This is a genomic window from Nonomuraea sp. NPDC049607 (genome assembly GCF_040675375.1).
Classification (GTDB): Bacteria; Actinomycetota; Actinomycetes; order Streptosporangiales; family Streptosporangiaceae; genus Nonomuraea.
Genome location: NZ_JBFAOV010000029.1, coordinates 57,499 through 114,203 on the forward strand (window position 1 = coordinate 57,499; position 56,705 = coordinate 114,203).

Here is a 56,705-nt window from a genome sequence, read left to right on the forward strand (position 1 = left end):
CGACCTCGACGCCGATGACGCCGCCGTCGGGGATGTCGGCGATCTGGCAGACCTTCTCGAAACTCATCGCGCGAGCTCCGCCTCCACCGCGGCCAGCACCCGGTCGCGGATCTCCTCGATCTGGATCTTCTCGATGAGCTGGCCGAGGAAGCCCCTGATGACCAGGCGGCGGGCCTCGTCGTAGGGGATGCCGCGGGCCTGGAGGTAGAAGATGTGCTCGTCGTCGAGGCGGCCCGAGGCCGAGGCGTGCCCGGCTCCGGCGACCTCGCCGGTGAGGATCTCCAGGTTGGGGACCGAGTCGGCGCGGGCGCCGTCGGTGAGGATGAGGTTGCGGTTGAGCTCGTAGGTGTCGGTGCCCTCGGCCTCGACCCTGATGATCACGTCGCCGATCCAGACGGCGTGCGCGTCCTGCCCCTGCAGCGCGCCGCGGTAGTCGACGTTGCTCTTGCAGTTGGGCTGGGAGTGGTCGACCAGGAGGCGGTGCTCCAGGTGCTGGCCGGCGTCGACGAAGTAGACGCCCGACATGTCGGCATCGCCGCCCGGCGCGGTGTAGGCCACGCTGGGCGAGAGCCGGACCAGGTCGCCGCCGAGGGTCACCACGAAGCTGCGGAAGGTGGCGTCCTTGGCGAGCTGGGCGTGGTGGTGGGAGACGTGGACGGCGTCGTCGTCCCAGTCCTGGAGGCTGACGACCTTGAGGTCGGCGCCGTCGCCGACGACGAACTCGATGTTGTCGGCGTAGACGGCGCTGCCCTTGTGGTCGAGCACGACCACGGCCTCGGCCATCGGCTCCACCTTGACCACGATGTGGCCGTAGGCGGCGCCGTCGCCCTCACCGGTCAGGGTGAGCACGGTCGGCCGCGACGTGACGGCCTCGCGCGGCACCGTGATCACGGTCGCCTTCTCGAAGCTGTTCCACGCCTGCGCGCTGACCCGGTCGGTGGGCGTGAACGCCTTGCCGACGCGGGCGTCGTCGCGCCCGACCGTCTCCACGACGACCTCGGGCGCGGCCTCGACGTCGAGGCGCACGTGGCCCACGGGGTCGGCCTTGCCGTTGTGCAGGCCCTTCAGGCGGGAGAGCGGCGTGAAGCGCCACGACTCCTCGCGCCCGTTCGGGACCTCGAAGTCGCCCAGGTCGAAGGACGCCTTCTCGTGCAGGGTCGACAGGGGCTTCTCGTTCAGGCCCATCAGCCGACGGCTCCTTCCATCTGCAGCTCGATCAGCCGGTTGAGCTCGAGCGCGTATTCCATGGGCAGCTCACGGGCGATCGGCTCGACGAAGCCGCGCACGATCATCGCCATCGCCTCGTCCTCGCCGAGCCCGCGGCTCATGAGGTAGAAGAGCTGGTCCTCGCTGACCTTGGAGACCGTGGCCTCGTGGCCCATCGAGACGTCGTCCTCGCGCACGTCGACGTACGGGTAGGTGTCGGAGCGGCTGATCTGGTCGACCAGGAGCGCGTCGCACTTGACGGTGCTGGCGCTGCCGTGGGCGCCCTCCTCGATCTGCACGAGACCGCGGTAGGAGGTGCGGCCGCCGCCGCGCGCCACCGACTTGGAGATGACGCTGGAGCTGGTGTTGGGCGCCAGGTGCACCATCTTGGAGCCGGCGTCCTGGTGCTGGCCCTCGCCGGCGAAGGCGACGCTCAGCGTCTCGCCCTTGGCGTGCTCGCCCATCAGGTAGACGGCCGGGTACTTCATCGTGACCTTGGAGCCGATGTTGCCGTCGATCCACTCCATGGTCGCGCCCTCGTAGGCGACGGCGCGCTTGGTGACCAGGTTGTAGACGTTGTTCGACCAGTTCTGGATGGTCGTGTAACGGCAGCGGGCGTTCTTCTTCACGATGATCTCGACGACCGCGCTGTGCAGCGAGTCGGAGGAGTAGATCGGCGCGGTGCAGCCCTCGACGTAGTGGACGTAGGAGTTCTCGTCCACGACGATCAGGGTCCGCTCGAACTGGCCCATGTTCTCGGTGTTGATCCGGAAGTAGGCCTGCAGCGGGATCTCGACCTCGACGTTCGGCGGCACGTAGATGAACGAGCCACCGGACCACACGGAGGTGTTGAGCGCGGCGAACTTGTTGTCGCCGACCGGGATCACCGAGCCGAAGTACTCCTTGAAGAGCTCCTCGTGCTCCTTCAGGCCCGTGTCGGTGTCGACGAAGATGACGCCCTTCTCCTCAAGGTCCTCACGGATCTTGTGGTAGACGACCTCCGACTCGTACTGGGCCGCGACGCCGGCGATGAGGCGCTGCTTCTCCGCCTCGGGGATGCCGAGCTTGTCGTAGGTGTTCTTGATGTCGGCGGGCAGCTCGTCCCAGGAAGCGGCCTGCTTCTCGGTCGAGCGCACGAAGTACTTGATGTTGTCGAAGTCGATGCCGGTGAGGTCGGAGCCCCAGGTGGGCAGCGGCTTCTTGTCGAACAGGCGGAGGCCCTTCAGGCGAAGGTCGAGCATCCACTCCGGCTCGTTCTTGAGCGCGGAGATGTTGCGGACGACCTCCTCGGACAGGCCACGCTTGGCCGCCGCGCCCGCGGCATCCGGGTCGGCCCAGCCGAACTTGTAATTCCCGAGGCCTTCCAGCTCCGGGCGGTCGGTGACAGTCACCTTCCGGTCTCCTTGCTCTTGTCTCTGTGTGCGGATTCAGCCAGCGACTTCGGGCTCACGTGGGTCGTGCAGACCCCGTCGCCGTGCGCGATCGTGGCCAGGCGCTGCACCGGGGTGCCGAGCAGTTGCGCGAACGCCTCCGTCTCGGCCTCGCAGAGCTGCGGGAACTCCGCGGCCGCGTGAGCCACCGGGCAGTGGTGCTGGCAGAGCTGGTCGCCGCCCGACTTGGCCTTGCTGGCCGAGGCGGCGTACCCCTCTGCCGACAGCGCCTGCGCCAGCACCTGTACGCGCTGGTCCGCCGGCACCGTCCGCATGACCGGCTCCAGCCGCGTCAGCAGGCTCGACACCTGCGAGCGGGCGAAGTCGGTCACGGCTTCTCGCCCCATGCGCTCGGCCAGGAAGCGGAGTGCGCTCCCGGCGAGGTCGTCATAGGCGTGCTCGAAAGCACTGCGCCCCGCGTCGGTGATGGCGAACAGCTTGGCGGGCCGTCCGCGCCCGCGCTGACCGCGCGGCCTGACCGTGCGAGGCTCTATCATTCCCTCGGCCAGCAACGCGTCGAGGTGCCTACGCACCGCGGCGGGCGTCAGCCCCAGCCGCTCGCCGAGCGAGGCGGCCGTCACGGGACCATGCTCGAGGATCAGCCTGGCGACACGCGCGCGTGTGCTGCGCTCGCTACCGGGCTCGATCGTGGGCATGTTTTTCACAACATCAGTGTGCCGTAATTCCTTCCCGGTTCACAAACGAATCGGAGCAGGCCACCAATGGAATTCCTCACGCAGGTTAGGCTTACCTAACCTTTCGGCGTCCCAGAAGGGCGAACGCGAGCGCCGAGCACGTGATCAGCCCGAGCATCACGCAGGCCATCGGCAGGGCCGTGCCCTCGCCCGCCAGGCCGACCAGCGGGGCCGCCACGGCGCCCAGCGCGAACTGCATCACGCCGAGCAGCGCCGAGGCGCTGCCCGCGATCTGGGCGGGCTGCCCGGCCAGGGCCAGCGCGCCGGTGCCGGGCAGGACGAGCCCCTGGCCCAGCATGATCACGAACAGGCCCGCCACAATGCCGGCCAGGCCGAGCCCGCTGAGCGCGGCGGTCAGCAGCAGCCCCGCGCCCACCAGGGCGGTGACCAGCCCGGCGACGACCAGGCGGGCGGGCTCCACGCGGCCCGACAGGCGGCCGCCGACCTGGGCCATCACGGTCAGGCCGAGCGCGTTGAGGCCGAAGATGAGCGAGTACTGCTGCGGGGTGGCGCCGTACACCTGCTGGAGCACGAACGGCGAGCCGGAGATGTAGCCGAACATCGCCGCGAAGGCCAGCCCGGCGGTGAGCGCGCAGCCCATGAACGAGCGGTCGCGCAGAAGCTGCCAGAAGGTGCGCACGGTGTGCGCGAGCCCGCCGCTCTCGCGCTGACCTGCGGGCAGCGTCTCGCGCACGCCCGGCAGCACGGCCAGCAGCAGCACGAGCCCGGCGAGGCTGAGCGCCACGAACACGCCGCGCCAGGAGGTGAAGGCGAGCAGCTGGGCCCCCGCGATGGGGGCCAGGATCGGGGCCAGGCCGCTGACCAGCATGAGCGTGGCGAAGATGCGGGCGATGGCGGCGCCGTCGTACAGGTCGCGGACGACCGCGCGCACGATGACCAGCGCGGCACCGCCCAGGACGCCCTGGAGCAGCCGCAGCACGATCAGCACGGGCACCGAGGGCGCGAACGCGCACAGCAGCGAGGCCACCATGAACCCGGCCACGCCCACGATCAGCGGGACGCGGCGCCCGCGCACGTCGCTGACCGGCCCGGCGACGACCTGGCCGACGGAGACGCCGATGAGGCACGCGGTGAGGGTGAGCTGGACCTGCGCCGGAGCGCTGAGCATCTCCTCGGTGATGGCGGGCAGGGCGGGCAGGTACATGTCGATGGACAGCGGGCCGATCGCCGACAGCGCGCCCAGGATGACCAGCAGCAGCCCCCGCCTCCCGCCCTTGGCCTCGCCCTTGCTTCCCATGGCGGCGGACGCGGCTTCTGCCACGGACATGCCCGAACCCCTCTCCCTCGCAGGCCGATGACCCACGAGGGCCGAGGGATCAAACCGGGATTCGGTCCTCCTAATTCCCGGTTATCAGATATTTCATGCTGTTTCGTTCAGTTGGATGACCCCGAAGGCCGCGCCCTGCGGGTCGATCAGCTGCGCGAACCGGCCGGGCGGCGCCTCGGTCACGCAGGTGAGCACGTCCGCGCCCGCGCCGGCGGCGGTGTGCAGGGCCACGTCGAGGTCGGCGACCGCGAAGTAGGTCAGCCAGAAGGACGGCAGGTCCGCCGGGGCCTCCTCGGGCATCGGCATCATGCCCGCCACGCCCGTCTCCCCCGCCGTCCATTCGGTGTAGGCCATGCCGCCCAGGTCCGACGTGCGCGACGTCCAGCCGAAGACCGCCGCGTAGAAGCGCTCGGCGGCCGGCACGTCGCGCGTGTACAGCTCGTTCCAGCAGAACGCGCCGGGCTCGTTGACCAGCTCGGCCCCCGCATGGGCGGCCGCCTGCCAGGCTCCGGCGTAGGAGCCGTCCGGGGCCAGCAGGACGGTCATGGTGCCCTCGTCGAAGATCGCCATGGGCTCGGCCACGACGGTCCCGCCGGCGTCCCTGACCCGGCCGGCCAGGGCGGCGGCGTCGTCGGTGGCGACGTAGGTGTTCCACATCGAGGCGGGGCCGCCGTCGCGGGCGGGGCCGATCCCGGCGACCTTGCTGCCCTCGTGGACGAACATCCCGTAGCCGCCGGCCGCCGGGTCGTCCACCATGTCGGCCCGCCAGCCGAACAGGTCCCCGTAGAACCGGACCGAGCCGGGGACGTCGGTGCTGGCCAGGTCCACCCAGCACGGGACTCCTGGGTCGTACTCACTGCGTCGCGACATGCAACCTCCTCAGACGTGGAGCTCATCGCCGCGCTTCCCCCCGTTCTCACGCCTTCGCGGGGAACGGTCCGGTCAAGAGCCGTCCATTTCCGGGCAGGGGGCCCGCCGCCCGTTCGCCGGGCGCGTACCTGGGGGCCGGACCGCCCGGCGCAGTCCCTAAACTCGTGCCATGGATTCCCCAGCCGTCGAGATCGTCGACCTGGTCAAACGCTACGGCGGCAGGACCGCCCTCGACGGCCTCACCCTGCGGGCCGGCCGCGGCGCGGTCACCGCCGTCCTCGGGCCCAACGGCGCGGGCAAGACGTCCACGGTCGAGATCTGCGAGGGGTTCCGCAAGGCCGACTCCGGCACGGTGCGGGTGCTCGGCCTGTCGCCCACGCTGCCCGAGCTGCGCCCGCGCGTCGGGGTGATGCTCCAGGCCGGCGGGGTGCCGCCGGCGATGCGCTGCGCCGAGTGGCTGCACCTGGTCTCGCGCTTCTACGCCCGTCCCCACGACCCCGGCGCGCTGCTGACCCGGCTCGGGCTGGCCGAGCACGCGCGCACCGCCTACCGGCGGCTTTCGGGCGGGCAGCAGCAGCGGCTCTCACTGGCCGCGGCCGTGATCGGCAGGCCGGAGCTGGTCTTCCTCGACGAGCCGACCGCCGGTCTCGACCCGCAGGCCCGGCACGCCTGCTGGGAGCTGGTCGGCGAGCTGCGCACCGCCGGGGTGTCGGTGGTGCTGACCACCCACCACATGGAGGAGGCCGAGCGGCTGGCCGACCACGTCGTGATCATCGACAGGGGGCGGGTGGTGGCCGAGGGCAGCCCGGCCTCGCTGACCGGGGCCGAGCGGCAGCTCAGGTTCAGGGCCAGGCCGGGGCTCACGCTGGAGGAGCTGCTCAACGCGCTCCCGGCGGGCAGCGCGGCCAAGGAGTCGCCCGCCGGCCACTACATCATCGAGGGCCAGGTCGGGCCCGAGCTGCTGGCCACGGTCACGGCCTGGTGCGCGGCCGAGGGCGTCACGGCCGACGACCTGCGCATCGAGCGCCGCACCCTCGAAGACGTCTTCCTCGAACTGACCGGCAGGGAGCTGCGATGACGCCCGCGCTCGACCTCTCGCCCGCTCCGGGCGCCGCGCCCTTCCCGCGCATGGTGCTCGCGCAGGCCGGCTCCGAGGTCCGCACGATGCTCCGCAACGGCGAGCAGCTCCTGCTCACGCTGATCATCCCGGTGCTGCTGCTGGTCGGTTTCTCGCTGGCGCCGCTGGTCGACGTCGGCGGCGGCCGGCGGGTCGACTTCCTGGTCCCCGGCGTGCTGGCGCTGGCCGTCATGTCCACCGCCTTCACCGGGCAGGCCATCGGCACCGGCTTCGAGCGCCGCTACGGCGTGCTGAAGCGGCTGGGCGCGACCCCGCTGTCCAGGGCCGGCCTCATGCTCGCCAAGACGGGCGCGGTGGTGGCCGTGGAGGTCATCCAGGCCGCGGTGATCGTGGCCGTCGGGCTGGCGCTGGGCTGGCGGCCCCACGGGTCTTTCCTGGCCGCCGCGGTGCTGGTCGTGCTGGGCACGGCGGCCTTCAGCGGCCTCGGGCTGCTCATGGCGGGCACGCTGCGGGCCGAGGCGACGCTGGCCGCGGCCAACCTGGTCTACCTGGTGCTGCTGGGGGCGGGCGGGGTGGTGTTCCCGCTGTCTAAGTTCCCCGAGGGCGCGCGGCCGGTCCTGGAGCTGCTGCCGATCTCGGCGCTGACCGGCGGCCTGCGCGCGGTGCTCGCCCAGGGGGCGGCGCTGCCGCTGGGGCCCGTGCTCGTCCTGGCCGGCTGGGCCGTGCTGACCCTGGCCCTGGTCTCGCGCCTGTTCCGCTGGGAGTGAGGGGCGCGCCACCCCCCTGTGCGGGGATGTCGTACGAGGTCAGTACTCTCTGACGACTGTCCCAGCTTCCTCCGAGGTGTTCCGTGACCGACTTCGCCCTCGACGATCCCTTCGATCGCCGGCAGGCGCTGCCCCGGCCCGGGCGCCTGCTGCGCCAGGCCGCGGACTCGATCCCGCCCTCGTCGCTCGTCCTGCTGTCCATCGTCTCGGTGCAGCTCGGCGCCGCGTTCGCCAAGGAGCTGTTCTCCGTCCTGCCGCCGAGCGCCGTGGTGTTCCTGCGCATCGCCGCCGGCGGTCTGATCATGGCGGCGGTGGCCAGGCCGAAGCTCAAGGGGCTGGGGTGGCGCGACTGGGCGGTCGGGGTCGGCTTCGGCCTGACGCTCGCCCTGATGAACCTGTCCTACTACGAGGCCCTGTCGCGGCTGCCGATGGGCGTCGCGGTGGCGATCGAGTTCCTCGGCCCGCTGGGCGTGGCCGTGGCCGCCTCCCGGCGCAGGCTCGACCTGGCCTGGATCGGCCTGGCGGGCCTCGGCGTGGCACTGCTGGCGCCCTGGGGGCAGCAGGCGTCGGCGAGCTGGTGGATCGGCATCGGGTTCGCCCTGGTGGCGGGCGCGTGCTGGGCGGGCTACATCCTGCTGTCGGCCGCGGCCGGAGGGCGGTTCCCCGGCACCACCGGGCTGTCGTTCGCGATGATCGTCTCTGCGCTGGTGATCGCGCCGGTGGGCGTCACGACCGGCGGCGCCGACCTGTTGCAGCCGTCCCTGCTGCTGATCGGGCTGGGCGTGGGGCTGCTGTCGTCGGTGATCCCGTACTCGCTGGAGCTCCACGCGCTGCGGCGCATGCCCAAGCACGTGTTCGGCATTCTCATGAGCCTCGAACCGGCGGTGGCGGCGATGGCGGGTGTGCTGGTGCTGGGCGAGGTCCTGCACGTGCAGCAGTGGGCGGCGATCGTGTGCGTCGTGGCCGCGAGCCTGGGCTCCACCCGGATGAACGGGCGATAGGGTGCCGCCGCGCGCCCGCGGGGATGGGGTTCTCTCGGGCGCGCGGCGGAGGGCTCGGCTTCAGGTGGGCGGGTCGCCGAGCCCGGGGAAGGCCAGCGGAGCGGGCTTCCGCGTGACCGGGCTTGTGCAGCTTCACGTAGATCAGTTCGTGAAAGCTTTCACAAACACATTACCCCAAAACGGACAAACCTTCTAAATTCGGACGGCAAAGAATCGCGGCCGGGTCAGTGCTCGGCCCAGATGCCCCGGACGTGGCCGATGTGCTCGCCCATGAGGTGGCCGACCGCCGCGCCGTCGCCGCTCTTGAGCGCGTCGAGCAGGGCCAGGTGCTCCCGGGCGGAGTCGGTCAGCGAGCCGCGCTCGGCGAGCTGGGACAGGCCGTAGAGCCGGGCCCGGTTGCGCAGGTCGCGCACCACGCCCACCAGGTGGACGTTGCCGGACAGGGCCAGCAGCTCCAGGTGGAAGCGCAGGTCGGCGTCGATGTAGGCGAGCAGGTCGCCCCGGTCGGCGGCCGAGACGATCTCCTGGGCGACCGGGCGCAGCCGTTCGAACTCCTCGGCACGGGCGCTGTCGGCCAGCCGCGAGACGGTGGGCACCTCGATCAGCTCGCGGATCTGGGTCAGCTCGTCGAGGTCGCGGTCGGACAGCTCGGTCACCCGGAAGCCCTTGTTGCGCACGGCCTCGACCAGGCCCTCCTTCGCCAGGTCGAGCATCGCCTCGCGGACCGGCGTGGCCGAGACGCCGAACTGCGCGGCGAGCACGGGCGCGGAGTAGACCACCCCTGGCCGCATCTCACCGGTGATCAGCGCGGCCCGCAGCGCGTGCGCGACCTGCTCGCGCAGGCTCTGCCGCTCCCCCACCATGGGCAGGTCGAGCCGGTCCTCGGCAGTCATCCGCCTTCCCTCCTACTTCCACGCCTCGTACGCGGCCGCGGCCACCACCAGGTCCTCCCACGCCATGCCGGTGCTCTTGAACACCCGCGGGCCGGGACCGGCCACCACCCTTCCGGCGATCAGCTCGGCGAGGTTTCCGGCGAGATGACCAGAGGTGATCGTACCGTGGCGGATCGGGATGATCACGTCGCCGGCCTCCTCCAGGGCGGCCGACCTGGCCTCGACGACCACGGTGGCGCGGGCGACGAGGTCGCCGTCGAGCTCCCGGACGCCGGGCTCGTGCGACCCGACCGCGACCACGGTGACGCCGTCGCGGGCGAGCTTACCGGGGAACAGCGGCTCGGCGGCGGTGGTGCAGCAGGCGACGAGGTCGGCGGCCCGGACCGCGTCCGCCGCCGCCGGGGCGTCCGCGCCATGGGCCTGCGCGGCCAGGCCCAGGTCGCGGCAGCGGCCGGCCAGGGCGGCGGCGCGGACGGGGTCGCGGCCGACGACCGTGACGTGCTCGACGGGACGTACCTCGCGCAGGGCCAGGACGTGGCCGTACGCCTGCGGCCCGCTGCCGAACACCACCAGGCGGCGGGCGTCCGGCTCGGCCAGGTGCGCGACGGCCAGCGCGGAGACGGCGGGCGTGCGCAGGGACGTGAGCGCGATGCCGTCCAGGGCGGCCAGCGGGGCCAGGGTGTCGCCGTCCAGCAGCAGGTACGTGCCCTGGACGCGGGGCAGCCCGCGTCCGGGGTTGGCGGGCGTGACGGTGACGGCCTTGACCCCGGCGTAGCGCCCGGCGGCCGCGGGCATGAGCAGGAGCTGCCCGGCCGGCAGGTCCACGACGGGCCGCCGGGGCGTCAGCTCGGGGTCGAGCCCGGCGCGCAGGGCCTGTTCGAGCACGGCCACCGCGCGCCCGACCGGCACCAGCCGCTCCAGGGTCTCCCCGTCGATGTAGGGCAGGTCGCTCATCGCAGCGTGAACCCCGTTCCGATCGGGTCGGCGGGATCGAGCTCGAAGACGTGCCTGCCGGTGCGGTAGGCCATGCCCTCGATCTCCGGCACGATGCCCTCGGGCGTCACCCCGGCCACGCGCGCCCGGAAGACGGACCCGACGATGCTCTCGTGGACCAGCGTGCCGCGCAGGCCCTCCTCGTGCAGCAGCGCCATCCTGGCGGCGGTGCCCGAGCCGCACGGCGACCGGTCCACCTCGCCGTCGGCGAAGACGGTGACGTTGCGCTGGCGGACGCTCCCGGCGGCGTCCGGCGGCTCGTCGCCCGGCAGGTCCTCGTGGAAGATCACGCCGTAGACGCCGGAGAGCCGGTCGTCGCGCGGGTGGCGGGTGGCGGGGTGGCCGGCCAGGGCGGTCTTGAGGCGGCGGGCGTGCTCGACGAGGGCGGTCAGATGGCGCGGCTCGACGGACAACCCGAGCGACCCTGCTGAAACAGACGCATAAATCGCCCCACCGTATGAAATGTCAACCTTGCTCCCGGCGGCCTCCACGTCCCGCGCGATCACGTACGACGGGACGCTCACGAACGTCACCCCCTCCACCCGTCCGCCCGAGCACCGCACCCGGGCCCTGACCCGCCCCGACGGCACGTCCACCACCACGTCGGTCTCCCCGTCGGCATCGGCCTCGACCAGCCCCTCGTGCACCGCGTACGCCCCGAGCGCGATCGTGCCGTGCCCGCAGGCGGTGGAGAAGCCGTCCTTGTGCCAGAACAGCACGCCCAGATGCGCCCCGGCGTCGTCGGGCGGGACCAGGAAGCAGCCGTACATGTCGGCGTGCCCGCGCGGCTCGTGGCACAGCAGCCGCCGGACGTGGTCGGCGTGGCCGGGGGCGTTCTCCCGCCGGGTGAGCACGTCCGCGCCGGGGATCTCGGGCACGCCCGCGGTGACGATCCGGAACGGCTCGCCGCCCGTGTGGTAGTCGACAGTAGTGATCACCTTGTGAACCCCTCCGGGCCGGGTCGAGGAAGCCGCCAGGAGTAACATGTCACATTGTCAGGCTGTGGAGAAGCCCCTGACGGGACCGTCCCACCTGGCCCGTACCATCGTTGACGTGAAGGAATCCACCGGCCGCCCCAACGTCCTCGTCCGCGCCCTGCGCTCGTTCTGGGCGCCGACCACGCGCTCGATGCGCGGCTGGGCGCTGGCCTCCGTGGTGGCCAACGCGGGCATCGCGGTGACCGGCGCGGGGGTGCGGGTGACCGGTTCCGGGCTCGGCTGCCCGACCTGGCCGAGGTGCACTCCCGACAGCTTCGTGCCGATCGCCCATCCCGAGATGTCGATGCTCACGATGCTCATCGAGTTCGGCAACCGGCTGCTGACGTTCCTGGTGCTCGCGGTGGGCGCGGCGTGCGTGCTCGCGGCGCTGCGCCTGGCCTCCCGCCGGCGGGCGCTGGTGCGCCTGGCGCTGCTGCAACCGGCGGGCGTGCTGGCCCAGGCCCTGTGGGGCGGGCTGGTGGTCAGGAGCGCGCTCAGCCCGTTCACGGTCGGCATGCACTTCCTGATCTCCATGGCCCTGATCGCCGCCTGCTGGATGCTCTACGCCCGCGCCGGCGAGGGCGACGGCCCGGCCGCCGGGGTCGCCCACCGCGACATCCGGCTGCTCGGCTACGCGCTGCTCGCGGCCACGGCCGTGCTGCTGGTGGCGGGCGTGGTGGTCAGCGGCACGGGCCCGCACTCGGGCGACGTCATCGCCTCCCGGTTCGGCTTCGACATCGAGACCGTGGCCCGGCTGCACGCCGACATCGTCTACGTCGTCGTCGGCCTGACCTTCGCGCTGCTGTTCGCGCTGCGCGTGACCGGCGCGCCGCGACCGGCCAGGCGGGCCGCGCTCGGGCTGTTCGCGGTCGAGCTGGCCCAGGGCGTGATCGGCTACACCCAGTACTTCCTGGCCGTGCCGGCCGCGCTGGTGCTGCTGCACGTGCTCGGCGCCTCGCTGGTGTGGATCGCCGCGCTGCGGGTGGTCACCGCGCTGCGCACCCGAGGCCCGCTGGAGGCCCCGGCCGCCGCCGCTCCTGCGGAAGCGCCCGCCACGGTCTGACCCCTTGTGCGAGGGTATGGGGTGTGCTGCGACTTCCTAGGCTCTCGCGCAGGCTGCTGCGCCGCGCGTACCAGGGGCTGGTGCTGGTCAGCGTGCTCGCCCTGGCGCCCATGACGTGGGCCTGGCTCGACAGCTCGCCCCACCGCGTGGTGGCCGACACGGGCGGCTGGCTGGGCCGGGTGCCGTCCACGCAGGCCGCGCTGGTGCTCGGCGCGGGCCTGTGGGGCGCGCAGCCCACGCCCATGCTGGCCCGGCGGCTCGACGTCGCCGCCGAGCTCTACCGGGCGGGCAAGGTGCGCGCGCTGCTGCTGTCGGGCGACAACAGCCGCAAGGACTACGACGAGCCCACCGCCATGCGCGACTACCTGGTACGCAGGGGCGTGCCGGCGGGCGTGATCGTGCTCGACTACGCCGGATTCGACACCTGGGACTCCTGCGTACGGGCCCGCCGGGTGTTCGGCGCCGAACGCGTCACCGTCGTCACCCAGGTCTTCCACCTGCCGAGGGCCGTGGCGCTGTGCCGGACGGCCGGGCTGGAGACGTTCGGCGTGGGCGACGACTCCACCCGCCAGTGGGCGGCCACCACGTACGTCTACGCCACCCGCGAGCTGCTGGCCACCGGCAAGGCCGTCGTCGACGCGCTGCTGCTGCACTCCGACCCGGTCTACCCCGGGCCGCGCGAGGTCTCGCTGACCGAGATCCTGGCTCAGCGCGGCGGCGGCGCGCCGGGCGCGTAGCCGGGCGGCGGGGTGCCCCTGGACATGCGGCGGGCGTGCACGGGCGGCACCGGGAAGTCGGCGCGGGCGGTGCTCATGCACTCCAGCAGGGCGCGCTGCTCCTCGTGGAAGGCCTGCTCGTCGACCATGTGGCGGGCCGCCCGCTCGTGCAGCAGGCCCAGCTCGGTGGCGGCGAGCTGGTAGTCGCGCATCGCGCGCACGCCCTTCTTGCCGCCGTAGGCCCTGGCCCACTGCCTGGCCTGGCGGCGCCTGGCGAACGTGGACAACATGTAGATGTCGGCCGCCCCGACCAGCTTGGTCGGCTCGTACGGCGGCAGGTAGGTCTGGATGAGCGCGACGATGCGCCGCCGGTCCCTGAACACCACGCCGATCAGCACGACGAGCACCACCAGCAGCGCCAGGTAGGCCACCACGAGCCCGGGGAAGCCGCCGTAGGAGGCCAGGCCGTTCCACAGGCCGTGCAGGATCATCGCCCCCGACCAGCCGGCCAGCACCAGGAAGACCCGCTCGGGCCCTTCGCGCTGGGCCGCGTACGCGACGGCCACCCCGATCATCGAGCTGAACAGCGGATGGGCGAACGGCGACAGGACGCCGCGCAGCACCACGGTGACGGCCAGGCTGCTGACGCCGTTGCCGTTGAGCGCCGACAGGTAGTAGCTGACGTTCTCGCTCATGGCGAAGCCGAGGCCGACCATGCTGGCGTAGATGATGCCGTCGGTGGGGCCGTCGAGCTCGGCCCTGCGGAACTTGAGCAGGCCGAGCAGTACCAGGCCCTTCATCGTCTCCTCGACCACCGGCGCGCCGAAGGTGGCGGCCAGGTTGCGGGCGCTGGTCGGCGAGAGCTTGGCGGTGTCGATGAAGTAGTGGAGGTTGAGCGAGTTGATCGCGCCGGCGACCAGCACGGCGATGCCCGCGCCCCAGGCGAAGGCGAAGATCAGGTTGCTGCGCGGCTCGGGCTCCATGCGGTCGAGCGCCAGCACGGCGGCCAGCAGCAGCGGCACCGGCGCCAGGGCGAGCACGAGCGCGATGAAGAACTGCACCGGCTCGCCGTTGATCACGTCGAAGGAGAACGAGACCAGGGCGCAGATGCCGGTGAGGACCAGCCCGGTGATCAACGCGAATGACGGGCGGTCCTTCAACACCCAGCGTGGATCACGGGTCGCCATACCGTGACTTTAACGGATCGAAGGGCCGGTGCCCGTGTGGGCCGCCCGCGCGGGACAGCCACTCCTCACCCTGCGGACACGCGCTCCGGCGGCGTCGCGGACGGCGGGCACGGGATCAGGCCAGCAGCGGGTCGATCGCGACGGCGAGGAAGAGCAGCGCGAGGTAGGCGTTGGACCAGTGGAAGAACCGCATCGGGCGCAGGTCGACGCCGCTCCTGCCGGCGTTGAGCCGGGCCAGCAGGCGGTGGACCTCCCACAGGCAGACCACGCCGAGCACCGCCGCGACGACCGGGTAGAACAGCGTGGTGCCGGCCACCGGCCACAACGCCAGCGAGCACAGCACGGTCGCCCAGGTGTAGGCCACGGACTCCAGGATCACCCGCCGCTCGGTGGCCACCACCGGCAGCATCGGCACCTTCGCCGCCGCGTAGTCCTCCTTGTAGCGCATGGCGAGGGTCCAGGTGTGGGGCGGCGTCCAGAAGAACACCACGCCGAACAGCACCAGGGGCGCCCAGTCGAGCCGCTCGGTGATGCCCGCCCAGCCGATCATGACCGGCATGCAGCCCGCGATGCCGCCCCAGACGATGTTCTGGGCGGTGCGCCGCTTCAGGATCATCGAGTAGACGATCACGTAGAACAGGATCGCGCCGGTGGACAGCACCGCTGCCAGCCAATTGGTGGTGACCCACAGGCCAACAGTGGACAAAATCCCCAGAACGATCCCGAACACCAGCGCGCCGCGCGGCGACACCTGGTGCCTGGCCAGCGGCCGGCGGCGGGTGCGCCGCATCTTCTGGTCGATGTCGCGGTCGACGTAGCAGTTGAGCGCGTTGGCGCTGCCCGCCGACAGGGTGCCGAACACCATGACGGCGACCGACCTCCACAGCGGCGGCAGGCCGCCGGCCGCGAGGAACATCACCGGCAGGGTCGTGATCAGCAGCAGCTCGATGATCCGCGGCTTGGTGAGCGCGACGTAGGCCTTCACGACCATGCCGAACGTGCGCGGCGCCCCGGACTCGGTCGAGGGGGCCGTGGCCTGCCTGTTGGTCAGCACCGTCAAGGCGCTTCCAGCCTGTGCGGAGTCAACGCGTAACCTCTGATTGGAGCGGATCGATGAGTGGCGCCGTGACGCCTCTGCGAACAAACAAACTGTAGTCGCAGGGCCGGACGGTCCGGCCAATGGGGGGCTTGAGCCATTCGTGGACACGCGAGGGTGGAATGGGAATCGATCGCCAGCTCCACTCGGTTAGGGTCCCGTGTGGGCGGGATAGCCAACAGGTACTGCCAAATGACAACTAGATTCCGGAGATCGAGCACTTGAGCACCGAACTCGTGCCAGCCCTTGAGTGGACCGACCTCGACAAGAAGGCCGTCGACGTCGTCCGGGCCCTGGCGATGGACGCAGTGGAGAAGGCGGGCTCGGGTCACCCCGGCACCGCCATGAGCCTGGCCCCCGCCGCATACCTGCTGTTCCAGCGCGTGATGCGCCACGACCCGAGCGACCCCAACTGGGCGGGCCGCGACCGGTTCGTGCTGTCGTGCGGCCACACCAGCCTGACGCTCTACATCCAGCTCTACCTGTCCGGCTACGGCCTCACGCTCGACGACCTGCGCCGCCTGCGCCAGTGGGACAGCCTGACGCCGGGTCACCCCGAGCACGGCCACACCGCCGGCGTCGAGACCACCACCGGCCCGCTCGGCCAGGGTCTGGGCAACGCGGTCGGCATGGCGATGGCGGCCCGCCGCGAGCGTGGCCTGTTCGACCCCGACGCCGAGCGCGGCGCCTCGCCGTTCGACCACCACATCTGGTGCTTCGTCAGCGACGGCGACATCGAGGAGGGCATCAGCCACGAGGCCAGCGCCCTGGCCGGCCACCAGAAGCTGGGCAACCTCGTCGTCGTGTACGACGACAACCACATCTCCATCGAGGACGACACCCTCATCGCCAAGTCCGAGGACGTCGTCAAGCGCTACGAGGCCTACGGCTGGCACACCGAGAGCGTCGACTGGACCGCCGGCGGCGAGTACGAGGAGGACGTCCAGGCGCTCTACGAGGCGCTGGAGGCGGCCAAGGCCGAGACCGACCGGCCCTCGTTCATCCGGCTGCGCACGATCATCGGCTGGCCGGCGCCGAACAAGAAGAACACCGGCAAGATCCACGGCGCGGCCCTGGGCGAGGCGGAGATCGCCGCGACCAAGGAGATCCTGGGCATGGACCCGGCCAAGAGCTTCGACGTCTCGGCCGAGGTGCTCCAGCACGCCCGCGAGGTGGTCGCCCGCGGCCGCGCCGACCGCGCCGAGTGGGACAAGGGATACGCGGAATGGCGCCTGGCCAACCCCGAGCGGGCCAAGGAGTTCGACCGCATCTCCCACCGCGAGCTGCCCGCCGGCTGGGCCACGGCCCTGCCCGAGTTCGAGACCGGCTCCTCGATGGCCACCCGCAAGGCCAGCGGCGAGGTGCTGGGCGCGCTGGCGCCGGTGCTGCCCGAGCTGTGGGGCGGCTCGGCCGACCTGGCCGAGTCGAACCTGACCACGATGAAGGGCGAGCCGTCCTTCATCCCCGAGGAGTACCAGACCAAGGACTTCCCCGGTAACCGCTACGGCCGCACGCTGCACTTCGGCATCCGCGAGCACGCCATGGGCGCGATCCTCAACGGCATCGCCCTGCACGGCGGCACCCGCCCGTACGGCGGCACGTTCCTGGTCTTCTCCGACTACATGCGGCCCTCGGTGCGCCTGGCGGCGCTGATGAAGCTGCCGGTCACCTACGTGTGGACGCACGACTCCATCGGCCTCGGCGAGGACGGCCCCACCCACCAGCCGATCGAGCACCTGTGGGCGCTGCGCGCGATCCCCGGCCTCGACGTCGTCCGCCCGGCCGACGCCAACGAGACCGCGTACGCGTGGAAGACGATCCTGGAGCACACCGACCGTCCCGCCGCCCTGGCTCTGACCAGGCAGAACGTGCCGGTCTACGAGGGCACCAACGCCGACGGCGTGGCCCGCGGCGGCTACGTGCTGCGCGAGGCCTCCGACGGCCAGCCGCACGTGATCCTGATCGCCACCGGCAGCGAGGTCGAGGTGGCCGTCCAGGGCCGCGAGCTGCTGGAGGCGCAGGGCATCTCCACACGCGTGGTGTCGATGCCGTGTGTCGAGTGGTTCAACGGGCAGGACTCCGCTTACCGGCAGACCGTCCTGCCGAGCGCGATCCGGGCTCGGGTCGCGGTCGAGGCCGGCGTCGCGCTCGGCTGGCACCAGTTCGTCGGCGAGTGCGGCGAAGTGGTCAGCCTGGAGCACTTCGGCGCCTCGGCGCCGTACAGGACGCTGTACGAGCAGTTCGGGCTCACGGCCGAGCGGGTGGCGGCGGCGGCCAAGGCGAGCCTCGCCAAGCTGGGTCAGGACAAGGGCGAGACGACGGGAAACTGAGAAGAAGATGAGCGACAACCTCAACAAGCTGTCCGGCCAGGGCGTCTCCGTCTGGCTCGACGACATCAGCCGCGAACGGCTGCGCACGGGCAACCTTGAGCAGCTGATCCGGGACAAGAACGTCGTCGGGGTCACCTCCAACCCGACGATCTTCGCCGGCGCGCTCAGCAAGGGCGACGCCTACAACGCCCAGCTCCACGACCTGGCCGTACGCGGCGTCACCGTGGAGGAGGCCGTACGCGCGATCACCACGTACGACATCCGCTGGGCCGCCGACGTGCTGCGCCCGGTCTACGACGCCACCGACGGCGTAGACGGCCGCGTCTCGCTGGAGGTCGACCCACGTCTGGCCCGCGAGAGCGAGAAGACCGTGGCCGAGGCCAGGGCGCTGTGGTGGATGGTCGACCGGCCCAACCTGTTCATCAAGATCCCGGCCACCCTTGAGGGCCTGCCCGCGATCACGCAGGCGCTCTCGGAGGGCATCAGCGTCAACGTCACGCTGATCTTCTCCCTGGAGCGCTACCGCGCGGTCATGGACGCCTGGCTGGCCGGTCTGGAGGCCGCGCAGGCCAAGGGCCTCGACCTGGCCGCGATCGAGTCGGTGGCCTCGTTCTTCGTCAGCCGCGTCGACACCGAGATCGACAAGCGGCTCGACCAGCTCGGCAAGCCGGAGCTGAAGGGCAAGGCGGGCATCGCCAACGCGCGCCTGGCCTATGCCGCCTACGAGGAGGTCGTCAGCTCCGAGCGCTGGCAGCGCCTGCGCGCCGCGGGCGCCCGTCCGCAGCGCCCGCTGTGGGCCTCGACCGGGGTGAAGAACCCCGAGTACTCCGACACCATGTACGTCGACCAGCTCGTCGCCCCCGGCACCGTCAACACGATGCCGGAGAAGACCCTCGACGCCACCGCCGACCACGCCCAGGTCACCGGCGACACCGTGCGCCCCTTCTACGAGCAGGCCTGGAACACCATGGCCGCGCTCAAGGACGCCGGTATCGACTACGACGACGTGGTGCGCGTGCTGGAGGAGGAGGGCGTCGAGAAGTTCGAGGCGTCCTGGAACGAGCTGCTCGAAAGCGTCACCAAGAATCTGGTGCCATGATCGAGGTGTCCTACCGCGAGGAGGGGGTGGCCGCGGCCGCCTCCTCCGTCGCGGGGCGCCTCGTCGCCGACGGCGTGCCCGCGCGGCTGGCCGGCGGCGACCCCACGCTGTGGGGCGAGGACGCCGAGGCGGTGGCGGCGGTCCGGCTCGGCTGGCTGACGCTGCCGCGCACCTCCCGCGAGCTCCTTCCCGAGCTGGGCAAGCTCGTGGAGCGGGCGCGGGCCGAGGGCCTGACGAACGTGGTGCTGGTCGGGATGGGCGGCTCGTCGCTGGCTCCCGAGGTGATCTGCCAGACCGCCGACGTGCCGCTGACCGTGCTCGACACGACCGACCCCGCGCAGGTCAGGCGGGCCCTGGACGACCTGCTGGAGTCCACGGTCGTGGTGGTGGCCAGCAAGAGCGGCTCGACCGTCGAGACCGACTGCCACCTGCGCATCTACGAACAGATCTTCACCGAGGCGGGCATTGCGCCCGCCGACCGGATCGTGGTCGTCACCGACCACGGCTCGCCGCTGGAGCAGCGGGCGATCGACGGCGGCTACCACCTGGTCCTGGCCGTTCCCGACGTGGGCGGCCGCTACTCGGCGCTGTCGGCGTTCGGGCTGGTGCCCAGCGCGCTGGCCGGGGCCGACGTCGAACGGCTGCTGGACGATGCCGAGGAGGTGCTGCCGCTGCTGTCGCAGGACGTCGGCAACCCCGGGCTCGACCTGGGCGCGGCGCTCGGCGGCGCGGCGCTGGCCGGGCGCGACAAGCTCGTCCTGGAGGACCAGCTCTCCGGCATCAACGGGCTGCCCGACTGGATCGAGCAGCTCGTCGCCGAGTCCACCGGCAAGCAGGGCAGGGGCATCCTGCCCATCGTCAACGCCGACCCCAACCACACCCACGACGAGCTGATCGTCGCGATCGAGTCCGACGACGGCGCCGTACGCGTCGACGGGCCGCTCGGCGGCCAGTTCCTGGTCTGGGAGTACGCGACCGCCGTGGCCGGGCTGCTGCTGGAGATCGACCCGTTCGACCAGCCGAACGTGGCCGAGTCCAAGGAGAACACCGCGGCCCTGCTGGCCCTGCCCGACCTGCCGCTCGGCGCGCCCACGCTGGTCGACGGGCCCGTCGAGGTCTACGGCGCGGTCCGGTCGCACGACCTGCCCGGCGTGCTGGCCGAGCTGCTGAAGGCCATCCCGCACGACGGCTACCTGACCGTGATGGCCTATCTCGACCGGCTGGCCGCCTTCGACGCGCCCATGCCCGAGGGGGCCGACTTCGAGCAGATGACCGACGCGTGGATGATGGCCGACGCCGCCACGCTGCGCGCCCTGCTCGCCATCCGCACCAACCGGCCGGTGACGTTCGGATGGGGGCCGCGTTTCCTGCACTCCACCGGCCAGTACCACAAGGGCGGGCCGCAGAACGGCGTGTTCCTGCAGATCACCGGGGCGGTGACCGACGACGTCGCGGTCCCGGGACAGCCGTACACGCTGGGACGGCTCCAGCTCGCGCAGGCGCTGGGCGACCTGGCCTCGCTGGAGACCCGCGGACGGCCCGCCGTACGCCTGCATTTGACGGACCGCGCGACGGGTGTCGCGCATTTGCTCGCAGCCGCACAGGAGGTTTGAGATGACTGATCAGGCATCTCCTGAGGAAGAGGTCGTCGCGGTGGCGGCGGCCGTGGCGAACACCGCCACGACATTGGAGGTCGCGGAGGCCAACCCGTTGCGCGACCCACGGGACAAGCGGCTGCCGCGGGTGGCGGGGCCGTGCGTGCTGGTGCTGTTCGGCGTGACGGGCGACCTGGCCAAGCGCAAACTGTTGCCGGCCATTTACGACCTGGGCAACCGCGGCCTGCTGCCGCCCGGTTTCTCGCTGGTCGGTTTCGCCAGGCGCGATTGGAAGGACCAGGACTTCGCCCAGTTGACGCACGACGCCGTCAAGGCGCACGCGCGTACGCCGTTCCGCGAGGAGGTCTGGAAGCAGATCCTCGAAGGCATCCATTTCGTGCCGGGCGAGTTCTCCGACGACGGAGCCTTCGACGCGCTGGCGATGGCGTTGGCGGAGATCGACCAGACCCGTGGCACGGGCGGCAACTACGCTTTCTACCTGTCGGTGCCGCCCAAGTTCTTCCCCGTGGTGGTCGAGCAGCTCAAGCGCACCGGGCTGTCCGACGCGCCCGAGGGGTCGTGGCGGCGGGTGGTCATCGAGAAGCCGTTCGGCCACGACCTGAAGTCGGCCCACGAGCTGAACGAGATCACCAACTCGGCGTTCCCGGAGAGCTCGATCTTCCGGATCGACCACTACCTGGGCAAGGAGACGGTCCAGAACATCCTGGCGTTGCGCTTCGCCAACAACCTGTACGAGCCCATCTGGAACCGCAGCTTCGTCGACCACGTGCAGATCACCATGGCCGAGGACATCGGCATCGGCGGGCGCGCGGGCTACTACGACGGCATCGGCGCGGCCCGCGACGTGATCCAGAACCACCTGCTCCAGCTCCTCGCGCTGGTCGCCATGGAGGACCCGACCTCCTTCGACGCCTCGGCGCTGCGCCGGGAGAAGGAGAAGGTGCTCAAGGCCGTGCGGCTGCCGTCCAACCTGGGGCTCAACACGGCCCGCGGCCAGTACGCGGCCGGGTGGCAGGGCGGCGAGAAGGTCGTCGGCTACCTCCAGGAGGAGGGCATCCCCGCCGAGTCGATCACCGAGACGTACGCGGCGATCAAGCTGGAGATCGCCAACCGGCGGTGGGCCGGGGTGCCGTTCTACCTGCGTACCGGCAAGCGGCTGGGCCGCCGGGTCACCGAGGTGGCCGTGGTGTTCCAGCGGGCGCCGCACCTTCCCTTCAGCAAGACCGACACCGAGATCCTGGGCCAGAACGCCCTGGTCGTCCGCGTGCAGCCGGACGAGGGCATCACCGTGCGGTTCGGGTCGAAGGTCCCGGGCACCGCCATGGAGGTGCGCGACGTGTCGATGGACTTCGCCTACGGCGAGTCGTTCCTGGAGTCCTCGCCCGAGGCGTACGAGCGGCTGCTGCTCGACGTCATGATCGGCGACCCGCCGCTCTTCCCGCACCAGCGCGAGGTCGAGCTGTCCTGGACGATCCTCGACCCGATCGAGGACTTCTGGGCCACGCAGGGACAGCCCGAGGGGTACGAGTCGGGCTCGTGGGGCCCGGAGTCGGCCGACGCGATGATGGCGCGCGACGGCCGCGTGTGGAGGAGACTCTAGTGACGACTTTCATGCTGTCGGACACGACGGCCGGCAAGATCTCGGCGCAGCTCATGCTGCTGCGCCACCAGATGGGCGCGCCCGCCATCGGCATGGTGCTGACCCTCGTGGTGGTCTCCGAGGAGCGCCACCAGTACGACGCGCTGCGCGCCGCCACCGAGGCGGCCCGCGAGCACCCCTCGCGCATCATCGTGGTGATCAAGCGCGAGGAGGCCGAGCCCAACCGGCTCGACGCCGAGCTGCGCATCGGCGAGAACACCCCCGGCGAGGTCGTGGTGCTGCGCCTGTACGGCGAGCTGACCCAGCACGCCGACTCCGTGGTCAGCCCGCTGCTGCTGCCCGACACGCCCGTGGTGGCCTGGTGGCCGGGCGCGGCGCCCGACGTGCCGTCCAAGGACTCGATCGGCGCCCTGGCCCAGCGGCGCATCACCGACGCCAAGGGCTTCGAGAACGGCGGCGTCAAGTCGCTGGTGACCCGGGCCAAGGGTTACGCCCCCGGCGACACCGACCTGTCGTGGGCCCGGCTGACGCCGTGGCGCAGCCTGCTGGCCGCCGCGTTCGACCAGCCGGTGGGCAAGGTGCGCAAGGGCGTGGTGGAGGGCAGCCCCGGCCACCCGAGCGCGTCGCTGCTGGCGGCGTGGCTGTCGGAGCGACTGGGCGCGCCGGTCAAGGTGGCCGAGTCGGCCGGTCCCGGCCTGACCGCCGTGCGGCTGCAGGTGAGCGAAGGCGAGCTGACGGTCGTGCGCTCCGACGCGCGGCTGGCCACGTTGTCGCGTCCCGGTCAGCCCGACCGGAACGTGGCCCTGGCCAGGCGGCACACCTCCGAGCTGATGGCCGAGGAACTGCGGCGGCTGGACAGCGACGAGGTCTACGAGGCCGCCGTCAAGCGTTTCGCCCGTTCGTACAAGGGTTGACCCCCCCTTCACTCCAGAAAGAAGTGTCGTGAGCGTTCCCAACGTTGTCGTGCACCGCGACGCCGACGTCCTGGCCAAGGCCGTGGCGGCGCGCATCATCACGCGCCTGGTCGACGTGCAGTCGGCCAGGGGGTCGGCCTCGATCGTGCTGACCGGCGGCACGGTCGGCATCGCCACGCTGGCCGCCATCGCCGCCACGCCCGCCCGCGACGCCGTCGACTGGCGGCGCCTGGACGTCTGGTGGGGCGACGAACGTTTCGTGCCCACCGGTGACAAGGAACGCAACGAGACCGGCGCCCGCCAGGCGCTGCTCGACCACGTGGACCTGGACCCCGACCGGGTCCACGTCATGCGCGGCCCCGACTCGGGCCTGACGGCCGAGGAGTCGGCCGACGCGTACGCCGCCGAGCTGCGCGCCGCGGCCCGCCCCGAGGACCACGGCCCGGTGCCGGCCTTCGACGTCATGCTCCTCGGCATGGGCCCCGACGCGCACGTGGCCTCGCTGTTCCCCGGCATGCCCGCCCTGTACGACACCCGCCCGGTCGTCTCCGTGCACGGCTCCCCCAAGCCGCCCCCCACCCGCATCTCCCTGACCCTGCCCGCCATCCAGGCGGCGCGCGAGGTGTGGGTGGTGGCGGCCGGCGAGGAGAAGTCGGGCGCGGTACGCCTGGCGCTGTCGGACTCGGGCCCCGTCCAGGTGCCGGCCGCCGCCGCCCGCGGCCGAGCCGGCACCCTGTTCCTCCTGGACCGCGCGGCCGCCGGCAAGATCCCCCCAGAGCTGGGCCGCCTGGCCTCCCCCTGAGGTCAGAGGGGGTCGGGAGCGGGGGTACAGGCGAACGTCCCGCCGTACCTCCGCTGCGCGACCGGCGGCTCCGGCGGCGGTCAGGCGGTCGTGGTGAGGGTGTCGATCTCCTTGAGGAGAGTCTGCTTGCGGTCGGCGGCCAGGTAGGAGGCGTTGACAGCGTTGCGGGCGAGTTGTGCAAGTTCGGGGGCGCCCAGGCCGAGCACGTGGGCGGCGGCCCGGTACTCCCCGGCCAGGGTGGTGCCGAACATGGGCGGGTCGTCGCTGTTGAGGGTGACGTACAGGCCCTCCTCCAGCATCCGGGGCAGCGGGTGGGCGGCGAGGTCGGGCACCTGGCCGGTGCAGACGTTGGAGGTGGGGCAGACGTCCAGGGGGAGCTGGGTCTCGCGCAGGTGGGCGACCAGGCGGGGGTCGGACAGGCAGTTGATGCCGTGGCCGATGCGCTCGGCGCCGTAACCCTCGATGACCTCCCACATCGTCTCGGGGCCGCTCATCTCGCCGCCGTGCGGAACGCTGTGCAGGCCGGCGGCGCGTGCGGCGGAGAAGGCGTCGCGGTAGGCGTCGCGGTACTTGGGACGCTCCTGTTCGATGCCTCCGATGCCGAAACCTACCAATGCGGCGGGAGGTTCGCTCAGGGCGTGCTCGACGGTGACCCGGGCGGACTCCTCGCCGTACTCGCCGGGGATGTCGAAGATGTAGGCCATCTCCACGCCATGCTCGGTCAGGGAACGCCGGGCGGCCAGGTCGAGGGCCTCGGTCACCTCGCGCATGGGCATCCCGACCACGTGGTGGGCGTACGGGGTGACCTGGAGCTCGGCGTACCGGCCGCCCTGGGAGGCGAGGTCCTTGGCCAGGCCGAGGACGAGGGTGGCGACGTCCTCGGGCTCGCGGACGAGGCTGTTGACGGCCTGGTACACGCGGGCGAAGTGAGGGAAGTCGAGGAAGGTGTAGAAGCGGCGCAGCTCCTCCTCGGTGGTCGGGACCTCGCTTCCGGGGTGGCGACGGGACAGCTCCAGCACGGTGGCTACCGAGGCCGAGCCGACCAGATGTACGTGCAGTTCCACCTTGGGAAGCGCGTCGATGAAGGCGTCGATGGTCATGGCGACGACCATAAGCCTGAGATTTCGCCCTAAAACAGGGAAAGGGGTGAAATTTCACGTGAAGATGTTAGATTTCGGCTCCGGGGTAGGCTCGTGGCCCGTGAGGGACCCTGAGGCCTACGACCGCGGCTTCGCGCGGCTCAGCTCGCACACCGTCGAACCGCTGCTCGCCGCCCTGGCCCGCGGTCCGGGACAGCACCCCGGACAGCACCCCGGACAGCGCCCGGGGCGGCGTCGAGAGCGGCGTCCCGAGCGGGTGCTCGACGTCGGGTGCGGCACCGGCGTGGTCACGGCCGCCGCGCTCGCGACCGGCGCCGCGGTCACCGCCGTGGACGCCGACCCCGCCATGCTGGAGCTGGTCGCCCGCCGCCACCCCGGCGCCACGGTCCGCCGGGCCACCCTGCCCGTCCTGCCGTTCGAGGACGCCTCCTTCGACGCCGTGGCGGGCAACTTCGTCATCAACCACGTCGCCGACACCCCGGCGACGCTCGCGGAGCTGCACCGCGTGCTGCGTCCCGGCGGCGCCGTCGCGCTGACCTGGTGGAAGTCCGACGAGATGACGGCCACGAACGTCTTCGCCGAGGCCCTGGCGGCGGCAGGGGTCCCGTACGAACCCCCGGCCCGCCCCTTCGCCGCCGTGGACCGGCCCGAGCGGTTCGCCGGGCTGCTGGAGGCGGCGGGCTTCACGGGGGTGGGCGTGCGGACCCTGCGCTGGCGGCACCGGGTGGACGTCGCCGCCTGGTGGACCGGCGTCGTCGAGGCGGGCGGCCCGCGCTTCGAGACGATCGCCCGGCAGCCGCCGGAGACCGCCGCCCGCGTCAGGGCCTGCTACGACCGCCTGGCCGCCCCGTACGCCGCCACGGGCTTCCCCGTCTGCGCCCACCTGGCCCACGGCCTGCGCTGACAGGCCAGGACTGGCGGCATGTGGGCGCGCAGCGTCCGGGCCGGCTCCCGGTTGCACACCTAGCACGTCCGTCAGCGGTGGGTGAGCTCCTCGAACCGTACGCCCGTGAGCTGCGTAGACACCTCGCACAGCCGCCGGGCGAGGTCCTCCGACCTGGCCCTCGCCGAGGGCGTGAGCAGCTTCAGCCGCGGGCCGACGAACTCCCGCCGGTGATGCGGCGGCTTACAGGGAGGGGACGGCACCCGACTGCAGGAACACGCCCAGGAGGGGCTGTAGGGGCCCCAGCTTGAAGATGTGGGTCGCGGTGGTGCCCGGGTGGGCGGCCACGCTGGTCAGGCTCGCACCGGCCAGGCCGGCGCCTCGCTGGAGACCGTCACCACGCGGACACCCGGGGCGGCCAGGAGCAGTGGCAGGAGCAGCCCGGTGAGCGCGAAGTGGCCGAGGCGGTTGGTGGCGAACTGCAGTTCCCAGCCCTCCTCGGTCAGGCGGCGGGGGTCATGGCGATGCCGGCGTTGTCGACCAGCAGGTCCAGCTCGTCCATCGTGCCGCCGACGGCGGGCCGGCTCGCGGGCGGTGGGCAGGCCGAGGCCGCTGTTGGCGCCGGTCACGACGGCCGTTCTGCCGGTGAGGTCCGGGATGTCGGCGGGCGTCCAGGGGTCATCGCCCCTCCTTCCGGCGTACGGAATTCGTCCACCTCAGCCCAGCCGCTGCCGCGCGTGGCGTTCCTCGCGGCGGGTGACCTGGAGCCGTTGCCGGACCTCCTCCAGCCTCTTGCGGGCCTTGGCGAGCTTGCGTTCCAGTCGGGCGACCTTCTCGGCGCGTTCGTCGTACTCGCGGGTGACCGACTCCAGCGTCTCGGCCCACTCCCGGTGGGCCGCCTCGGCCTCCTCCCGCTCTCGCGCCTTACTGGCTTCCCGCGCTTGCCTGGCCTCGGCCTCCGCGCGGGCCTTCTCCTCGGCCGCCGCGTCCTTCCCGGACGGTCCGCGCCTCCGCGACGGCTCGGATCGGGGCGCGGTGACGGGGGCGGGGGCGAAGCCGCTGTAGCTGAGCGGCCTGGCCAGGCGGCCGGCCCGTACCTGGTCGGCGGCGCCGGCGTCCACGACGGCGGCGTCCAGCGTCTGGTCCACCTCCGTGGCGGCCGCCGCCGACAGGCCGCCCGCCTGCCTGGCCAGCCTCGCCACCTTGGCGGTGACCTCGCCGCGCCGCTGGGTCAGCTCGGCCAGCGCGTCGGCGTCCTGCGCCTGCCAGGCCGCGCGCAGCCGCTCCCCCACGCCGAGCAGGTCGGCCAGCTCACCGGGGTGCTCCCGGGCCAGCCGGTTGACCACCCAGGCCGAGACGGTGGGCTTGCGCAGCTTCGCGATGTCGCGGGAGAGCCGTACGTCGCCCGCCGCCTTGGCCGCGCTCGCCTCGGCCGCGCGGGCGGCGGTGAACTCCGCCGGCGGGACTGCGTAGAGGCGGCCGGCCACCTCGTCAAGATCCACACAGGACAAATACCCCACACGCCGCGGTTTGTAGCGCATAGTGGAGGCAGCCCCAGTCGAACGGAGGCCCCCCGGTGTTCGAGCGCTTCACCGACCGCGCGCGCAGGGTCGTCGTCCTCGCCCAGGAGGAGGCGCGGCAGATGAGCCACAACTACATCGGCACCGAGCACATCCTGCTGGGCCTCATTCGCGAGGGCGAGGGGCTGGCCGCGCTGGTGCTCGACGGCTGCGGTGTGGAGCTGGAGGGCGTACGGACCTTCGTGGAGCGCGAGGTGGGCCGCGGCGCCAGCTCGCCGAGCGGGCACATCCCCTTCACCCCGCGTGCCAAGAAGGTGCTGGAGCTGTCCCTGCGCGAGGCCCTGCAACTGCGCCACAACTACATCGGCACCGAGCACATCCTGCTCGGGCTGATCAGGGAGGGCGAGGGGCTGGCAGTCCAGGCGCTGGTGGAGGCCGGCGCCGACCTGGCCGACGTACGCCAGCGCCTGCTCGACCGCGTGGGCCGCGGCACCAGGGAACGCCCGACGGAGGTGTACTTCGGCGGCGGCTCGGTGCTCGGCGAACGGCTCACCCGCATCGAGGAGAGCCTGGAACGCATCGAACGCCACCTCGGCATCGGACCAGCCGCCGGACCCGCCGAGAAGGACGAGCCCCGCGAGGAGGGCCTAGGCTGAGGCCCGCACGCCGACCGGCAGCCGCGCCTCCACGACCCCCGGATCCTCGGTCTGGCCGAGCGCGGCGCCCAGGGTGGTCAGCAGGCCGCGCATACGCGCGTTGTCGGCCAGCAGGGTGGCTCTGACCTCGGCGTACCCCAGGTCACGAGCCTGCCGCACCAGCATCCCGGCCAGCACCGTACCCAGGCCGCGCCCCTGCCAGCGGTCCTCCACCAGGAAGGCCATCTCGGCGATGCCGGGGTCGGGGGTGAACATGAGGTTCGCCATGGCCACGACCTGGCCGTCGTGCCCGGCGACCAGCGAGAAGCCCCTGTCGCGGTCGCAGAGCCGGTCGAACGTGCGCGGCGGCAGCGCGGGCATCGAGGTGAAGTAGCGGAACCTGCGGGCCTCGGGCGAGCACCTGTCGTGCAGGTCGCGCACGGCCTCGCGGTAGATCGAGGTGAGCGGGCGCACGGTGACCTCGGCGCCGTCGGCCAGTTTCACCGCGCGTTCGGCGGGGGTCCGGCCGGGCGCGGGCTGGGCGAGGCGGGCGAAGGAGGCCGCCCGCGCGGCCTCGGTCAGCGTGAACGGCAGCCCGGCGCGGCGCAGCCGTACCGCGCGCCGCTGGGCCACGGGCACGACGAGCAGGGTCGGGTCGGGCAGATCGTTCACCGGTTCACCGTAGACCCAGCGGGCGTCGTCCGCGCGCAGCAGCTCGGCCAGCAGCTCGGGGAGCCGCCAGGGCGTGGAACGCAGCCGGGAGGCCAGCAGCAGCGCCCTGGTCGGCTCGTCGGTCAGCTCGTGGGCGGTGGCCGGCACCACCTGGACGCGCCGGCCGCCGGCGGCCTCCAGCGCCTCGCGCACGGCCTCGGGACCGGCCGGGATGTCGGCGACGAACTCGTCGACTGTGCCGTCGGCGTCGGACTGGACGCTCAGGCCGAGGATGTTGCCGCCCCTGGCGGCCAGGGCCGAGGCCAGCGAGGCCAGCCGTCCGGGTCGCTCGTCCACCGTGGTCCGGATGCGCAAGAATCCCATATGGGAGAGCATGCCCGGCATGTGTTACATGCCCGCTAACGACGGGTTTCATGACGAATTTCGTCGCGAGATGCGCCACCTGATCCCGATATAGCAGGATATGGGGCCATGAATGCGCGAGTTCCCTTGTCGTCCGGATTCGTCAACGGTGACGTCTCCTTCTGGTACCGCTCGTCCGGGGTGCCGGAGCCCGGTCCGCGGCTCGACGGCGACCTGGACGCCGACGTGGCGATCGTCGGGGCGGGCTACACCGGGCTGTGGACCGCGTACTACCTCAAGAAGGCCCGCCCCTCGCTCCGGGTGGTGCTGCTGGAGCAGGAGTTCGCCGGGTTCGGCGCCTCGGGGCGCAACGGCGGCTGGCTGACCGGCGACCTGGCCGGCTCCCACGAACGGTACGGCTCGGACGCCCGCCGCCTCCAGCGCGAGATGTACGCCTCCATCGACGAGGTCATCGCGGTCTGCCGGAACGAGTCGATCGACTGCGACATCGTCAAGGGCGGCGTGGTCAACGTGGCCCGCACCCCCGCCCAGGCCGACCGGCTGCGCGACTCGGTGGCCTCGGCCCGCGCCTGGGGCATCGAGGAGGCCGACCTGCGCCTGGCCGACCCGTCGGAGCACGTACGGGTGTCGGGGGCCCTGGCGGCCTCCTGGAGCCCCCACTGTGCCCGCATCCAGCCCGCCAAGCTGGCCCAGGGGCTGGCCAGGGCCGTACGCGACCTCGGCGTCCCCGTCTACGAGCGCACCCCGGTCACCGAGATCGCCCCGGGGAGGGCGGTGACCCCGTACGGGACGGTCAGGGCGACGTACGTCATCCGCGCCACCGAGGGCTTCACCGCCCGTCTGAACGGCCTGCGCCGCCAGTGGCTGCCCATGAACAGCTCCATGATCGTCACCGAGCCCCTCCCCGCCTCCTTCTGGGACGAGGTCGGCTGGCGGGGCGCCGAGCTGCTCGGCGACCTCGCGCACTACTACATGTACGCCCAGCGCACCGCCGACGACCGCATCGCCTTCGGCGGCAGGGGCCGTCCCTACCTGTACGGCTCCCGCATCGACGCCCGCGGCCGCACCCACGAGTGGACGGTCGAGGCCCTGTGGCGGCTCCTGGTCGACTTCTTCCCCCAGGCCCGCTCCTCCTCGGTCGCGCACGCCTGGTCGGGCGTGCTGGGGGTGCCGCGCGACTGGTGCTCGACCGTGCACGTGGACCCCGCGACCGGCCTGGGCTGGGCCGGCGGGTACACCGGACACGGCGTGACCACGACGAACCTGGCCGGGCGCACGCTGCGTGATCTGATACTCGGGGAGGAGACGCGGCTGACGTCGCTGCCCTGGGTGGGGCGCAAGGTGCGCTCCTGGGAGCCCGAACCGCTGCGCTGGATGGGCGTGCACGCGATGTACCGCCTGTACCGGGTGGCCGACCACCGTGAGCGTTCCATGCCCAGGACCTCGGCCCTGGCCCGCTTCGCCGATCTGATCACCGGCCACTGACGCCGTCCCGAGAAAGGGAGAACCCCCATGAACATCCTCTTCCGCGGTGGAGCCGCCTTCATCGGCGGCGCCGTGCGGCGCGACGCCGTACTGGTGCGGGACGGGGTGATCGCCGCCGTCGGCCCGGAGGGCGAGCTGTCCCGCGGCGCCCCCGGCCACGACACGGTCGACCTGGACGGCGGCCTGCTGACGCCGGGCTTCACCGACGCGCACATCCACCCGGTACAGGCCGGACTCGAACGAGCAAAGTGCGACTTGTCAGAGATCTTCGGCCTAGACGCCTACATCTCCAAGATTTCCAACTACGCCACGAAAAATCCCGAAAAAGAGTGGATCGACGGCGGAGGCTGGGACATGTCAGCCTTCCCCAACGGTCTCCCCCACCGCTCCCAGCTCGACTTCCTCGACCGGCCGGCCTACCTGATCCAGCGTGACCACCATGCCGCCTGGGTCAACTCCCGCGCCCTCGACCTGGCCGGCATCACCCGGGACACCCCCGACCCCGCCGACGGCCGCATCGAGCGCGACGCCGACGGCACCCCGTCCGGCGTGCTGCACGAGGGCGCGATGGACCTCGTCGGCCTGCTCACCCCGCGCCCCACTGCCGAGGACCAGGCGCGGGCGCTCACCGAGGCCGAGCAGCACCTGTTCTCGCTGGGCATCACCGGCTGGCAGGACGCCATCGTCGGCTCGTACGCCGGCTCGGACGACCAGCTTCCCACCTACCTCGACGCCGCCCGCGCGGGACGGCTGCGCGCCCGCGTGGTGGGCGCGCTGTGGTGGGACAGGACGCGCGGCGAGGACCAGATCGAGGACCTGGTGCGCCGGCGGGCCGCCGCCGAGGGGCTGGACCGGTTCGCCGCCACCTCGATCAAGATCATGCAGGACGGCATCACGGAGAACTTCACCGCCGCGACGCTGGAGCCGTACTGCCGGTGCGGCGGCACGGGCCTGTCGTACGTCGACCCGGGCAAGCTCAAGCAGTACGTCGCCGAGCTGGACCGGCTCGGCTTCCAGGTGCACTTCCACGCCATCGGCGAACGCGCCGTGCGCGAGGCCCTGGACAGCTTCGAGGGCACCGACCCGGCCAATCGCCACCACATCGCCCACCTGCAGATCATCGAGCCCTCGGACGTGCCACGCTTCGCCGCGCTGGGCGTGACGGCCAACCTGCAACCCCTGTGGGCCACCCACCACGCCCAGATGGACGAGCTGACGCTGCCGTTCCTGGGCGAGCCGCGCTCGTCGTGGCAGTACCCGTTCAGGGATCTGCAGGCGCACGGCACCCGGTTCTGCGCGGGCAGCGACTGGCCGGTCTCCGAGCCCGATCCGATCCAGGGCATGCACGTGGCGGTGAACCGTACCGAACCGGGCGGATCGGTGCACGCGGGCTACCCGACGGCGCAGACGCCGTTCCTGCCGGGCCAGCGCCTCGACCTGGCCACGGTGATGAGCGCGTACACCGAGGGGTCGGCCTGGATCAACCGCTCGCCGGCGGGTGTGATCGCGCCCGGCCGACCGGCCGACCTGGTGGTGCTCGACCGCGACCCCTTCGACCTGCCCCCGGCCGACATCTGGACGACGCGGGTGCGCATGACGTTCGTCGACGGCGTGGCGGTGCACGGGCGATGACGCGCGAAGGGCCCCGGTGACCAGCACCAGGGCCCTTCCGCCGGCTCGCCTACCAGGGGGACTTGTTGTTGCGCAGGCGCTCCAGTGCCTCCTCGAGGATCGCCTTGCCGTCCTTGTCGCTCCGGCGCTCCTTCACGTAGGCCAGGTGCGTCTTGTACGGCTCGTTCTTGGGCGGGGCAGGCGGGGCCTCCTCGTCCTGTCCGGCTGGGAGGCCGCAACGTGGGCAATCCCACATCTCGGGGACCGCCGCGTCGCTGGCGAAACTGGGGCGCGTCTCGTGCATGTTGGCGCACCAGAACGAGACCCGCACTCTCGGAGCTGCCTCGCCGCGTTCGGCCTCCCCCATAGGGCCGGCGCCGACTCGGCTGCCACGGATCGCGTTGCCACTACCCACGGATGAACTCCTCGCTAGATCGCCCCGCGTCGTGACACGGGGGGAGAATCACTGTCACGCGTTAACCAGTTGTTGTCTCAGGGCCGCATGAGCAGGCCGAGAGCGATGATGCAGACGAACCAGACGGTGCCCGTGATGACGGTCAGCCGGTCGAGGTTGCGCTCCACCACCGAGGAACCACCGAAGTTCGACGAGAAACCGCCGCCGAACATGTCAGACAGGCCGCCACCCTTGCCCTTGTGGAGCAGGACGAGCAGGATCATGAGACCGCTCGCCAGGATGAGGGCGATGGAGATTCCGATTTCCACGGTATGCCTGTTCCTTCAGTGCTCTGTTACGCGTGACGATTCAAACTTGCCTCTTGAGGGTACGGCCTGCTGTCAAGTCGCACCCTCAGAACGACTCAGTTAGCCAGGCAATTCGGAGAATCGGCAGATCTTGGCGAACTCCCCTGCGTCGATGCTGGCACCGCCCACGAGCGCGCCGTCGACATCGGGTTGAGCCATGATCCCCACGATATTGCCGGACTTGACCGAGCCACCGTAAAGGATACGGACCGCGGAGGCCACTTCGGGGTCGTAGAGCTCTGCGAGTCTCACCCGCAACGCTCCGCAGACCTCCTGGGCGTCCTCCGGGGTGGCCACCTCGCCCGTGCCGATCGCCCACACGGGCTCGTAGGCCACCACTATCGATTTTGCCTGCTCGGCGCTGATTTTGCGCAGGGCGCCGTCGAGTTGGCCGAGACTGTGCGCGATGTGGCCGCCCTCTTGGCGTACGGCCAGCCCCTCGCCCACGCACAGGATGGGCGTGAGCGAGTGCCGGTAGGCCGCCTGCACCTTGGCGTTGACGAGATCGTCGTCCTCGCCGTGGTACTGGCGCCGCTCGGAGTGGCCGATGACCACGTACGTGCAGCCGAGCTTGGCCAGCATGACGCCCGACACCTCGCCGGTGTAGGCGCCGCCGTCGTACTGGGACAGGTCCTGGGCGCCGTAGACGATGCGCAGCTTGTCGCCGTCGACCAGCGTCTGGACGCTGCGCAGGTCGGTGAAGGGCGGCAGGACGGCCACCTCGGCCTTGTCGAAGTCCTTGTCGCTGAGCGCGAAGGCCAGCTTCTGGACCAGGGCGATGGCCTCAAGGTGATTGAGGTTCATCTTCCAGTTGCCGGCGATGAGCGGCTTGCGCTGCTGGGCCACCTCAGTCCTCCAGAGCCGCGAGTCCGGGAAGGGTCTTGCCCTCAAGGTATTCCAGGCTGGCCCCGCCGCCGGTGGAGATGTGCGAGAAGCCGTCCTCGGGCAGGCCCAGCCTGCGCACGGCCGCCGCGGAGTCGCCGCCGCCGACCACCGTGAAGGCGTCGGAGCCGATCAGGGCCTCGGCCACCGCCCTGGTGCCGCCGGAGAACGCGTCGAACTCGAACACGCCCATCGGCCCGTTCCAGAACACGGTCTTGGCGTCGGCCAGCTTGCTCGCGAACAGCTCGCGCGTCTTCGGCCCGATGTCGAGCCCCTCGCGGTCGGCCGGGATCGCCGTGGCCTCGACCACCTCGTGCTCGGCGTCGGCCGCGAACGTGACGGCCGCCAGCACGTCGACCGGCAGCACGAGGTCGACGCCCCGCCTGCCGGCCTCGTCGAGGAAGCCGCGCACCTGGTCGAGCTGGTCCTCCTGGAGCAGCGACCGGCCCACCTCGTAGCCCTGGGCCTTGAGGAAGGTGTAGGCCATGCCGCCGCCGATCAGCAGCCGGTCGACCTTGGTCAGCAGGTTGGCGATGACGCCCAGCTTGTCGGAGACCTTCGCCCCGCCCAGGACGACCACATAGGGACGCTCGGTGTCCTCGGTCAGCCTGCGCAGCACCTCGACCTCGGCCACGACCAGCCCGCCGGCCGCGTGCGGCAGCAGCTTGGGCACGTCGTAGACGCTGGCGTGCCTGCGGTGCACCGCGCCGAACCCGTCGCCGACGTAGAGCTCGGCGAGCCCGGCCAGCTTCTCGGCGAACGCGCCGCGGGCGGCGTCGTCCTTGGACTCCTCGCCGGGCTCGTAGCGCAGGTTCTCCAGCAGGGCGACCTGGCCCTCCTGGAGGGCGTCGACCGTCTGCCGCGCGCTGTCGCCGACCACGTCGGCGGCGAAGGCGACGTCCTGGCCGAGCAGCTCGCCCAGGCGGGCGGCCACCGGCTTGAGCGAGTACTTGGGATTGACCTGCCCCTTGGGCCTGCCCAGGTGGGCGCAGACGACGACCTTGGCGCCGCGCCCGGCCAGCTCCCGGATCGTCGGCAGCGACGCCCGGATGCGGCCGTCGTCGGTGATCGTCTCCCCGTCGAGCGGGACGTTGAGGTCGGCGCGCACGAGCACGCGCCGCCCCTTGACGTCGAGATCGTCGAGCGTGCGCATGCTCATGCTCCTGTCCCCGCAGTGGCCTCGACCATGCTCACAGGCCGCGGCCGACCAGCTCGATCAGGTCGGCGAGGCGGTTGGAGTAGCCCCACTCGTTGTCGTACCAGCCGACGACCTTGACCTGGTTGCCGATGACCTTGGTGAGGCCGGCGTCGAAGATACAGGAGTGGGGGTCGGTGACGATGTCGGAAGAGACGATCTCGTCCTCGGTGTAGCTGAGGATGCCCTTGAGCGGGCCCTCGGCGGCGGCCTTGATCGCGGCGTTGACCTCCTCGACGGTGACCTCGCGGCTGACGTCGACGGTGAGGTCGGTGGCCGAGCCGGTGGGGATCGGCACGCGCATGGCGAAGCCGTCGAGCTTGCCCTTGAGCTCGGGCAGCACCAGGCCGATGGCCTTGGCGGCGCCGGTGGAGGTGGGCACCACGTTGAGGGCGGCGGCGCGGGCGCGGCGCAGGTCCTTGTGCGGGCCGTCCTGCAGGTTCTGGTCCTGCGTGTAGGCGTGGATGGTGGTCATCAGACCCTTCTCGATGGTGAAGGTGTCGTGGATGACCTTGGCCATCGGGGCCAGGCAGTTGGTGGTGCAGGACGCGTTGGAGATGATCGTGTGGCTGGCCGGGTCGTAGGAGCCCTCGTTGACGCCCATCACGATGGTGACGTCTTCGTTCTTGGCCGGCGCGGAGATGATGACCTTCTTGGCGCCGTTGTCGGCGTGCACCCTCGCCTTGGAGGCGTCGGTGAACAGGCCGGTCGACTCCACCACGACGTCGACGCCGAGGTCGCCCCACGGCAGCTTGGCCGGGTCGCGCTCCGCGAACGCCTTGATCGCCTTGCCGTCGACGGTGATCTCGTCGCTGGAGGCCTTCACCTCGTACGGCAGGCGGCCCAGGATGCTGTCGTACTTCAGCAGGTGGGCGAGCGTCGCGTTGTCGGTCAGGTCGTTGACCGCGACGATCTCGATGTCCTTGCCGCTGGCGGCGACCGCGCGCCAGAAGTTGCGACCGATGCGGCCGAAGCCGTTGACGCCTACGCGGATGCTCACGGAAACCGATCTCCTCGAACAGATGGCGGTTGAATCTCAACCACGAACACTATCGGACCCAAATTGGTTTAGACCACTGCAGGTACCGCCCTGCGTATCCCCGTTCAGGCGGCGTAATTTGCGAGCTTCGAGTAAAGTGCCCGACTCGTCGGAGTAAATTCGTGCATTCTCTGGGGGCTGAGATGTCACATGAGCGGTCCGGCCTGCTTCCTGGACTGATCGCGGGGCTGGTCGCCGCGCTCGTCTGCGCGGCGGCACTGGGGTTCGCGGTGCTCTTCCAGGACCGGCTGCCCAAGGCCGTGGCCACGCTGGGCAACGGCCACGCCTTGTCGGTGACGCTGTCACTCCTGATCGCGCTGCTGGTCGCCCTGGCCGTGGGCGCGGCCCGCCCGCGCAACCGGGCGCTGCCGGTGGTGGCCGCCCTGTACGCGGCGGCGGCGGTCGCCGGAGGGCAGATCTCGGGCGCGTCCATCATGATCGGCGCCGCGCGGCGCACGCCCGCGTCCGGCACGTCCTCCTCCCCCCGGCTCGGCGACGTCACGGCGGCCAACGCCGGCGAGGGACTGCCCCACGCCCTGGCGGTCTACCGCGAGCCGCTCGGGCAGACGTGGCAGATGTGGCTGTACATCGCGGTGGCCGCCGTGGCCGCGCTCCTGCTGGTCACGCTGCGCGTCTTCCGCGTACGCCGCGCCGACCGGGCCGCCCTGGCCCAGCAGGCGGCCGAGGCGGCCGACGAGCCCGGACAGGAGTACCGGGCGCCGTTCGAGCCGGCCCAGTCGCCCGCCCAGCAGGCCGCGCCCGCGGACCTGTTCACGCCGCGCAAGCCCGCCAAGGACTGAACGGCCCTCGCCGGGCCGGCGCACCTCCACGGAGGCGGCCCACAGGGCTCTCCGTCACGGCGAGCGGCCCGTGAGCCCTCACGACCGGCCATGACGGGCGGCCACGGACGTCGGCGCGTGCGGGCCACCGAGTAGGCCACCGAGTAGGCCACCGAGTAGGCCACCGTGCGGAGCCGTACGGGATGGGGGTCTCCCGGACGACGCCGCACGCGCCCGCACGGCGACGAACCCGCTACGGCGCCAGCATGTCGACGGTGAGATTGGCCTCGGTGTTGGGGATGCCCAGGTCGGAGGCGCGCTTGTCGGCCATCGCCAGCAACCGCCTGATGCGCCCGGCGATGGCGTCCTTCGTCAGCGGCGGGTCGGCGATCTGCCCGAGCTCCTCCAGCGACGCCTGCTTGTGCTCCACCCGCAGCCTCCCGGCCACCACCAGATGGTCGGGCGCCTCCTCGCCGAGGATCTCCAGCGCCCGCTGCACCCGCGCGCCCGCCGCGACGGCCGCCCGCGCCGAGCGCCGCAGGTTGGCGTCGTCGAAGTTGGCCAGCCTGTTGGCGGTCGCGCGCACCTCGCGGCGCATCCGGCGCTCCTCCCAGGCCAGCACGCTGTCGTGCGCGCCCAGCCGGGTGAGCAGCGCGCTGATCGCGTCGCCGTCGCGGACCACGACGCGGTCGACGCCGCGCACCTCCCGGGCCTTGGCGTGGATCTTCAGCCGCCGGGCCGAGCCCACCAGCGCCAGCGCCGCCTCCGGCCCCGGGCAGGTGACCTCCAGGGACATCGAACGCCCCGGCTCGGTCAGCGAGCCGTGCGCCAGGAAGGCGCCCCGCCAGGCCGCCTCGGCGTCGCAGGCCGCGCCCGCCACGACCTGCCGGGGCAGGCCGCGCACCGGACGGCCGTGGTTGTCGATCAGGCCCGTCTGCCGGGCCAGCGCCTCACCGTCGCGGTAGACGCGCACCACGTAGCGCGAGCCCTTGCGCAGCCCGGCCGGCGCGAGCACCAGCACCTCGGCCTTGTGACCGAACACCTCTCCGATGTCCTTGATCAGCCGCCGCGCGGTGGCGTTGGTGTCGAGCTCGGCCTCGATCACGATGCGGCCGCCCACCAGGTGCAGGCCGCTGGCGAACCGCAGCAGCGTCGAAACCTCCGCCTTGCGGCAGCACGGTTTCAGCACCGGCAGGCGGCTCAGTTCGTCCTTCACCACACCTGTCATCGCCATAAGCGTTAGTCCTTCCCCCATTCAGACCGGCTCTCGCCAGTCTCTCGCACCTTCGCGCCACGCCGACCAGGATCAACGCTTCTGGAGGAAAATCTCGTCCAGGACGGAGGCAAGACGTCGTGGGTCATGCCGGGGCGAGCCGTCGGCCGCGGCCACGTCGGCCAGGACGAGGCGGGCGCCGAGCGCCGCCGCGGCCTTGTCGAGGGCGTCGAGGTCGTCGACCACGCCGGTGTCGGCGAGCACGATGTCGAAGGCCAGGTCGGGGGCGTGCTGGCGGAGCACTTCCAGGTGCTGCTGGGGGGAGAAGTCGTCGGTCTCGCCCGGCTGGGGGGCCAGGTTGAGCGTGACGAGCCGTTTGGCCCTGCTCTCGTGCAGCGCGCGGGCCAGCTCGGGGACCTTCAGGTGCGGCAGCACGCTGGTGAACCACGAACCCGGCCCGAACACCAGCCAGTCGGCCTCGTGCACCGCCGCGACCGCCTCCGGACGCGCGGGCGGGTCTTCGGGCACCAGGGAGATGGCCTGCACCCGGCCCGGCGTGAGCGCGCAGGCGACCTGGCCGCGCACGGTCGAGGTAACGCCGTCGAGCTCGACCTCGGCCACGATGTCGAGGGGCACCGAGGCCATCGGCAGCACCCTGCCGTGCGCGCCGAGCAGCCGCCCGACCCAGTCGAGGCCGGCCACCGGGTCGCCGAGCAGCTCCCACAGCGCCACGATCAGCAGGTTGCCGACCGCGTGCCCGTGAAGCTCGCCCTCGCTGCGGAACCGGTGCTGGACGACCTCGCTCCAGGTGATGCCCCACTCGTCGTCGCCGCACAGCGCGGCCAGCGCCATGCGCAGGTCGCCGGGCGGCAGCACGCCGAGCTCGCGGCGCAGCCGTCCGCTGGAGCCGCCGTCGTCGGCCACGGTCACCACCGCGGTCAGGCGGTCGGTCACGACCCGTAAGGCCGACAGCGAGGCGTACAGCCCGTGGCCGCCGCCCAGGGCCACCACGCGGGGGCCGTTCAGCGGATGGGGCAGGGACGTCTCCATACGTTCATGGGTCACTCCCGGCCCACATCCCGGTGGCTGACCTGGACCTCCATGCCGCGGTCACGCAGACGCGCGGCGACCTGCTCGGCCATGGCCACGCTGCGGTGCTTGCCGCCCGTGCAGCCCACGGCCAGGGTCGCGTAGCTCTTGCCCTCGCGGGCGTAGCCGGTGGCCACGACCTGCAGGACCTCCTCGTAGGCGTCGAGGAACTCCTTGGCACCCGGCTGGCCGAGCACGTAGTCGCTGACCGGCGCGTCAAGGCCGTTCATCGGCCGCAGCTCGGGCACCCAGTGCGGGTTGGGCAGGAACCGGCAGTCGACGACGAGGTCGGCGTCGACCGGCAGCCCGTACTTGAACCCGAAGGAGACGACGTTGAGCCGCAGCCCCGGACGGTCCTCCCCGCCGAAGTAGGCGACGATCTTGTTGCGCAGGTCGTGCACGTTGTGGGACGAGGTGTCGATCACCAGGTCGGCGTTGGCCCGCACCTCGCGCAGGATGCCGCGCTCGCGGGTGATGCCGTCGACCAGACGGCCCTCGCCCTGCAGCGGATGGGGCCTGCGGACGTTCTCGAACCTGCGCACCAGCTCCTCGTCGCTGGCCTCGAGGAAGACGACCCGCACGCGTACGCCGCGGCCCTCCAGTTCCTCGATGGCCGCGTTGAGGTCGGTGGTGAAGGCCAGGCTGCGCACGTCGACGACCGCGGCCACCTTGTCGGCGGCCAGCTTGACCTTGCCCGCCTCCTCCGCCATCGCGAACAGCAGCCCCGGCGGCAGGTTGTCGATGACGAACCAGCCCAGGTCTTCCAGCGCCTTGGCGGCCGTGCTGCGCCCCGCCCCGGACATGCCGGTGACGATGACGAACGCCGGCTCGGTGCTCATGGCCTCACTCCGTTCGCCGACACCCTGCGCTCCCTCGCGGGTGTTCACGATGTATCTCCCTTCAGCGTCGACACGATGACCTCCGCGAGGGCCGGCCCGATGCCGGGAACCTCGCAGATCTCGGCCGCGCTGGCCTCGCGTAGCTTCTTGACGGAGCCGAAGTGCTTGAGCAACGCCTGCCTGCGCGCCGGCCCGAGGCCGGGCACGCCGTCGAGCGCGCTCTCCTTCACTGACTTGGACCTCTTGGAACGATGGTAGGTGATGGCGAACCTGTGTGCTTCGTCGCGCACGCGTTGCAGCAGGTAGAGACCCTCACTTGAACGAGGCATGATCACTGGCTGGTCGTCGCCGGGCAGCCACACCTCCTCCAGCCGCTTGGCCAGGCCGCACACCGCGACGTCGTCGATGCCGAGCTCGTCGAGCGCCCGCTGCGCGGCGGCCGCCTGGGGGCCGGCGCCGTCGACGACGACCAGGTTGGGCGGATAGGCGAACTTGCGCGGTCTGCCCGTCTCGGGGTCGATGGGACCGTGGCCGTCGTCGTCCTCCGCGGCCAGCTCGCCGGTGGCCGAACGCTCCTCCAGGTAACGCCGGAACCGCCGCATGATCACCTCGTAGATCGAGGCGACGTCGCCCTCCTTGGTCCTGACCGCGAAGCGCCGGTACTCGCTCTTGCGCGCCAGGCCGTCCTCGAAGACCACCATGGACGCCACGACGTTCTCGCCCTGGAGATGGGAGACGTCGTAGCACTCGACGCGCAGCGGCGCCTGGTCGAGGTCGAGCGCGTCGGCGATCTCCTGCAGCGCCTTGCTGCGCGTGGTCAGGTCGCCCGCCCGGCGGATCTTGTGCTGGGCCAGCGACTCCTTGGCGTTGCGCTCGACGGTCTCCATGAGCGCCTTCTTGTCGCCGCGCTGTGGGACGCGCACCTCGACCCGGGCCCGGCGCTGCTCGGTCAGCAGCTCGGCGACCGCCTCGGCGTCGGGCGGCAGCGCGGGCACGAGCACCTCGCGCGGCATCGACTCGGGGCCGGCCTCGCCGTACATCTGCAGCAGGAACTGCTCGACCAGCTCGCCGGGCGAGGACTCCTCGACCTTGTCGACCACCCAGCCCCGCTGCCCGCGAATGCGGCCCCCGCGCACGTAGAACACCTGGACGGCGGCCTCCAGCGGATCCTCGGCCAGCGCGATGACGTCGGCGTCGGTGGCCTCGCCGAGCACCACGGCCTGCTTCTCCAGCGCGCGCTGCAACGCCTGGATGTCGTCACGCAGCCGGGCCGCCCGCTCGTACTCCTGCTCGCCGGCGGCCTCGCGCATGTCCTTCTCAAGGCGCCTGATGAAGCGGGTGGTGTTGCCCGCCATGAAGTCGCAGAAGTCTTCGGCCAGCTCGCGGTGCTCCTGCGGGGTCACCCGCCCCACGCACGGCGCCGAGCACTTGTCGATGTAGCCCAGCAGGCAGGGACGCCCGATCTGCCCGGCCCGCTTGAACACCCCAGCGCTGCACGTGCGCACCGGGAAGACGCGCAACAGCAGGTCGACGGTCTCGCGGATGGCCCAGGCGTGCGAGTAGGGGCCGAAATATCGCGTGCCCTTGCGCTTGGCCCCCCGCATGACCTGGACGCGCGGGAAGTCCTCCCCCAGCGTCACGGCGAGGTAGGGGTAGGACTTGTCGTCGCGGTACTTGACGTTGAAGCGCGGGTCGAACTCCTTGATCCAGGAGTATTCGAGCTGCAGCGCCTCGACCTCGGTGCCGACGACGGTCCAGTCGACGTCGGCGGCCGTGGTGAGCATCGACTGGGTGCGCGGATGCAGCGCGGAGAAGTCGGCGAAGTAGGAGTTGAGCCGCTGCCGCAGGCTCTTGGCCTTGCCGACGTAGATCACCCGGCCGTGCGCGTCCCTGAACCGGTAGACCCCCGGCGACTCGGGGATCGAACCTGGTCTGGGCCGGAAACTCAAGGGGCTGCCCGCTGCTCTCGCCACGGTCAAAGACTAGTAGGCGCCACCGACAAGGTGACCCGCCGAGCCTTCGGACGGCTCGACAGGGCTCACCTTCTCCTCTGACCAGGCTCCTTTGATCAGGCTCCTCTGACCAGGCTCCTCTGATCAGGCCAGGGTGATCTGGTCGCCCTCGACCTTGATCTGCTGCGCGGCCAGCGGCTTGTCGGCCGGCCCGTCGGTGACCGAGCCGTCGGCGATGTTGAACTTGCTGCCGTGGCACGGGCACACGATCGCGCCGTCCGCGACGCTGCCCACGGGGCAGCCCTTGTGCGTGCAGATCGCGCTGAACGCCTTGAACTCGCCCGCCGTCGGCTGCGTCACCACGATCTTCTGGTCCTTGAAGACCGTGCCGCCGCCGACGGGGATGTCGGCGGTCTTGGCCAGCGCGCCGCCGGCCTGCGGGGCGCCTGACTGTGTGGTGCCCGGCTGTGCGGCGCTCGACTGGCCGCCCGCGTCGGGGGCGGTGGCCGCCGGCGTCTCGGCGTTCCCGCCGCAGGCGCTGATCGCCAGCGCCAGCCCGCCCGCGCCCACTCCCGCTATCACTGCCCGTCGGCTGCGAAGGTCATTTCCCATGTGTCCCACCCAATCGGAGACAGGTGAGAAATTCATGAGACGCGGATTAGGCGAGTCTGATCTTGTCGCCGTCCACGGAGATCTTCTTCTCGGCGAGCGGCGCGCCGGCGGGGCCGTCGGCCACGGAACCGTCCTCGATCTTGAACTTGCTGCCGTGGCAGGGGCAGTTGATGGTCCCGTTCGAGACGCTGGCGACCGTGCAGCCCGCATGGGTGCAGACCGCCGTGAACGCCTTGAACTCCCCTTCGGTCGGCTGCGTCACCACGACCTTCTGGTCCTTGAAGACCGTGCCACCGCCGACCTGGATGTCGCCGGTGTCGGCCAGCGCCTTGGGCTTCTTCTTCGCCTTCTTCTTGGGCTCGGCGGACGACGGCTCCTCCGTGGCCGGCGCCTCGTTCGCCGCCGCCGTCGGCGAACCGTAGCTCGCGCACGCCGTCAGAACCGCCGCGAGCCCGGCGCCTCCGGCACCGAGCATGACCGTCCGGCGCGTCGTTTCTGTCATGGTGCGTCCTCCCAGGTCTCGGTCTCACTTGCAGGTACGGCCGGCGCCCCGGCACCGGTTCAGCCTGCACGAGCCCAATCCCGAAAACCACGCACAATTACCCAGAACGATCCGTCCTCAGACGACGACGATGCCGTCGCCCTCCACCTTGACCTGGTAGACGGTCAGCGGCGCGGTCGCGGGCCCTTTGGTGGCCTTTCCGCTGTCGGCGGCGAACTCGCTGCCGTGGCACGCGCACGTGATGACGTTGTCCTTCGGCGTGCCGACCGTGCATCCCTTGTGCGTGCACACCGCGCTGAACGCCTTGTAGACGCCCTTCGCGGGCTGCGTGATCACGATTCGCCACTCCTCGACGAGCGTGCCGCCGCCGACGGGCACGTCCGCCGTCTTGGCGAGCACCTTGCCCTTGATCGCCGACACCGGCTGCGCCTTGGCGTCGCCCGCGCCGCACCCCGCCAGCGCCAGCCCGCACGCGGCCACCCCCGCCACGCCGAGCATCTCGCGCCGGCCGATTCCGCCGCGATTTTCGGGCATGGCTTCGCCCCGATCCGTAACCGTCATGAATTAGCCGACCCTTCGCGTCTCCGCCGACCCCCAGCAGGTCAAGCCGTTACCCGTGCTTCAACTTTATTGGCCCCACCCCTCGGTCCGACCATCGGGTGACCTCTGCGGCACACCGTCGCGGCAAGGCAGGGTCAAGGTGCCGTCAGTGGGCGGTGCGCCCGCGGTCAGCGCCGCGCACGAGCCTGTGCGCATGACTCTCACCGACACTCCCGCACCCACGACGTCCGGGCCGCGCTGGTGGCGCCGTCCGTGGGTGGTTCCGCTCGCGGTGGTGGCGATCGCGTTCGTCGCCTTCTCGCTGCCGCCCTACCTGTCGCTGGACCCGAGCCGGTCGCGGGTGCCCGCCCCCGACTTCTTCCCGCCGCACTTCGTGGTGCTCTCCCTGCACGTGATCTTCGGTTCGATCGCGATGATCTCGTGCTGTCTGCAGGTCTGGCCGTGGTTCCGGGCCCGCCACCCGCGCGCCCACCGCATGATCGGCCGCGTGTACGTCTTCGGCGGCTGCCTGCCCGGCGGTGTGCTGGGTCTGGTGGTCAGCCTCGCCACCCCGTTCGGCCCGGTGACCAGGGCCAGCGGGGTGGTGCTGGCCCTGGTGTGGCTGGGCTGCACCCTGGCCGGCTGGCGGATGGCCAGGCAGCGCAGGTTCGTCGATCACCGCAGGTGGATGATCCGCAGCTTCGCCCTGACGATGTCGATCATCACCAACCGCCTGTGGGGCGCGGTGTTCGTCATCTCGCTGTCACCGCAGCTCGACACCACTTTCCACGGCGACCAGGAGCTGCTGGCCGGCACGGTGGGCGCGCTGAGCGCCTGGCTGGGCTGGGTGCTGCCGCTGCTGTTCGCCGAGTGGTGGCTGGAGCGCGGCGACGCCGCCAAGCGCCGCCGCCGTACCCCCGCCACCGCCTGACCGACAGCAGGCGCCGTCACACCCGAACCACCGCCTGACCGACAGCAGGCGCCGTCACACCCGAACCATCACCTGACCGACGGCAACCGCCGTCACGCCCGAGCCGCCACCGTCCGACTCAAGGCGCAACGTCGCCACACCTGGGCCGCCGTCTGCCTCAGAGTGAGAGGATCTTCCGCAGGAAGCGCCCGGTGTGGCTCTCGTTGACCAGCGCCACCTCTTCGGGCGTGCCCGTGGCCACCAGCGTGCCGCCACGGGACCCGCCTTCGGGGCCCATGTCGATGATCCAGTCGGCGGTCTTGATGACGTCGAGGTTGTGCTCGATGACGATCACCGTGTTCCCGCCGTCGACCAGCCGCCCGAGCACGCCGAGCAGCCTGCGGATGTCCTCGAAGTGCAGGCCGGTGGTGGGCTCGTCGAGCACGTAGATCGTCCGCCCGGTCTGGCGGCGCTGCAGCTCGGAGGCGAGCTTGACGCGCTGCGCCTCACCACCGGACAGCGTGGTCGCCGGCTGCCCGAGCCGTACGTAGCCCAGGCCGACGTCGTTGAGCGTCTGCAGGTGCCGCTTGATGGCCGGAATCGCGTCGAAGAAGCCCAGCGCCTCCTCGATCGGCATGTCCAGCACCTCGGCGATCGTCTTGCCCTTGTAGTGGACCTCCAGCGTCTCCCGGTTGTACCGGGCGCCGTGGCAGACCTCACAGGGGACGTAGACGTCCGGCAGGAAGTTCATCTCGATCTTGATCGTGCCGTCCCCCGCGCACGCCTCGCAGCGCCCGCCCTTGACGTTGAAGCTGAAGCGCCCCGGCTGGTAGCCGCGCACCTTGGCCTCGGCGGTCTGGGCGAACAGCTTGCGCACGTGGTCGAAGACCCCGGTGTACGTGGCCGGGTTGGAGCGCGGCGTACGGCCGATCGGCGACTGGTCGACGTGCACGACCTTGTCCACCTGGTCCATGCCGTTGATGCGCGAGTGCCGCCCCGGCACCGTGCGGGCGCCGTTGAGCTCCTTGGCCAGCGCGTTGTAGAGGATGTCGTTGACCAGCGTCGACTTGCCCGACCCGGACACCCCGGTCACCGCCGTGAACATGCCCAGCGGGAACTCGATGTCGACGCCCTTGAGGTTGTGCTCGCGGGCGCCCTTGACCGTGATCTGCCGCTTCTTGTCGCGCTTGCGGCGCTTGGCCGGGATCGCGATGCTCCTGCGGCCCGACAGGTACTGGCCGGTCATGGACTCCTCGCTGGCGAGGAGCTCCTGGACGGTGCCGGAGACCACGACCTGGCCACCGTGCTCGCCGGCGCCCGGACCGATGTCGACCACCCAGTCGGCGGCGGCGATGGTGTCCTCGTCGTGCTCGACGACGATCAGCGTGTTGCCCATGTCGCGCAGCCTGATCAGCGTGTCGAGCAGGCGCATGTTGTCGCGCTGGTGCAGGCCGATGGACGGCTCGTCCAGCACGTAGAGGACGCCGACCAGCCCGGAGCCGATCTGCGTGGCCAGCCGGATGCGCTGCGCCTCGCCACCGGCGAGGGTGGCCGCGGCGCGGTCCATGGTGAGGTAGTCGAGGCCGACGTCGAGCAGGAAGCCCATGCGGGCGTTGATCTCCTTGACCACCCGCTCGGCGATGTGCATGTCGCGGTCGGACAGCTTCAGCTCCGCGAGGAACTTGGCGCACTCGCCGATCGACATGGCCGCGACGTCGGCGATCGACCTGTCGTCGACCGTGACGGCGAGGGTGACCGGCTTGAGCCTGGCGCCCTTGCAGGCCGGGCACGGGATCTCGCGCATGTAGCCCTCGAAGCGCTCGCGCGTGGCGTCGCTCTCGGCCTCGGCATGCCGGCGCTGCACCCAGGGGATGACGCCGTCGAAGGTGGTGTAGTAGGAGCGCTGGCGGCCGTAGCGGTTGCTGTACCGGACGTGCACCTGCTCGTCGTGGCCGTACAGCAGCGACTTCTGGGCCTTCTTGGGCAGCCGCTCCCACGGCGTGTCGAGGGTGAACCCGACGGTGTGGCCGAGCGCCTCGATCAGCCTGACGAAGTATTCGCTGGTGTGGCCGCCCGACCAGGGGTGCAGCACGCCGTCGCCGAGCGTGCGCTCGGGGTCGGGCACCACCAGGTCGGGGTCGACCTCCATCTTGGTGCCGAGGCCGGTGCACTCGGGGCAGGCGCCGAAGGGCGAGTTGAAGGAGAACGAGCGCGGCTCCAGCTCCTCGAACGACAGGTCGTCGTAGGGGCAGTAGAGGTGCTCGGAGTAGAAGCGCTCGCGGCCCGGGTCGTCCTCCGGCAGGTCGACGAACTCCAGCGTGATCGTGCCGCCGGACAGCTGCAGCGCGGTCTCGACGGAGTCGGTGAGCCGGCGGCGCGAGGACTCCTTGACCGACAGGCGGTCGACGATGACCTCGATGTCGTGCTTCTCGTACTTCTTCAGCGTCGGCGGCTCCTCCAGCCGCACGACCGTGCCGTCGACCCTGGCCCGCGCGAAGCCCTTGGTCTGCAGCTCGCGGAACAGCTCGGCGTACTCGCCCTTGCGGCCGCGGATGACGGGGGCGAGCACCTGGAAGCGGGTGCCCTCCTCCAGGTCCATGACGCGGTCGACGATCTGCTGCGGCTGCTGCCGGGCGATCGGACGGCCGCAGGTCGGGCAGTGCGGCTTGCCGATGCGCGCCCACAGCAGACGCAGGTAGTCGTAGACCTCGGTGATGGTGCCGACGGTCGAGCGGGGGTTCTTGCTGGTGGCCTTCTGGTCGATGGACACCGCGGGCGACAGGCCCTCGATGAAGTCGACGTCGGGCTTGTCCATCTGGCCGAGGAACTGGCGGGCGTAGGCCGACAAGGATTCGACGTAGCGGCGCTGCCCCTCAGCGAAGATCGTGTCGAAGGCCAGGCTCGACTTGCCGGAGCCGGAGAGGCCGGTGAAGACGATCAGCGAGTCTCGCGGCAGGTCCAGCGAGACGTCCTTGAGGTTGTGTTCTCGTGCACCACGCACGATCAGGCGGTCTGCCACGGCGATCCCGGAGGTCGAAAGGCGGATAGGTCCACGGGGGATGGTAGACGGGGGCACCGACATTTTCGGCGAGCCGATCCCCAGCCCCCGAAAATCCGTCCTTCACAGGTTACGGCCATCTCCCGCGTCGGCAGGAGCCCTTTGCAAGTCAACCACTTGACCTGCTGCTTTATGCCCGACCGCGACACCTGCCCCCTAGATGGGGAAATATCTGGACATGACCGTTCTACCCGCGGTGCAGGCCGAACTGGCCTCCGCGACCGACCGGCTGCTGGCCACGGCCGCGTCCCTGTCCGACGCCGACGTGACGGCCCCGTCCCTGCTGCCCGGCTGGACCAGAGGGCACGTGCTCGCCCACCTGACCGGCAACGCGGGCTCCCACCTCAACCTCCTGACCTGGGCGCGGACGGGCGTCGAGACCCCGCAGTACCCGTCCGTGGAGGCCAGGGCCGCCGAGATCGAGGCCGCCGCCGCCCGGCCGGCCGCCCGGCACCTGGCCGACCTGGCGGACAGCGCCGCCCGCCTGGCCGCCGCGATCCGCGACCTGCCCGCCGAGGCGTGGCGGACGCCCGTCCATGGCATGCGACCGCCGTCACATCCTGCCTGGTACATCCTGGTACGCCGCCTCCGCGAGGTGGGCATGCACCACGTTGACCTCGACGCGGGGTACGGCCCGCACGACTGGCCGCGGACGTTCGTCCACCGCGAACTGCACGACCTCCGCCACTCCTGGCCGTACGGCAGCAGCACGGTGAGCGAGGTCGTCCTGACCGGCGAGCCGGGGCAAAGGTGGCAGAACCTCGGTCAGGGCCCCGCCGTCCAGGGCGCGCCGGTCGACATGCTGGCCTGGTTGACAGGGAGGTCGGACGGCGAGGGCGTTACCCTGGTGCCCGCGGGACAGCCGTCGACGCCCGGTGACGGTGGCGCGCTCCTTCCCGAGCCGCCGCCGTGGCTGACGATGCCGGCCCCCGCTGATCTGCCCGCGACGCCCCCGAAGGACTATCCATGACCTACACCGGCGACGTCCAGGTCGGCGGCCCCGCCGACGTGCGCGAGCTGCCCGCCCTGACCATCTCCAAGCTGGCGGTCGGCCCCCACGACAACAACGCCTACCTGCTGCGTTCCACCGAGACCGGCGAGGAGCTGCTGATCGACGCCGCGGCCGACGCCGACCGGCTGCTGGCGCTCGTCGGCGACCAGCCGCTCGGCGCGGTCGTCACCACCCACCAGCACGGCGACCACTGGCAGGCCCTCGAACAGGTGTCCCGGGTCACCGGCGCCGAGGTGATCGCCCATCCGCTCGACGCGCCCGCGCTGCCCGTCCCGGCCGGCCGCACGGTCGAGCACGGCGACACGATCTCCCTCGGCCCGGTCAGCCTGGAGGTCATCCACCTGCGCGGCCACACCCCGGGTTCGATCGCCCTGCTCTACGACGGCGGCCCCGACGGCCATCACCTGTTCACCGGCGACTCCCTGTTCCCCGGCGGGGTGGGCAACACCGGCAAGGACCCGGAGCGGTTCGAGCGCCTCTTCACCGACGTGTCCGAGCGGCTCTTCGACCGCCTGCCCGACGACACGTGGGTCTACCCGGGCCACGGCCGGGACACGACGCTCGGCGCCGAACGTCCCTCGCTGGCCGAGTGGAAGGCCAGGGGCTGGTAGCTCACCGTCCCGCGGCCAGCACGCGCACGATGCGGCTGGCCGCCAGGGCCGGATCGTCGGCCAGGCCGACGAGCTCACCCCACGACCAGCGGTAGAACCAGCCCTCGGGCAGCGGCACGCAGTCGATCGTCTCGGCCAGCAGCGCGGTGTCGGGATCGCTGATCCTCAGCGCGGGCGGATAGGCCCGCAAGGTGGCGGTCAGCCCGCGCTGCTCCAGCTCCGTGGCCAGCTTGCCGAGATAGTACGTCCGCGTGTGCTCGCGTGGCGTAGCCGACATGGATCCATCAAAGCCGAAGATGGATGAAAAATCCCCTAGTTGCCGATTCGCTCGGCTTCCTTGCGCAGCTCCCGCTTGTAGAACAACATGCGCAGCGGGATGGCCGCGACGAGCGCGATCTGCATGGTCGCGCCGATCTTGATGGGCAGGTCGCCGCCTTCCGGCCAGGCCACCCAGACCGTGAGGAACGCCACGTTCACCATGATCCAGCCGAGGACGACCGCCGCCAGCTGCCCCTTGGGCTTGGGGTACTCGATGCGGCTGACCATCAGCCAGGCCACGCCGAGCACCGCGAACAGCGCCCAGATGCTGGGCTGGAACAGCAGCACGATCGAGATCACGGTCATCGCGCCCATCGGGATGGGCAGGCCCATGAAGTCGCCGCTCTTGGTCTTGACGCACGCGAAGCGCGCCAGGCGTACGACACCGGCGACCAGCACGGCCGCCGCGGCGGTGACCACCGCGATGAACGGCACCGAAGGCGGCGCGCCGACACCCCAGATCACGACCATGAACGCGGGCGCGAACCCGAAGCTGATCACGTCGGCCAGGTTGTCCAGCTCGGCGCCCATCGCCGAGGCGCGGAAGCGGCGCGCGACGAGCCCGTCGAACAGGTCGCAGGTCGCGCCGATGAGCAGCAGGACGATGGCGGTGGCGAAGTAGCTCGGCGTCGGCGTGAACTTGCCGTCGGCGACCGTGAGCTGCTGGATCGCCGAATAGGCCAGGACGCAGACCGCGAGGAACCCGCAGACCGCGTTGCCCAGCGAGAGCGAGTCCGCGGCGGACAGGCGGAACGCCTTGCCCACAGGACCGCGGGGCTCTTCCTCGCCCGCCTGCCAGCTGCCGGCGTCAGCCGTGGTCAATTCTGGTCACCCCCGCAACCGTCTTCTCACCCACGGAGACCGCGGGCGAGATGCCTTCGGGAAGGTAGATGTCGACCCGCGAGCCGAACCGGATGAGACCGATTCGCTCGGTCTGCGCCACCTTGGCCCCAGCGCTCAGGTACGGCACGATCCGGCGCGCCACGGCGCCCGCGATCTGCACCATCTCGATGTCGCCCAGCGCGGTCTCGAAATGCCACACCACGCGTTCGTTCTGGTCACTGTCCTTGTTGAACGCCGGCAGGAACCCACCTGCCACATGCTGCACGGACGTGACATTTCCCGCAAGAGGGGCACGATTGACGTGCACGTTCAGGGGGCTCATGAAGATCGCGACGCGGGTGCGGCCGTCCGGCCAGGGGTCGATGCTCTGCACCACGCCGTCGGCGGGCGACAGGATGCGCCCCTCGCCTGGAGTGCGCTCGGGGTCGCGGAAGAACCAGAGCATGCCACCGGTGAGCGCACCCAGCGGGGCCGCAGCCAGGGCCCAGCGCCGGTCTCGGCGCGTCAGCAGCGCGGTGGCGGCCGCCGCGGCCGCCGTCGGGAGGAGCCACGGGGAGACCCCGCGCGCGAGCCGGACGCGGCTCGACTTAGCAGAATCGTCTGACACGTACAACCTTTGATGGTGACTGGACTAGGCGCTTTGCCATGCTGTTACGGAACTCGCAACTATTACACGGCGCAACTACACAAGCAAAGCGCCTCGATAGCCGTTCCGCTAGACCTGCTCCGGGTGCGTCTGCTCGCCTTCGCCGCTCATCATGCGGGCCTTGATCAGGCTCGCAACCGTGGTGATCGCCATGGTGGAGCCGATGACCGTGAGCGACACCCAGATGGGAATTTCGGGTGCCCAGGAGACGCCGCTGGCATGCAACGCCTCCATTATCAGCTTAACCCCGATGAACCCGAGGATGAACGCCAAACCATAGCTGATGTAGACGAGTCGCTGCAGCAACCCGCCCAGCAGGAAGTAAAGCTGACGCAGCCCCATCAGGGCAAACGCGTTGGCCGTGAAGACGACGTAGGGGTCCTTGGTGAGCCCGAAGATGGCCGGAATCGAGTCGAGGGCGAACAGCAGGTCGGTGGTTCCGATGGCGATCATCACGATGAGCATGGGGGTCACCATGCGGCGTGCGTCGATCTTGACGGTGACCTTGGAACCGACGTACCCCTCGGTGGTCGGGAACGCCCGGCGCACCCACCTGAGCAGGATGTTCTCGTTGAACTCCTCTTCCTCGCCCTTGAGGTGCTGCCGGATCAGATTGACGGCGGTGTAGACGAGGAAGGCGCCGAAGACGTAGAAGAGCCAGCTGAACCGTTCGAGCGCGGCGGCCCCGAGCGCGATGAAGATGCCGCGCATGACCAGCGCGAGCACGATGCCGACCAGGAGCACCTTGTGCTGGTAGGGCCGCGGCACCGCGAACCGGCTCATGATGATGAAGAAGATGAACAGGTTGTCGACGCTCAAGCTGTATTCAGTGATGTAACCGGCGAAGAACTCCCCCGCCTTGTCGGCCCCGAACGTGGCCCACAACCCCACACCGAACAACGCGGCCAGGGCGACATAGAAGGTGACCCAATATCCGGCCTGCCGCATGGAGAACTCACGGGCCTCACCGCGGTCGACGATCCACAGGTCAAAGGCGAGGACGACGAGCAGACCGCCGATGACGGCGATCCAGGCCCACACAGGTACGGTCACGGTTCAAACCCTCCGGCATGCATGACTCATTGCCGGAGGTCTCTCCCGCCCGCGAACAACGCGGACCGGCAGCCCCGGGGGCCCCGTGGAGCGGGGCTGCACCGTGATGACGAGGCTGTCGCGAAGGGATACTCCCCTCCCTAACCCACGCAGTATACGCCGACACTTTGCTCCCATCATCCATACGATCTTGCCGCCTCGTACACCCCGAGTACGCTTTCCACGGCATCGTCACCATCCGGCAACTCCCGTCCCCGCAGCGTCGCCGCCTCCGACAGCGTCCGCGCGACCCCCGGCTCGTCCAGGACCTTCCGCAACGCGCTCCGCAGCCCTTCGGCGTCCCCGTACGGCACGAGCATCCCGGCGTCGCCCACCAGCCACGGGATCCCGCCCACGCCTGACGCGATCACCGGCTTGCCCGCCATCAGGGCCTCGCTGAGGCTGAGCGGCAGCCCTTCCCAGCGGCTGCAGTTGACCACGACGGAGGCGGCTGCGAGCAGGTCGGGGATGTCGTCCCGGTCTCCCAGCAGCAGCACGGGCAGGCTCCGCCCCCTGATCCGGTCCTGGAGCTCCTCCCGCAGCGGCCCCTCACCCGCCACGGCGAACAGGGGCATCGGGCCCTCCCACGGCCCCGCCGCCACGTCGAGCAGGGTGTCGAGTCCTTTCTGCTGGGCGAGCCGGGCGATCGTGAGCACCAGGGGACGGTCGCCCGCCCCCAGTTCGTCCCGAACCTCCTCCGGCGTACGCCGGGCCGGGCGGAGCGGGGGCGCGGGCACCACCGCCTCTCCCACCTTCCGGGCTCCCAGGGCGGTCATCCGCTCCGCCAGGTCCGGCGAGACGACCAGCACCCGATCGGCCCGCCGCGCCACGATCCGCTCCAGCACCCCGTAGACGAATCCCACGAAACCGCCGGCGGTCAGCGCGTTGTGCAACGTGACCACCACCCCCGGCCCCTTCCCTCCCGACGGGCCCCCTGCCGGCGTTGAGCCCCCGGCCTCCTGTGATCCGATCCCCTGACGCCCTGTCTCTTGGTACTCGGCCCCCGCGCGCTTCGACGTCCGCGGCCTGATCGCCCGCAGCGCCAGGCTCGCCAGCGCCCCCGCACGGAGGCCATGAGCGTGGACGACGTCGGCATCCCGCGTCAGCCGCCGAATCGCGAGCACCGCGCGCAGATCGTTCAGCGGATGCGGCCGATCGGACACGGGCACCTCGGCGAACGTGGCTCCCGCCTCCCGGAAGGAGAACGCCTCCTCGACACTCCCCGGCCCCACCACCGCCGCCTGATGCCCGCGCCGCACCAGCCCTTCGACGAGCATCCGTACATGCCGCCCGGTACCACCGGACGTGGTGCCCATCACAAAAGCCACCCGCAAGACCCCTCCAAGATCCTCACCGGAACCCGCGACCACACCTCAAAGCCGAAACCGTAAAGGCCGGGTCACTCCATACGACCACTCACCTCAAGGCCCCCATCGCGGAAGATCAGGAACCGCAGGAGACCATGAACCGCCCCCACAGAGCAGCGGACCCGCCGTAGAGGATCAGCCGCCCCGCCTGAACAGCCCGGCCACCGCCCTGGCGTCCGACCGGTCCACCGCAACCACGACAACAACCCCCACCACCACGGCCACCACCGCCGCCAGCACCACAGCACCCACGTTCGGCCAGATGCCGGAGACGCCGAGCCGCCCCACCACCCACGCGCCCGCCAGGTACCCCAGCACGCCACCACCAACCGCCGCCCCTGCGGCCCTGGGAAGCCCCGCTGCGGCCCCGCTCCCCCGCGCCCGAACCACGGACGCGAGCAGCAGCACCCCACCGGCGGTCATGCCGAGGCTCATCCCCAGCGCCATGCCGCCGATCTTCCACTCGGCGGGCAGCACCAGCACCAGCACGGTCTGCGCGACGATGACGACCAGCCACCCGGCCACAGTCCCCGTGGCCGCCGCCCGCCCGAGCCCGGCCGCGTAGAGCACCCGGCTCAGGTGGGCGATGAGCCCGTAGCCGACGATGCCCGGCGCGAACAGCGCGATCGCCAGGGCGAGCTGAGGCGGCGGCACCTCGCTCCTGCCTCCCAGGAACACCACCGCGCCGGGCCCCGACGCGGCGGCCAGCACGCCGGCGGCCATCCCCGTGACCAGCACCACGGCCCGCGTCGTACGCGCCGCCAGCGCCGAGAACGCGACCGCGTCACCCGCCTGCGCCGACAACCGGGGGAACGCGCTGGTGGCGATGGGCACGGCCAGCACCGCGTACGGCACCAGGTAGATCGCCCACGCGTAGTTGTAGACGGTGAGGGCTCCGTTGCCGATCGCCTTGTTCGACAGCAGCACCACGACGATCATGGCGGCCTGCTGGGCGAGCAGCGCCGCGATCCCGGCCAGGGCGAGCCTGCGCACCTGCCCGGCCACGCCGTCGGGGAAGCGTAAGGTGGGCCGCCACCGCAGCCCCAGCCGCGACACGGGCCCGAGCACGGTCAGCACGAGCGAGAGCACACCCAGGCTGGTGCCCACCGACAGGGCCAGCTCGGCGGGCCCAGGCAGCTGAGCCGGGTCGGCCGTCCCCCCACTGAGTGGTACGAACAGCAGGTACGCCACGATGACCACGATGCTGGACACCAGCGGCGCGACCGCGGGCCCGGCGAAGCGACTGTGCGACTGCAGCACGCCGTAGAGGACCACGGCCACGCCGTACAGAGGGATCTGGGGGGCGAAGACGACCAGCATCCGCGTGGCGAGGGCGACGAGATGGGCCGTGTCACACCCGCGGACGGCCTCGCCGAGGAACAGGCCGATGACCGGCCGGGCGAACAGCGCGGTGAGCGCCCCCAGCGGCACCAGGACCACGACGACCCACGTCAGCAGCGCCGAACTGATGTGCCCGGTGCGCTCGCGCGAGGCGGCGGACCCGGCCAGCACCGGCACCACCATGCCCGCCAGCGCGCCCCCGACGACGACCTCGAAGACGATGTTGGGGATCTGGTTGGCCGTCATGTAGGCGGTGGACAGGCAGTTGGTGCCGACGGTCTGGGCGAAGGCGTATTGCTTGACGAAGCCGGCGATCCGCGCCAGCACGGTGATCGCCCCGATGAGCAGGGCGCCACCCGCCACACCCCGCGCCGTCACGCTCCGCACCCGGCCTCCCCCGCCCAGTATCCGGTCACGCGGACATCCTGGCAGGTGCCACCGACAATCGCGCGCGGAGGGTCACACGGGGTCGACGGGACGCCGCCCGAGCATGTCGATCCGGTTGAGCACCGGGTTCGCGGCGATGACCTTGGTGAAGCTGACCTTCTCCGAGGCCGCGGTGAGCGCGGCGACCGTGCCCAGGAGGACGAGCCTGCCCGGCCTGCCGAGCTTGGTGACCGCGGCCAGCCCGAGCAGGGCGCCGAGCGAGTTGGCGCCCGCGTCGCCGAGCATCGCGCGCTCGCCGAGGTCGTCGGGCAGCAGCGCGGCGGCGGCCCCCAGCGGCACGGCGGCCAGGGCCGCGGCGGCGGGCGACGACCGCAGCAGCGAGACCGCCAGCAGCGGCCCGCCGGCCAGCAGCCCGACTTTGATCGCCCGCCCGGGACGAAGGTCGAACAGATTGGCCAGGTTGGCCGCGCCCGCGATGGCGGCACCGTTGACCAGCGTGTCCACGGGCCCGTCGGAGACGAGGGCGGCGGCGCCGAGCCCGGTGGCCCCGATGCCGAGGATCTTGACTGCGCCGCTGGTGACCTCGCCACGGGTCAGGGCCGTCAGGTGGCCCTTGAAGCCCTTGGAGGACGTGGTGCCGTAGAGGTCGTCGTAGGCCCCTAGGGCGCCGGTGCCGACGCCCGCCAGCACCGCGGCCAGCCGGGTACGCGGCGTCAGGCCAGGCGTGAGCGCGGCCGCCACGCCGGAACCGGCGACGAACGCGGGCCCCTCCAGCAGGGTGATGGGCTCGCCGCGGTGGTTCTTGCGCGTCCAGCGCCCGCCCAGGTCGGCCGGACGGTTCCGGGTGAAGGCGGCGTAGGCGGCACGGGCGGCGGTGGCGCCGATCGCGGCGCCGGCCAGCGCGTAGAGCAGGCCACGGGCCATGTCAGCTCCCTGACTGGGTCGGTGAAGGCGTGGTGGTCGGCAACGCGGGCTGGGTGGCCGAGGCCCCCTTGCCGATGCCGTACTGGCCGGCGCGCCCGTTCAGTTGCTCCCGGAGAGCGTAGACGACCACGACCCGGCCCGCGGGCATATCGACGGTATCGACGGTGGACACGCGCTTGGAGACGTCGCCGTCGTCGCGAAGGGCGCTGACGGCGCCCCCGGTGACAGCCGTGTTGGCGGCGCTGCCGGCCAGCACCGCGCCCTTGCCCGCCGCGTCGAGCCGGTCGGCGACCGAGACGAGCGCGCCGAGCTGGGTCTCGGCCTGCTCCCCCTCGTACGCCTTCTCCGGCGCGAACATCACCGCGAGCATGGCCCGCTTGGCGGGGTCGCCGTCGATGCTGACCAGCCCGCCGGCCTCGAACCCGCTGAGGACGGCGGCGGTCGCGGCGTTGGGCGTGCCCGCCTGGGCCTGGTCGGTGGTGAGCAGCGTGGAGGCGAGCAGCGCGCCCGCCTTGTCCCAGACGGTCGCCGTGGACGGGAAGACCATGTCGACCGGCTTGAGCTGGTTGACCAGGCCGTCGAGCACGCCGCTGCGATCGGGGTCGAAGAACTTCTCGGTCAGCGTGACGCGTCCGCTCACCTCCGCGCCCGCCTCCTCCAGCACCTGCTGCTCGGCCTCGCGGAACGCGGTGCTCGAACCCGGCGTCTCGACCAGCAGCACGTGCTGGCCGGTCAGCTCGCCGGCCACCAGCTTCGGCGTGACGCTGGCGACGAAGGCGCCGTTGCCCGCCTCGCGGCCCTGGAGCTGGTCGATCTGCACGCGCAACTCGTCCTTCGTCTTGGTGAGCTGCGCGCTGATCTCCTGCGCGGACTTGACCGCGGGCTCCTGCAGCAGCGTGGTG

General features: G+C 71.3%; 55 protein-coding genes and 1 pseudogene (2 of these 56 only partly in view). 19 read left to right on the forward strand and 37 right to left on the reverse strand.

Annotated elements, in window-relative coordinates:
• The 6 genes from AB0J97_RS38520 to AB0J97_RS38545 form a co-directional block, all read right to left on the reverse strand.
• A protein-coding gene (locus AB0J97_RS38520) for a non-heme iron oxygenase ferredoxin subunit (RefSeq protein WP_357705767.1) crosses the window boundary here: on the reverse strand, positions 1-67 show its 5' portion. 251 nt of this gene lie to the left of the window's left edge; 67 of the gene's 318 nt are visible here — the first part of the coding sequence; its start codon is at positions 65-67; its stop codon lies off the left edge, out of view.
• A complete protein-coding gene (sufD, locus tag AB0J97_RS38525) occupies positions 64-1,185 on the reverse strand; it encodes a Fe-S cluster assembly protein SufD (protein WP_364098411.1) in 1,122 nt (373 codons plus the stop codon). Before sufD ends, AB0J97_RS38520 begins: the two co-directional genes overlap by 4 nt.
• Positions 1,185-2,597: a Fe-S cluster assembly protein SufB gene (sufB, locus tag AB0J97_RS38530; protein WP_364098414.1), complete on the reverse strand. Its 1,413-nt coding sequence runs from the start codon at positions 2,595-2,597 to the stop codon at positions 1,185-1,187. The genes sufD and sufB overlap by 1 nt, the downstream gene beginning before the upstream one ends.
• Positions 2,594-3,292, reverse strand: coding sequence for a metalloregulator ArsR/SmtB family transcription factor (locus AB0J97_RS38535; protein ID WP_352328768.1), 699 nt, complete (start codon positions 3,290-3,292; stop codon positions 2,594-2,596). The genes sufB and AB0J97_RS38535 overlap by 4 nt, the downstream gene beginning before the upstream one ends.
• 91 nt (positions 3,293-3,383) lie before the next feature.
• Positions 3,384-4,619, reverse strand: coding sequence for a multidrug effflux MFS transporter (locus AB0J97_RS38540; RefSeq protein ID WP_364098417.1), 1,236 nt, complete (start codon positions 4,617-4,619; stop codon positions 3,384-3,386).
• 93 nt (positions 4,620-4,712) lie between these two features.
• Positions 4,713-5,489: a VOC family protein gene (locus AB0J97_RS38545; RefSeq protein WP_364098420.1), complete on the reverse strand. Its 777-nt coding sequence runs from the start codon at positions 5,487-5,489 to the stop codon at positions 4,713-4,715.
• Positions 5,490-5,658: 169 nt separating this feature from the next.
• Between AB0J97_RS38545 and AB0J97_RS38550 the strand changes: the two genes are divergently transcribed.
• The 3 genes from AB0J97_RS38550 (at position 5,659) to AB0J97_RS38560 (ending at position 8,335) form a co-directional block, all read left to right on the forward strand.
• The gene (locus AB0J97_RS38550; protein WP_357705762.1) at positions 5,659-6,567 is read left to right on the forward strand and encodes an ABC transporter ATP-binding protein; all 909 of its coding nucleotides are present in this window, start codon (positions 5,659-5,661) and stop codon (positions 6,565-6,567) included.
• On the forward strand, positions 6,564-7,334 hold the full coding sequence (locus AB0J97_RS38555) for an ABC transporter permease (protein ID WP_357705761.1): 771 nt from the start codon (positions 6,564-6,566) through the stop codon (positions 7,332-7,334). Before AB0J97_RS38550 ends, AB0J97_RS38555 begins: the two co-directional genes overlap by 4 nt.
• Positions 7,335-7,417: 83 nt before the next feature.
• Entirely contained in the window at positions 7,418-8,335 is a 918-nt protein-coding gene (locus AB0J97_RS38560) for an EamA family transporter (protein ID WP_364098425.1), read from the forward strand.
• Between the two features lie 224 nt (positions 8,336-8,559).
• Here the strand turns inward: AB0J97_RS38560 and AB0J97_RS38565 are convergent, their stop codons facing one another.
• The 3 genes from AB0J97_RS38565 to AB0J97_RS38575 are packed head-to-tail and all read right to left on the reverse strand — an operon-like array spanning position 8,560 to position 11,159.
• On the reverse strand, positions 8,560-9,228 hold the full coding sequence (locus AB0J97_RS38565; RefSeq protein ID WP_357705759.1) for a GntR family transcriptional regulator: 669 nt from the start codon (positions 9,226-9,228) through the stop codon (positions 8,560-8,562).
• A 12-nt stretch (positions 9,229-9,240) separates the two neighbouring features.
• Complete coding sequence (locus tag AB0J97_RS38570; protein WP_357705758.1) at positions 9,241-10,182, reverse strand: ornithine cyclodeaminase family protein; 942 nt, start codon at positions 10,180-10,182, stop codon at positions 9,241-9,243.
• Positions 10,179-11,159: a proline racemase family protein gene (locus AB0J97_RS38575; RefSeq protein ID WP_364098429.1), complete on the reverse strand. Its 981-nt coding sequence runs from the start codon at positions 11,157-11,159 to the stop codon at positions 10,179-10,181. Before AB0J97_RS38575 ends, AB0J97_RS38570 begins: the two co-directional genes overlap by 4 nt.
• Before the next feature lie 115 nt (positions 11,160-11,274).
• On the opposite strand from AB0J97_RS38575, the gene AB0J97_RS38580 reads away from it, so the two are divergent.
• Together AB0J97_RS38580 and AB0J97_RS38585 are read left to right on the forward strand one after the other, a co-directional pair.
• Positions 11,275-12,261, forward strand: coding sequence for a COX15/CtaA family protein (locus AB0J97_RS38580; RefSeq protein WP_364098432.1), 987 nt, complete (start codon positions 11,275-11,277; stop codon positions 12,259-12,261).
• A gap of 23 nt (positions 12,262-12,284) precedes the next feature.
• Entirely contained in the window at positions 12,285-12,998 is a 714-nt protein-coding gene (locus tag AB0J97_RS38585) for an ElyC/SanA/YdcF family protein (RefSeq protein ID WP_357705755.1), read from the forward strand.
• On the opposite strand, the gene AB0J97_RS38590 is transcribed toward AB0J97_RS38585, so the two are convergent.
• Positions 12,968-14,164 carry a PrsW family intramembrane metalloprotease gene (locus AB0J97_RS38590; RefSeq protein WP_364098435.1) on the reverse strand — a complete coding sequence of 399 codons (1,197 nt, stop codon included), beginning with the start codon at positions 14,162-14,164 and terminating at the stop codon, positions 12,968-12,970. The two genes, AB0J97_RS38585 and AB0J97_RS38590, sit on opposite strands and share 31 nt — an antisense overlap.
• Before the next feature lie 115 nt (positions 14,165-14,279).
• Positions 14,280-15,224 (reverse strand): heme o synthase, encoded by a 945-nt coding sequence (locus AB0J97_RS38595; RefSeq protein ID WP_357705753.1) that lies wholly within the window; start codon positions 15,222-15,224, stop codon positions 14,280-14,282.
• A gap of 257 nt (positions 15,225-15,481) precedes the next feature.
• Between AB0J97_RS38595 and tkt the strand changes: the two genes are divergently transcribed.
• Genes tkt through pgl form a run of 6 tightly spaced genes read left to right on the forward strand, consistent with a single transcriptional unit; the run spans position 15,482 to position 23,621 of the window.
• Positions 15,482-17,590 carry a transketolase gene (gene tkt / locus AB0J97_RS38600; RefSeq protein ID WP_364098438.1) on the forward strand — a complete coding sequence of 703 codons (2,109 nt, stop codon included), beginning with the start codon at positions 15,482-15,484 and terminating at the stop codon, positions 17,588-17,590.
• A gap of 7 nt (positions 17,591-17,597) precedes the next feature.
• Positions 17,598-18,689 carry a transaldolase gene (gene tal / locus AB0J97_RS38605; protein WP_364098441.1) on the forward strand — a complete coding sequence of 364 codons (1,092 nt, stop codon included), beginning with the start codon at positions 17,598-17,600 and terminating at the stop codon, positions 18,687-18,689.
• Positions 18,686-20,302 carry a glucose-6-phosphate isomerase gene (locus tag AB0J97_RS38610; protein ID WP_364098444.1) on the forward strand — a complete coding sequence of 539 codons (1,617 nt, stop codon included), beginning with the start codon at positions 18,686-18,688 and terminating at the stop codon, positions 20,300-20,302. The genes tal and AB0J97_RS38610 overlap by 4 nt, the downstream gene beginning before the upstream one ends.
• Before the next feature lies 1 nt (position 20,303).
• A complete protein-coding gene (zwf, locus tag AB0J97_RS38615) occupies positions 20,304-21,905 on the forward strand; it encodes a glucose-6-phosphate dehydrogenase (RefSeq protein WP_357705749.1) in 1,602 nt (533 codons plus the stop codon).
• On the forward strand, positions 21,905-22,819 hold the full coding sequence (locus tag AB0J97_RS38620) for a glucose-6-phosphate dehydrogenase assembly protein OpcA (protein ID WP_357705748.1): 915 nt from the start codon (positions 21,905-21,907) through the stop codon (positions 22,817-22,819). The genes zwf and AB0J97_RS38620 overlap by 1 nt, the downstream gene beginning before the upstream one ends.
• Before the next feature lie 28 nt (positions 22,820-22,847).
• Entirely contained in the window at positions 22,848-23,621 is a 774-nt protein-coding gene (gene pgl / locus AB0J97_RS38625) for a 6-phosphogluconolactonase (RefSeq protein WP_357705747.1), read from the forward strand.
• Between the two features lie 80 nt (positions 23,622-23,701).
• Here the strand turns inward: pgl and add are convergent, their stop codons facing one another.
• Complete coding sequence (gene add / locus AB0J97_RS38630; protein WP_364098449.1) at positions 23,702-24,721, reverse strand: adenosine deaminase; 1,020 nt, start codon at positions 24,719-24,721, stop codon at positions 23,702-23,704.
• A gap of 100 nt (positions 24,722-24,821) precedes the next feature.
• On the opposite strand from add, the gene AB0J97_RS38635 reads away from it, so the two are divergent.
• The gene (locus AB0J97_RS38635; RefSeq protein ID WP_364098452.1) at positions 24,822-25,625 is read left to right on the forward strand and encodes a class I SAM-dependent methyltransferase; all 804 of its coding nucleotides are present in this window, start codon (positions 24,822-24,824) and stop codon (positions 25,623-25,625) included.
• 71 nt (positions 25,626-25,696) lie between these two features.
• Here AB0J97_RS38635 and AB0J97_RS38640 read toward each other — a convergent pair whose 3' ends face one another.
• The 3 genes from AB0J97_RS38640 to AB0J97_RS38650 form a co-directional block, all read right to left on the reverse strand.
• Positions 25,697-25,867 (reverse strand): hypothetical protein, encoded by a 171-nt coding sequence (locus AB0J97_RS38640; protein WP_364098455.1) that lies wholly within the window; start codon positions 25,865-25,867, stop codon positions 25,697-25,699.
• A gap of 90 nt (positions 25,868-25,957) precedes the next feature.
• A complete protein-coding gene (locus AB0J97_RS38645; protein WP_364098458.1) occupies positions 25,958-26,233 on the reverse strand; it encodes a hypothetical protein in 276 nt (91 codons plus the stop codon).
• 87 nt (positions 26,234-26,320) lie between these two features.
• Positions 26,321-27,106: a hypothetical protein gene (locus AB0J97_RS38650; protein WP_364098461.1), complete on the reverse strand. Its 786-nt coding sequence runs from the start codon at positions 27,104-27,106 to the stop codon at positions 26,321-26,323.
• Between the two features lie 74 nt (positions 27,107-27,180).
• On the opposite strand from AB0J97_RS38650, the pseudogene AB0J97_RS38655 reads away from it, so the two are divergent.
• A pseudogene (locus AB0J97_RS38655) lies at positions 27,181-27,597 on the forward strand (Clp protease N-terminal domain-containing protein); the annotation flags it as partial.
• Positions 27,598-27,771: 174 nt separating this feature from the next.
• Here the strand turns inward: AB0J97_RS38655 and AB0J97_RS38660 are convergent.
• Entirely contained in the window at positions 27,772-28,794 is a 1,023-nt protein-coding gene (locus AB0J97_RS38660; protein ID WP_364098464.1) for a GNAT family N-acetyltransferase, read from the reverse strand.
• Positions 28,795-28,902: 108 nt separating this feature from the next.
• On the opposite strand from AB0J97_RS38660, the gene AB0J97_RS38665 reads away from it, so the two are divergent.
• Together AB0J97_RS38665 and AB0J97_RS38670 are read left to right on the forward strand one after the other, a co-directional pair.
• Positions 28,903-30,279, forward strand: coding sequence for an FAD-dependent oxidoreductase (locus tag AB0J97_RS38665; protein ID WP_364098467.1), 1,377 nt, complete (start codon positions 28,903-28,905; stop codon positions 30,277-30,279).
• Positions 30,280-30,306: 27 nt separating this feature from the next.
• Positions 30,307-31,911 carry an amidohydrolase gene (locus AB0J97_RS38670; RefSeq protein ID WP_364098470.1) on the forward strand — a complete coding sequence of 535 codons (1,605 nt, stop codon included), beginning with the start codon at positions 30,307-30,309 and terminating at the stop codon, positions 31,909-31,911.
• 49 nt (positions 31,912-31,960) lie between these two features.
• Here the strand turns inward: AB0J97_RS38670 and AB0J97_RS38675 are convergent, their stop codons facing one another.
• From AB0J97_RS38675 to gap, 5 genes are all read right to left on the reverse strand, one after another.
• The gene (locus AB0J97_RS38675; RefSeq protein WP_082310244.1) at positions 31,961-32,305 is read right to left on the reverse strand and encodes an RNA polymerase-binding protein RbpA; all 345 of its coding nucleotides are present in this window, start codon (positions 32,303-32,305) and stop codon (positions 31,961-31,963) included.
• Positions 32,306-32,382: 77 nt separating this feature from the next.
• A complete protein-coding gene (secG, locus tag AB0J97_RS38680; RefSeq protein WP_090942947.1) occupies positions 32,383-32,613 on the reverse strand; it encodes a preprotein translocase subunit SecG in 231 nt (76 codons plus the stop codon).
• A gap of 99 nt (positions 32,614-32,712) precedes the next feature.
• Positions 32,713-33,498, reverse strand: a complete 786-nt coding sequence (gene tpiA / locus AB0J97_RS38685) for a triose-phosphate isomerase (RefSeq protein ID WP_357705739.1) — start codon at positions 33,496-33,498, stop codon at positions 32,713-32,715.
• 1 nt (position 33,499) lies between these two features.
• Positions 33,500-34,687, reverse strand: coding sequence for a phosphoglycerate kinase (locus tag AB0J97_RS38690; RefSeq protein WP_364098475.1), 1,188 nt, complete (start codon positions 34,685-34,687; stop codon positions 33,500-33,502).
• A gap of 37 nt (positions 34,688-34,724) precedes the next feature.
• Positions 34,725-35,729 (reverse strand): type I glyceraldehyde-3-phosphate dehydrogenase, encoded by a 1,005-nt coding sequence (gene gap, locus AB0J97_RS38695; RefSeq protein ID WP_357705737.1) that lies wholly within the window; start codon positions 35,727-35,729, stop codon positions 34,725-34,727.
• 182 nt (positions 35,730-35,911) lie between these two features.
• Here gap and AB0J97_RS38700 point away from each other — a divergent pair, with 182 nt between their 5' ends.
• Complete coding sequence (locus tag AB0J97_RS38700) at positions 35,912-36,568, forward strand: hypothetical protein (protein ID WP_364098478.1); 657 nt, start codon at positions 35,912-35,914, stop codon at positions 36,566-36,568.
• Between the two features lie 232 nt (positions 36,569-36,800).
• On the opposite strand, the gene whiA is transcribed toward AB0J97_RS38700, so the two are convergent.
• The 7 genes from whiA to AB0J97_RS38735 all read right to left on the reverse strand — a co-directional run bounded on the left by whiA (position 36,801) and on the right by AB0J97_RS38735 (position 43,288).
• On the reverse strand, positions 36,801-37,781 hold the full coding sequence (gene whiA / locus AB0J97_RS38705) for a DNA-binding protein WhiA (RefSeq protein WP_138714326.1): 981 nt from the start codon (positions 37,779-37,781) through the stop codon (positions 36,801-36,803).
• A gap of 72 nt (positions 37,782-37,853) precedes the next feature.
• Positions 37,854-38,810: a uridine diphosphate-N-acetylglucosamine-binding protein YvcK gene (gene yvcK, locus AB0J97_RS38710; protein WP_357705815.1), complete on the reverse strand. Its 957-nt coding sequence runs from the start codon at positions 38,808-38,810 to the stop codon at positions 37,854-37,856.
• A gap of 11 nt (positions 38,811-38,821) precedes the next feature.
• Entirely contained in the window at positions 38,822-39,688 is an 867-nt protein-coding gene (rapZ, locus tag AB0J97_RS38715; protein ID WP_357705735.1) for an RNase adapter RapZ, read from the reverse strand.
• A gap of 44 nt (positions 39,689-39,732) precedes the next feature.
• Entirely contained in the window at positions 39,733-41,637 is a 1,905-nt protein-coding gene (uvrC, locus tag AB0J97_RS38720) for an excinuclease ABC subunit UvrC (RefSeq protein ID WP_364098542.1), read from the reverse strand.
• 147 nt (positions 41,638-41,784) lie between these two features.
• The gene (locus AB0J97_RS38725) at positions 41,785-42,222 is read right to left on the reverse strand and encodes a Rieske (2Fe-2S) protein (RefSeq protein ID WP_364098481.1); all 438 of its coding nucleotides are present in this window, start codon (positions 42,220-42,222) and stop codon (positions 41,785-41,787) included.
• Positions 42,223-42,298: 76 nt separating this feature from the next.
• On the reverse strand, positions 42,299-42,754 hold the full coding sequence (locus AB0J97_RS38730; RefSeq protein ID WP_364098484.1) for a Rieske (2Fe-2S) protein: 456 nt from the start codon (positions 42,752-42,754) through the stop codon (positions 42,299-42,301).
• Between the two features lie 117 nt (positions 42,755-42,871).
• On the reverse strand, positions 42,872-43,288 hold the full coding sequence (locus AB0J97_RS38735) for a Rieske (2Fe-2S) protein (RefSeq protein WP_364098487.1): 417 nt from the start codon (positions 43,286-43,288) through the stop codon (positions 42,872-42,874).
• Between the two features lie 220 nt (positions 43,289-43,508).
• Here AB0J97_RS38735 and AB0J97_RS38740 point away from each other — a divergent pair, with 220 nt between their 5' ends.
• The gene (locus tag AB0J97_RS38740) at positions 43,509-44,225 is read left to right on the forward strand and encodes a DUF2306 domain-containing protein (RefSeq protein ID WP_364098490.1); all 717 of its coding nucleotides are present in this window, start codon (positions 43,509-43,511) and stop codon (positions 44,223-44,225) included.
• Positions 44,226-44,382: 157 nt separating this feature from the next.
• On the opposite strand, the gene uvrA is transcribed toward AB0J97_RS38740, so the two are convergent.
• A complete protein-coding gene (uvrA, locus tag AB0J97_RS38745; protein ID WP_364098492.1) occupies positions 44,383-47,223 on the reverse strand; it encodes an excinuclease ABC subunit UvrA in 2,841 nt (946 codons plus the stop codon).
• A gap of 217 nt (positions 47,224-47,440) precedes the next feature.
• On the opposite strand from uvrA, the gene AB0J97_RS38750 reads away from it, so the two are divergent.
• Both AB0J97_RS38750 and AB0J97_RS38755 read left to right on the forward strand, forming a co-directional pair.
• Positions 47,441-48,232 (forward strand): maleylpyruvate isomerase family mycothiol-dependent enzyme, encoded by a 792-nt coding sequence (locus AB0J97_RS38750; RefSeq protein WP_364098495.1) that lies wholly within the window; start codon positions 47,441-47,443, stop codon positions 48,230-48,232.
• Positions 48,229-48,885, forward strand: coding sequence for an MBL fold metallo-hydrolase (locus AB0J97_RS38755; protein ID WP_364098498.1), 657 nt, complete (start codon positions 48,229-48,231; stop codon positions 48,883-48,885). Before AB0J97_RS38750 ends, AB0J97_RS38755 begins: the two co-directional genes overlap by 4 nt.
• Position 48,886: 1 nt before the next feature.
• Here the strand turns inward: AB0J97_RS38755 and AB0J97_RS38760 are convergent, their stop codons facing one another.
• From AB0J97_RS38760 to AB0J97_RS38795, 8 genes are all read right to left on the reverse strand, one after another.
• Entirely contained in the window at positions 48,887-49,162 is a 276-nt protein-coding gene (locus tag AB0J97_RS38760) for a hypothetical protein (RefSeq protein ID WP_357705727.1), read from the reverse strand.
• A 35-nt stretch (positions 49,163-49,197) separates the two neighbouring features.
• Complete coding sequence (pssA, locus tag AB0J97_RS38765; RefSeq protein WP_352364447.1) at positions 49,198-50,025, reverse strand: CDP-diacylglycerol--serine O-phosphatidyltransferase; 828 nt, start codon at positions 50,023-50,025, stop codon at positions 49,198-49,200.
• A complete protein-coding gene (locus AB0J97_RS38770) occupies positions 50,012-50,653 on the reverse strand; it encodes a phosphatidylserine decarboxylase (RefSeq protein WP_357705812.1) in 642 nt (213 codons plus the stop codon). Before AB0J97_RS38770 ends, pssA begins: the two co-directional genes overlap by 14 nt.
• A gap of 108 nt (positions 50,654-50,761) precedes the next feature.
• Positions 50,762-51,745 (reverse strand): TerC family protein, encoded by a 984-nt coding sequence (locus tag AB0J97_RS38775; RefSeq protein WP_364098502.1) that lies wholly within the window; start codon positions 51,743-51,745, stop codon positions 50,762-50,764.
• A gap of 176 nt (positions 51,746-51,921) precedes the next feature.
• Positions 51,922-53,100: a glycosyltransferase family 4 protein gene (locus AB0J97_RS38780; protein ID WP_364098545.1), complete on the reverse strand. Its 1,179-nt coding sequence runs from the start codon at positions 53,098-53,100 to the stop codon at positions 51,922-51,924.
• A 186-nt stretch (positions 53,101-53,286) separates the two neighbouring features.
• Positions 53,287-54,879: a lipid II flippase MurJ gene (locus AB0J97_RS38785; RefSeq protein WP_364098505.1), complete on the reverse strand. Its 1,593-nt coding sequence runs from the start codon at positions 54,877-54,879 to the stop codon at positions 53,287-53,289.
• A 72-nt stretch (positions 54,880-54,951) separates the two neighbouring features.
• Positions 54,952-55,803, reverse strand: coding sequence for a hypothetical protein (locus AB0J97_RS38790; RefSeq protein WP_364098508.1), 852 nt, complete (start codon positions 55,801-55,803; stop codon positions 54,952-54,954).
• A 1-nt stretch (position 55,804) separates the two neighbouring features.
• Positions 55,805-56,705, reverse strand: the 3' portion of a protein-coding gene (locus AB0J97_RS38795) for a copper transporter (RefSeq protein WP_364098511.1). It continues 74 nt past the right edge of the window; only the last 901 of its 975 coding nucleotides appear in the window; the start codon falls outside the window, past its right edge; the stop codon is at positions 55,805-55,807.

Bases quoted from the DNA above. Each gene is read 5' to 3' on its own strand.
- sufD (WP_364098411.1), bottom strand. From the start codon at position 1,185: ATGGGCCTGAACGAGAAGCCCCTGTCGACCCTGCACGAGAAGGCGTCC.
- AB0J97_RS38535 (WP_352328768.1), bottom strand. From the start codon at position 3,292: ATGCCCACGATCGAGCCCGGTAGCGAGCGCAGCACACGCGCGCGTGTC.
- AB0J97_RS38540 (WP_364098417.1), bottom strand. From the start codon at position 4,619: ATGTCCGTGGCAGAAGCCGCGTCCGCCGCCATGGGAAGCAAGGGCGAG.
- AB0J97_RS38545 (WP_364098420.1), bottom strand. From the start codon at position 5,489: ATGTCGCGACGCAGTGAGTACGACCCAGGAGTCCCGTGCTGGGTGGAC.
- AB0J97_RS38550 (WP_357705762.1), top strand. From the start codon at position 5,659: ATGGATTCCCCAGCCGTCGAGATCGTCGACCTGGTCAAACGCTACGGC.
- AB0J97_RS38555 (WP_357705761.1), top strand. From the start codon at position 6,564: ATGACGCCCGCGCTCGACCTCTCGCCCGCTCCGGGCGCCGCGCCCTTC.
- AB0J97_RS38565 (WP_357705759.1), bottom strand. From the start codon at position 9,228: ATGACTGCCGAGGACCGGCTCGACCTGCCCATGGTGGGGGAGCGGCAG.
- AB0J97_RS38570 (WP_357705758.1), bottom strand. From the start codon at position 10,182: ATGAGCGACCTGCCCTACATCGACGGGGAGACCCTGGAGCGGCTGGTG.
- AB0J97_RS38590 (WP_364098435.1), bottom strand. From the start codon at position 14,164: ATGGCGACCCGTGATCCACGCTGGGTGTTGAAGGACCGCCCGTCATTC.
- tal (WP_364098441.1), top strand. From the start codon at position 17,598: ATGAGCGACAACCTCAACAAGCTGTCCGGCCAGGGCGTCTCCGTCTGG.
- AB0J97_RS38610 (WP_364098444.1), top strand. From the start codon at position 18,686: ATGATCGAGGTGTCCTACCGCGAGGAGGGGGTGGCCGCGGCCGCCTCC.
- zwf (WP_357705749.1), top strand. From the start codon at position 20,304: ATGACTGATCAGGCATCTCCTGAGGAAGAGGTCGTCGCGGTGGCGGCG.
- add (WP_364098449.1), bottom strand. From the start codon at position 24,721: ATGACCATCGACGCCTTCATCGACGCGCTTCCCAAGGTGGAACTGCAC.
- AB0J97_RS38660 (WP_364098464.1), bottom strand. From the start codon at position 28,794: ATGGGATTCTTGCGCATCCGGACCACGGTGGACGAGCGACCCGGACGG.
- AB0J97_RS38665 (WP_364098467.1), top strand. From the start codon at position 28,903: ATGAATGCGCGAGTTCCCTTGTCGTCCGGATTCGTCAACGGTGACGTC.
- AB0J97_RS38670 (WP_364098470.1), top strand. From the start codon at position 30,307: ATGAACATCCTCTTCCGCGGTGGAGCCGCCTTCATCGGCGGCGCCGTG.
- AB0J97_RS38690 (WP_364098475.1), bottom strand. From the start codon at position 34,687: ATGCGCACGCTCGACGATCTCGACGTCAAGGGGCGGCGCGTGCTCGTG.
- AB0J97_RS38700 (WP_364098478.1), top strand. From the start codon at position 35,912: ATGTCACATGAGCGGTCCGGCCTGCTTCCTGGACTGATCGCGGGGCTG.
- whiA (WP_138714326.1), bottom strand. From the start codon at position 37,781: ATGGCGATGACAGGTGTGGTGAAGGACGAACTGAGCCGCCTGCCGGTG.
- yvcK (WP_357705815.1), bottom strand. From the start codon at position 38,810: ATGGAGACGTCCCTGCCCCATCCGCTGAACGGCCCCCGCGTGGTGGCC.
- rapZ (WP_357705735.1), bottom strand. From the start codon at position 39,688: ATGAGCACCGAGCCGGCGTTCGTCATCGTCACCGGCATGTCCGGGGCG.
- AB0J97_RS38730 (WP_364098484.1), bottom strand. From the start codon at position 42,754: ATGACAGAAACGACGCGCCGGACGGTCATGCTCGGTGCCGGAGGCGCC.
- AB0J97_RS38735 (WP_364098487.1), bottom strand. From the start codon at position 43,288: ATGCCCGAAAATCGCGGCGGAATCGGCCGGCGCGAGATGCTCGGCGTG.
- AB0J97_RS38740 (WP_364098490.1), top strand. From the start codon at position 43,509: ATGACTCTCACCGACACTCCCGCACCCACGACGTCCGGGCCGCGCTGG.
- AB0J97_RS38750 (WP_364098495.1), top strand. From the start codon at position 47,441: ATGACCGTTCTACCCGCGGTGCAGGCCGAACTGGCCTCCGCGACCGAC.
- AB0J97_RS38755 (WP_364098498.1), top strand. From the start codon at position 48,229: ATGACCTACACCGGCGACGTCCAGGTCGGCGGCCCCGCCGACGTGCGC.
- AB0J97_RS38760 (WP_357705727.1), bottom strand. From the start codon at position 49,162: ATGTCGGCTACGCCACGCGAGCACACGCGGACGTACTATCTCGGCAAG.
- AB0J97_RS38780 (WP_364098545.1), bottom strand. From the start codon at position 53,100: ATGGGCACCACGTCCGGTGGTACCGGGCGGCATGTACGGATGCTCGTC.
- AB0J97_RS38790 (WP_364098508.1), bottom strand. From the start codon at position 55,803: ATGGCCCGTGGCCTGCTCTACGCGCTGGCCGGCGCCGCGATCGGCGCC.